This is a genomic window from Nocardia sp. NPDC005978 (assembly GCF_040614455.1).
In the GTDB taxonomy this organism is placed as follows: domain Bacteria; phylum Actinomycetota; class Actinomycetes; order Mycobacteriales; family Mycobacteriaceae; genus Nocardia.
Map to the genome: position 1 here is coordinate 1 of NZ_JBEXUS010000068.1, position 44,222 is coordinate 44,222.

The window sequence follows — 44,222 nt, forward strand, 5'->3', positions numbered from 1 at the left end:
GAGCGCGGCCAGCGCCCGGCCCGGTCCGGTGGGCGTGGCGACCAGGCCGAAACCGCCGTCGCGGCGGTCCAATTCGTGCAGCAGCGTCGTGACCATGCGCAGGCCGCCGGCGTTGCCCGGATCACCGAGCGCGATGGCCGCGCCGTGCACGTTCAGCTGTTCCACGGGATCGAAGCCGTTGTTCTCGCGCTCCCAGATCCGGGTCAGCGCCAGGATCTCCACCGCGCTGGTCTCGTCGATCTCGGCCAGGTCCAGATCGTTGGCGGTCAGGCCCGCCCGCGCGAGCACCCGGTCCATCGCCACCCCGGCCACCGGCAGCACGGCCTCCGGTTCGCCGGTGGCCGCGACCCAGCCGGCCACGTAGCCCAGCGCCTGCAGACCCAATTCGTCCAGCCGGTCCTCGGCCACCACCAGGCAGCCCGCGGCGGCCAGCGTGCGGGCGCTGCAATTGCCGACCGTGCGCACCCCGCCGGGCACGAACGGCTCCAGCGCCGCGAACGCGCGGTGCGAGACGTCGTCGCGCAGGCCCTCGTCCCGGTCGACGAGTTGCACCACACCGGAATTCACGTCGTCGGGGACCGCGTTCACCACGACCGGCGCGATCTCCGCGCCGAAGATGCCCTGGCGTCGCGCCCGCGCCGCGCGGCGGTGACTGGCCGCGGCGAAGTCGTCGGCCTCGGCGCGGCCGATGCCGTAGTGCTGGGCCAGCAGTTCGACCTGTTTGGATTCCCGGCCGCCGTGCGCGGCGTCGGCCCTGGCCCAGACCGCCAGCTGCTCACCGGTATCGGGCCCGGGCGGGCCGCCGCGCAGCACGTAGCCCGGCCCGCCGCGGGTGTCCGGGCGCTGGTTGCCGCGCAATCCGTCGGCGATGGAGAGATCGAAACCGCCGGGGCCGTTCCCGCGCGGACCGGGCGCGGGGCGTTGCGGCGCGGGCGGTTGCGCGGGAGCGGAGCCGGATCGCGGTGGCGCGCCGGGATATTCGGCGCCGAGGGCGAGCACCACGTCGGCCGACCCCGTCTGCACCATCATGGCGGCGGTGATCAGCGCGCGCAGACCGCCGCCGGTGCCCGCGCCGACCGCGAATTCGTCCAGGGTGCAGGGCAATCCGGCCAGCGGTATCGCGCCGCGCACCGCGGCGGCGTCCGGCGTCGCCGTGACGAGCTGCTCGATGCGGTGCGGATCGATGCCCGACCGCCCTACCACAGCGCTGAGCACGGTCGAAATCAAGCGCCGCGGCGCGACGCCCGATAGCGCCCCGCCCGGTAGCCCGACGGGGGTGCGCATGGGCATTACGATCGCGGCTCGCCTCATCGCCGGTTCCCTTCCAACTACCCCCTCGCAATCCGATCGCCGAGGGGTTTCCAGCTTCAGGGAAAAGGTCACCACACCCTTGTTGCTGGGGTGTGACGGAGTGGGAACGGAAGATTGCGCTGTTCGCACGGGATTTCGATGGGCGTTTCGTCTTATTCGCGAAACTCACTGGGGTACCGCGTTCTTCGCGAGATAGCCGTTCGTTCACCAACCGAACGACCGGCAGTGCGAACGCCGGATTGTGTTGCAAATCACTCGATCACGAATTCGCCGTACCCAGCTCGAGTGATAGCCGCCCTGTCGTAGGGTGCTCACCATCACATTCGATGCCGGAGGTAACGATGACGTTCCACGGGATAGAGCAGCGAGGCATCCAGCAGTGAGCGCCGCACCGATCAAGGCTCCCGAATCGAACGCAACCGGGGTATTCAGCAGGAGTCGCGCCGCGATTGCCGCGCGCACGCTGCGTACCGATCGGTGGTGGGTCCCGCCACTGCTCACCGTGCTCGGGTTGTCCGCCTTCATCATCTACGCGACCGTGCGCGCCTTCGTGCGCTCGGCCTACTGGGTCGCGGACTACCACTACCTGACGCCGTTCTACTCACCCTGCGTGAGCACCTCGTGCGTCGAGGGCTCCGCGCACTTCGGAACCCCGCTGGGCGAGCTGCCCATGTGGATTCCGCTGGGCTTTCTGGTGCTGCCGTTCCTGCTCGGCTTCCGGCTCACCTGCTACTACTACCGCAAGGCCTACTACCGGTCGGTGTGGCTCTCCCCGCCCGCCTGCGCGGTCGCCGAGCCGCACGCGAAATACACCGGGGAGACCAAGCTTCCGCTGATCATCCAGAACGCGCACCGCTACTTCTTCTACGTGGCGATCATCGTCTCGCTGATCAACACCTACGACGCGCTCGCGGCCTTCCACGGTAAGGACGGCGGCTTCGGGTTCGGCCTGGGCAACATCGTGCTGCTGGGCAACGTGATCCTGCTGTGGGCCTACACCGTGTCCTGCCACTCCTGCCGGCACATCGCGGGCGGGCGGCTCAAGCACTTCTCCAAGCATCCGGTGCGCTACTGGTACTGGACCCAGGTGTCCAAGCTCAACACCCGCCACATGCAGCTGGCCTGGACCACGCTCGGCACCCTGGTGCTCACCGACTTCTACGTCATGTTGGTCGCGAGCGAAACGATCAAAGATCTCCGATTCATCGGCTGATTCCTAATTCACATGTCTCCCAGGAGTATTCGGTCCTATGCCTGAAGTCGAACGGCACAAGTACGACGTCGTCGTGATCGGCGCCGGGGGCGCCGGACTGCGCGCGGTCATCGAAGCCCGTGAACACGGGCTCTCGGTCGCGGTGGTGTGCAAATCACTGTTCGGCAAGGCGCACACCGTCATGGCCGAGGGCGGCTGCGCGGCCGCCATGGGCAACGCCAACGAGAAGGACAGCTGGCAGACCCACTTCAAGGACACCATGCGCGGTGGCAAGTTCCTGAACAACTGGCGCATGGCCGAACTGCACGCGCAGGAGGCCCCGGACCGGGTCTGGGAGCTGGAAACCTATGGGGCGCTGTTCGACCGGACCAAGGACGGGCGGATCAGCCAGCGCAATTTCGGCGGGCACACCTACCCGCGCCTGGCGCACGTCGGCGACCGCACCGGCCTCGAGATCATCCGCACCATGCAGCAGAAGATCGTCTCGCTGCAGCAGGAGGACTTCGCGCAGACCGGCGACTACGAGTCCCGCATCAAGGTCTTCGCCGAATGCACCATCACCGAGCTGCTCAAGGACGGCGACAAGATCTCCGGGGCCTTCGGGTACTGGCGCGAGTCGGGCCGCTTCATCCTCTTCGAGACGCCCGCGGTGGTCCTGGCCACCGGCGGCATCGGCAAGTCCTACAAGACCACCTCGAACTCCTGGGAGTACACCGGCGACGGCCACGCGCTGGCCCTGCGCGCCGGGGCGACCCTGATCAACATGGAGTTCCTGCAGTTCCATCCGACCGGTATGGTCTGGCCGCCCAGCGTGCGCGGCATCCTGGTGACCGAGGGCGTGCGCGGTGACGGCGGCGTCCTGAAGAACACCGAGGGCAAGCGGTTCATGTTCGACTACATCCCCGCGGTGTTCAAGGGGCAGTACGCCGAATCGGAGGAGGAGGCCGATCAGTGGCTGAAGGACAACGACTCCGCACGCCGCACCCCCGATCTGCTGCCCCGCGACGAGGTGGCCCGCGCCATCAATGAAGAGGTGAAGGCGGGGCGCGGCACCAAGAACGGCGGCGTGTACCTCGACATCGCCTCGCGCATGCCCGCGGCCGAGATCGTCAGACGGCTGCCGTCCATGCACCACCAGTTCAAAGAGCTCGCCGACGTGGACATCACGAAGGAGCCCATGGAGGTCGGCCCGACGTGCCACTACGTCATGGGCGGCATCGAGGTGAACCCCGACACCGGCGCGGCCACGGTGCCCGGACTGTTCGCCGCCGGTGAGTGTTCCGGCGGCATGCACGGCTCCAACCGGCTCGGCGGCAACTCGCTCTCGGATCTGCTGGTCTTCGGCCGGCGCGCCGGTCTGGGCGCGGCCACCTACGTCGAGCAGCTCGCCGGACGGCCCGAGATCACCGACGACGACATCGCGGCCGCGGCCAAATCGGCTGTCGCGCCGTTCGATTCGCCGTCCGAGGGCACCGGCGAGAACCCGTACACCATGCACCTGGATCTGCAGCAGACCATGAACGATCTGGTCGGCATCATCCGCAAGGAACACGAGCTGCGGGCCGCCATCGAGAAGCTGTCCGAACTGCGGGACCGCTACGACGGGGTGACCATCGAGGGGCACCGGCAGTTCAATCCCGGCTGGCACCTGGCGCTGGATCTGCGCAACATGCTGCTGATCAGCGAATGCGTGGCCCAGGCCGCCCTGCTGCGCACCGAGAGCCGGGGCGGGCACACCCGGGACGACTTCCCCGGAATGGACGCGTCCTGGCGGAACAAACTGCTGGTCTGCCGCCTCGATCAGGACGAGATCGGCTTCTCGGTCCCGTCGGTGACGGTGACCGCCGAGGATCAGGAACCCATGCGCACCGACCTGCTGCAGCTGTTCGATGCCACGGAGCTCGAAAAGTACTACAGCCCAGCCGAACTCGCACCCGTGCGAGACGGCGCCGGAAAGGCGGAATAGCCATGGGTTACGACGCGAAATTCAAGGTCTGGCGCGGTGATCTCGACGGCGGTGAGCTGCGGGACTACACCGTCGAGGTGAACGAGGGCGAGGTGGTGCTCGATGTCATCCATCGCCTGCAGGCCACCCAGGCACCCGATCTGGCCGTGCGCTGGAATTGCAAAGCGGGCAAGTGCGGTTCCTGTTCGGCGGAGGTGAACGGCCGGCCCAAGCTGCTGTGCATGTGCCGCATGTCGACCTTCACCCAGGAAGAGACGGTGACGGTGACGCCCATGCGCACCTTCCCGGTGATTCGCGACCTGGTCACCGACGTCTCGTTCAATTACCGCAAGGCGCGCGAGATTCCGTCGTTCACGCCGCCGGTGGACCTCAAGTCCGGCGACTACCGCATGCAGCAGCGCGATGTGGAGCGGTCGCAGGAGTTCCGCAAATGCATCGAATGCTTCCTGTGCCAGAACACCTGCCACGTGGTCCGCGATCACGAGGAGAACAAGGAAGCCTTCTCCGGGCCGCGCTATCTCATGCGGATCGCGGAACTGGAAATGCATCCGCTCGACGTCGGTGACCGCCGCGACCTCGCGCAGGACGACGCCGGGCTCGGGCTGTGCAATATCACCAAGTGCTGCACCGACGTGTGCCCCGAGCACATCCAGATCACCGACAACGCGCTGATTCCGCTCAAGGAGCGGGTGGTGGACAACCGCTACGATCCGCTGGTCTGGCTGGGGAACAAGCTCTTCCGCAGGTAGGGCGGATACCGTTCCCGGATACGGCGGAGGGTGGCACTCGAATCGAGTGCCACCCTCGTGCGTTTCCGGAGCCGATAGTTGCGGCCCATCGCCCGCGTCGAACTCGAGCGCTCCGTCAGAGCATCGCGACGACCCCGAGCGCCACCGCGCCGACCAATACGCCCACGGCGAGCGCGGGCATCAATGCTCCGGTGAGTACGTATATGCCCATCGCCGATACCGCGAAGAGCATCCCTACGATCAGCCGTTCGACCCAGTCGTCAGGACCCATTTTCCGATACCGGGGACGATAACTTCTCAATCCACGGTCCACGGTTTATGGGTTACCCATGCTTAGCAGCGGCAAACATGTTTTCGTTGCACAACGGTCGCCGAGTCGTGATCTGCGATCAGACCTCGAATGCGCCGCGTTCCACCGCCGCGGTGAACGCCGCCCATTCGCCGCCGGCGAATACCAGCGCGGGCCCGCCGGGATTCTTGCTGTCGCGCACCCCCACTCGCGCCGCGGCCAGGAATGCCACCTCCACGCACTCCTTGCCCGCCCCGCTGCGACTGCTCTTGAACCAGCGCGCCCCGGCCAGCTCCATGCTCATCGTGCATCCTCTTCCCACGCTCGCTCTTCCCACGCTCGGTCCTTCATGAGTAGTCCTTGACCACCTGCCGCAGCAGGTACCTGCTGTCCTGGGCGTCGAGGGCGCAGTCCGCGAGATGATCGCGGGCCCGGCGATAACGCGCCACGTCGCCGTGTCTTTCGAGATAGAGATCGCCGGTGAAACCCTCGACGTAGACCACGGGCGGTTCCACCGGCTGCCCTTTGCTGTCGGATCCGAACTCCAGGATCACGAACGGACCGGTCGAAAGCCCCAGGGGGACACCGGCGGTGAAGGGCAGAATGCGCAAATCGACATTGGGCCGGGTACTCAGTTCCGCCAAGTGCCGCAGCTGTGCCGCCATCACCTTCGCACCTCCCACTGTGCGGCGCAAGACCGATTCGTGCAACACCATGGCGACCGTCGCCGGGTGCATGCGGCGGGTGATCATCGCCTGGCGCTGCATGCGCAGCTGAACGCGCCGATCCACTTCGGCCGCACCCTCTTCCGGGTAGCCCAGACCGTTCAGGGCCCTTGCATAGTCGGCGGTCTGGAGCAACCCGGGCACCAATTCCGATTGGTAGCAGGACAACTGCTGCGCGGATGCCTCGAGCCCGACGTAGACGTCGAAGTTCTCCGGGATGAGATCGCCGTAGGAGTGCCACCAGCTCTTGACCGCGGCCTGCTGCGCCAAACCCTTGAGCCCGTCGGCGATTTCGGCCGGGATCCCGTAGATGCGGCACAGCTCGTGGATGTCGATGGTGCGGATGCGATCCGCGTTGCCCTTCTCCAGCCGCTGCAGGGTGCTGGCGCCCCACTCCATGAGCCGGGCGGCCTCGGCGATGGTGAGGCCGGCCTGGCTGCGCCAATCCCGTAGATAGCGCCCCAGCTGACGGCGGGGCAGGGTGGATGACGCGGGACTATCGGACACGGGCGCGCTCCGTCTCGATCGCGAGCGGGATGGCCGGCGCCGGTGAGCGCCCGCTTTCCCGCGGGGATGGTGTTGCGGTACACCGGCTCCCGCCCGGGCTCGCTGCGCGGCGCTCGGCCGGGCCGCTCAGCGGCTGCGCGTGGGAGCTTCGTCCACTATGGGGAATCCTCCTCCCCCGAACGGATTCGCTGCTGGGAATTCGCGCAATTTTGCGTTCTCCTTTTCGAAACTCGCCCGCCGGGCGTCTGCTCGTGGTGTGCTGGATATGTGCCCGGAGAGGTGTTGCTAGGCCCCTTTCCTTTCCTGAGTCCTCCGGGCACTTCAGGAATCCCTTGCTGGAACGAGGAGTCATGGCCGAAGTCGTCACCCCTTCTCACCCTTTCGAAGCGGAGGTCGGGACATGCAACTGACCGCCCTCAATATGCATGTCGCCGGGTTGCTGCGGTGTCGCAGGGATCCGGGTCTCATGAGCGTCGAAGAAGCCCATTCGGCGATGCAACTGCATCTGGATTGCACCGTCGAGACCTGCCAGGTCCGCCGGCGAGCCCGGGCGACGCTGGTGGAGGAGGGACGATGCGTGCTCGACGAGCGCGCACTGCCGTGACGGGCGGTCCCGACCGGTACGAACGCATCGTGCACCGCCTGCTGTGGTGGCTGCTCGATCGGCGTACCGGCGCCGCCGCGACCAGGGTCGTCCGGGGAAGGCCCCTGGCCGTACAGACCGCTGCCGCAACGCCTTTCGATCGCCGGCGCGCCTAAACCTCCGGGCGCGGCGGTGCTGGCAGTCCCGCCGGCAGCAGCACGGTCCGGTTCATCCGCTCCACAGACGGCGGATGAACCGGACCGTATCCCCCGCTCGATTTCCGAACCGACCGGAATTGTTCCGCCGCGGTATCCGCGATTCCACGAATCGGTTCGGCTCGACATCCGGAGGGCAATCGACCTATTTGTCCGTACCGCGCGGTTTGCGGTGCGGTCGCGACATTGCGTTGTTCGAAATGCAAGGTTCACATCGAACTATTGCTTCGAATGCGGCATCGCGCGGGTAGTTCGGTAGCGTGCAACCCCATGAACCGGTCGGTTCGGCGTATTGCCACCAGTTATGCTCTGCTGCTGCCGAGTCTGCTCGGCATCGGCTGTTTTCTGTTGCTGCCCATCGTGATCGTGCTGTGGCTGAGTCTGCACAGCTGGAACCTGCTGGGCCCCATCGAATTCAGCGGCGTCGACAACTGGCGCGCGGTGCTCACCGATCGGCAGTTCGGGCATTCACTGCTGGTGACGCTCGCGCTCACGGCGCTCGTGGTGCCCGCGCAGACCGTCCTCGGGTTCACGGTCGCGGCCCTGCTCACCCGGCGCGCCCGCGGCGGCGCCGCCCTGCGGGTCGTGTACGCGCTGCCCTGGATGTGCGCGCCGGTCGCGGTCGGCGTGCTGTGGCAGTGGGTGTTCGCGCCCACCGGCGGCGCGCTGAACGCCGTCCTGGGCCGGCGCGTCGAATGGCTCAGCGAACCGGCGCTGGCGCTGCCCGCGGTGGCGCTGGTCATCGTGTGGATGAACCTGGGCTACGTGGCGCTGTTCTTCTTCGCCGGTCTGCGCGCCATCCCCGGCGAGCTCCTGGACGCCGGGGCGCTGGACGGCGCGACGGGCTGGCGGCGCACCCGCTGGCTGGTGCTGCCGCTGCTGCGCCCGACCATGTTCTTCGTGCTCGCCACCGGGGTGCTGAGCGTCTTCCAGACCTTCGACGCGGTGTACGCGCTGACCCGGGGCGGGCCGGACCACCGCACGGATGTCGTTGCCATGCGCATGTATTCGGAGGCGTTCGACGCGGCGCGGCCCGGGCGCGCGGCGGTCATGGCGATGGTGGTGTTCGCGGTCGTCCTGCTCATCACCCTCGCGCAGCAGCGGTACTTCCGGGATCGGACCGAGTATGAGTACTGAGCCGACGGGGACGGGACCGCGCGCGGCGGCCCGGAGCGCGGCGGCGTACGCGGTCCTGGTGGCCGGTGCGCTGCTCACGGTCGCGCCGCTGGTGCTCAGCGCCATGACGGCGGTGAAGACCAGCGAACAGTTCGCCGGCGAATCCGCGCTCGCCCCACCGCATCCGGTGACGTTCGAGAACTTCGCGACCGTTCTGGACCAGGGCCTGGGGCGGGCGGTGCTGGTGACCGCGCTGATGACCGTCTGCATCACCTGCGGGCAGCTGATCGTCTCGATCATGGCGGCCTACGCCTTCGCGCGGACCAGCTTTCCCGGGCGGGACGTGCTGTTCTGGGTGTACCTGGGGACCATGATGGTGCCCGCCGCGGTGACCCTGATCCCGCTGTATCTGCTGTTCGCACGGCTGGGCTGGCTCAACACCTTCTGGGCGCTGGTGCTGCCCTTCGTCTTCGGCTCGCCGTACGCCATATTCCTGCTGCGCCAGTACTTTCTCGCCATCCCGGCCGAGATCATCGACGCCGCGCGCATGGACGGCGCGAACACGCTCGACATCCTGGTGAGCATCGTCGTGCCCATGAGCCGGCCGATCCTGGCGACGCTGACGCTCATCACCGTGGTCGCGCAGTGGAACAATTTCATGTGGCCGCTGGTCGCGGTCGGCGGGCCGAAGTGGCACGTGCTGACGGTGGCGACCGCGAACATGCAGACGCGGTACAACGCGCAGTGGCCGCTGGTCATGGCCGCGACGACCCTGGCCATCGCGCCGCTGGTGCTGTTGTTCCTGGTGTTCCAGCGGCAGGTGCTGCGTTCCATCGCGTGGACGGGGTTGAAGTGAAGGACTCCACGCGGGCGGTGCTCGGGATCGCACTGGCGATCGCGCTGATCGTCGGGGCGGCGCTGTGGCTGGGGCGCGACGCGGCTAGTTCGGGACGCACCGTGCTGCGGCTGCGGGTGTGGGATCAGAGCTTCGTGGCGGCCTACCGGGCGTCCCTGGACGAGTTCGAGCGCGCCAACCCCGACATCGAGGTGCGAATCACGCTGGTGCCGTGGGCTTTCTACGCGCGCAAACTGCGGCTCGATGTCGCGGGCGGGATAGCCGACGATCTCTTCTGGACCGGCATGTACGAGGACTACGCCGATGCCGGGCGACTGCTGGATCTCGGAGGACCGGACGCGGGCTGGGACCGGTTCGCGGTCGGCCAGTTCACGCGCGACGGGAAGCTCTGGGCGGTACCGCAATTCGTGGACGGCGGGAGCGCGGTGTACTACAACCGTGCGCTGCTGGCCGCGGCCGGAGTGGATCCCCGGGAGCTGGGCGACCTGCGCTGGAGTCCGGACGGTGGGGCGGACACCTTCCGGCCGGTGCTGCGCAGGCTGGCCGGGGCGGGGACGTGGCCGTACAACGCGGCCGAGGACTTTCAGTCGATCGAGCTGCCGTACCTCGGATCCGCCGGTGGGGCGCTGCAGAATCCGGCGGGCCAGTTCGTCTTCGCCGATGACGCCGGGCGCGTCGCCTTCGAGTACCTGGTCCGGCTGGTTGCCGACGGGTTGTCGCCGTCGGCGGCCGACACCAACACCGGCGGGGACTTCGTCAAGAACGCCTTCCTCCAGGGGAAGCTGGCACTGTTCCAGTCCGGGTCGTTCAACCTCGCGACGATCGACCGGGACGCGGGATTCGAGTGGGCCTGGCGCTGATTCCCCGGGGTCCGGCCGGGCGGATCAGCGCGAACAACGCGGTCGGGGTGGCGGGCAACGCCGCGACCCGGCACCCCGAGCAGGTGCGGCGGGTGCTGGCGTGGCTGGGGAGCGCGGCGGGGAACCGGTACCTGGGGCTGGACGGGAACACCATTCCGGCGGTCGTGTCCGAACAGCGGGTGTACCGCGACTATTGGGCGGGGCGCGGGGTGGACGTCTCCCCGTTCTTCGACGTGCTGCGGGACGGGCAGACCGGCGCCGGGGGCGGGCCCGGGTTCCCGGCGGCGCTCGAGGCGATGGATCCGATACTCGCCGAGATGTTCCTCGGGCGGGTGCCGGTGCCGCTCGCGCTGGAGCGGGCACAGGCCGCGGCCACCGATGCCGTGCGGGGGTGAATTGCGCGGCGGCCCGCCGGCCCGGGCGAAGCCGGCAGCGACCCGGCGGCCCGAGGGGAGTCGCCGGCGGCCCGGAACACCGCGGCGCGCCCGCACATTCGGGCGATCGACCGCTGACGGCGGTGGTTCGCCATCGCCCCGTGGTTCCTCGTCACCCCGGCGCTCTTCGGGCATGCCGGGTGTCCGCAGAGATCGTGACTGGGCGGCGCAAGGGATCTTGCCTCGATTGCGGAGGGTCGGGCGGGATGCCGGGGGGTGCGTGCCTGTCCGCCCGGGGAGGCGCTAGATGCGGCTGTGGTCGGTGTACGGGGTGCGGGGGCCGAACTTCGGTTTGCGCGCGAAACCCGCGAGGCCGAGCAGGCGGACAGCCCGATAGCGGTGCGGGCGTAGGGGTTCCAGGTAGTCGACCATCTCGGCGTCGTCGATCGGCCTGCCCAGCAGCGTCCAGCCGACGATGGCGGCCAGGTGGAAATCGCCCACCGACAGGGCATCCGGGTCGCCGAAGGCGCGCTGGGCGATCTCGGCGGCCGTCCAGACGCCGATACCGGGGACCGTGCACAGGCGTTTCGCGGCGTCGGCGTGGTCCAGGGTCGCGGCTTGCTCGAGCTTGGCGGCGATACGGGCCGCCAGCACAATGGTTTTCGAGCGTTGCGGGCCGACGTTCGCGCGGTGGTAGTCCCAGGACGGGATGTGCCGCCAGGTGTCGGCGTCGGGCATCAGGCGCAGGCCCTCGGGGGCCGGACCCGGGGCGGGGGCACCGTGCCGCCACACCAGGTGCCGCCACGACGCGTGCGCGGTCTTGGTGTGCACCTTCTGTTCCAGCACCGCGGGGACCAGGGCCTCGAACACCAGGCCGGTGCGCAGCATGCGCAGGCCCGGGTTGCGGCGGTGCGCCTCGGCGACCTTCGGGTGCTCGGGCGTGAAATCGGTGAGGTCCTCGTCCAGGCAGAGCATGGCGGGCAGCCGTTCCAGGAACTCCTGCGCGCCGGGTCCCCAGGCTCGCGCGTCGACGGCGCAGCGGTCGGCCTGGCGCAGCCGGTAGGTGACCGGGCCGCTCGGCATGCGGGACGCGTGCCAGTGCGCGCCGTCCGAGGTCTCCCGATGGGTCGGGTCCCCGAACCCGCGCCGCAGTGGGGCGACGGTGGCGGCGAGGTCGATCGGGCGCTCGGACCGCACCGTTCGGGCGGATTCGGACGGCACCGTGCGGGTGCTCTCGGCGGGCACCGTGCGCGCGGCGTCGCGGGCAATCGGAGCGGAGGTCACCGGGACATTCTGCGCCAGTGACCGCGGCCACGGCCGGGCGGTGCCGGATGGGCACGGTCGTCCCGCAGCCGGCCACCGCCGCGCGGACAGTCGGGCCGCCGCCGCGGATGCAGACAGCTGCCGGCGCGCTGCTGAGCCGTTCGATCATCCGGCACCCGTCATGGATCCAGCAGGAACTGCGCCAGGTGCTGCGCCGGGCGACCCGCCAGGTGATCGGCCTGGGTGCGGCAGCTGAAGCCGTCGGCGATCAGGACGGTGCCCGCGTCCGCCTCCCGCAGGGCCGGCAGCAGGCCGTTCTCGGCGACCGCCACCGACACCTCGTAGTGGCCGCGCTGCATGCCGAAGTTTCCGGCCAGGCCGCAGCAGCCCGCGATCTCGCGCACCCGCGCGCCGGTGCGTTCCAGGATGCGGCGCTCGGCGGCGAAGCCCGACACCGCGTGTTCGTGGCAGTGCGGCTGGACCACGACGCTACGGTCGCTGCGATCCGGCGGCTGCCAGCCCGGTTGGGCTTCGAGGAACTCCGCGAGGGTGCGTACCGCCCCCGCCACGGCATGGGCGCGCTCGTCGTCGGCCAGCAGACGCGGCAGGTCCTCGCGCAGGGTCGCGGTGCAGGACGGCTCCAGCCCGACCACCACTCCCCCGGCGCGCACGTGCTCGTGCAACGCGTCCACCGTGGCCCGGAGCCGTTTGCGCGCGCCGTCCAACTGGCCGGTGCTGATCCAGGTCAGGCCGCAGCACAGGCGGCGCTCGGGCACTCGGACTTCGATGCCGAGGGTCTCGATCAATTCGGCAGCCGCCCAGAGTATTTCGGGGTCGAATGCGTCGCTGAAGGTGTCCGCCCACAGCAGGACGGGCGCGTTCCCGACACCGGCCGGCGCCCCTCCACGACCGCCCGGCGCAGCGCCACGCCCCGCGGGCGTCCGGTCACCACCCGACAGCGCCGCGCCAATACCTGTCGGCGCGGCATCGGTACCGGTGGCCGGTGTCGCGGGCGCGGGCATCGGATTCGGCTCTGTGGCAGCGGGCTCGGTTCCGGCAGCGGTGGGAATGGGGTCGCTCGCGAACGCGTCGTCGGCGGCGGGGGACTTCCCCCGGGCAGGTGCGATCGGGACGGATTCGGGGTGCACAGCCGGACCGGGTTCCGGGGGGAGTGCCGGCGCGGGGGCGTACCCGGCCCTGGGGTTCACCGCCGGTTGCGAACGGCCGCGCGCACGCCACTCCCGCCGGAACGGATTCGGGGACAGGGCGGGAAAGGGGCGGCGGGGGTCCAGGCCGGCGGCGCGGGCGGCGGGCCTGCGCAGGATCGCGCGGGTGGTTACCGCGTTCACCAGGCGGGGGAAACGGGTTGCGGCGGTCAGCCATTGGGGGAGGCGGCCCAGGGAGTAGTGGTCCAGGGGGCGGGGACGGCGGTGGTAGCGGCGGTGCAGGGTCTCGGATTTGTAGGTGGCCATATCGATTCCGGCGGGACAGTCGGAATGGCAGGCCTTACAGGACAGGCACAGGTCCAGGGATTCGGCGACCGCGTCCGAGCGCCAGTCGAGGTCGCCGCGGACCACCTCCTGCAGGACGCGGGCGCGGGCGCGGGTGCTGTCCTTCTCGTCGGCGGTGGCCAGGTAGGACGGGCACATGAAACCGCCGGACGCGCTGCTGTCGGCGCGGCATTTGCCCAGGCCGACGCAGCGGTGCACGGCGGTGGCCAGGTCGCCGTCGACCGGGAACGCGAAGCCGCCCGCGGCGGGGAGCGGGCGCAGGCCCGCCAGGCGCAGGTCGGCGTCCACCGGGCGGGGGCGGACCAGGACGCCGGGGTTGAGGACGTCGTCCGGGTCGAACAGGGCCTTGAAGCCCGCGAACGCGTCCAGGGCCGCGGGAGAATACATGTGGCGCAACAGTTCCGAACGGGCGCGGCCGTCGCCGTGTTCACCCGACAGCGAGCCGCCGAAGCGCACCACCTGCTGCGCGGCGTCTTCGAGGAACGCTCGAAACCGCTGTGGCGCATCGGCTATCGGCAGGTCGAGGCGGACGTGGATGCAGCCGTCGCCGAAATGGCCGTAGAGCAGGCCGTCGAGGCCGTGCGCGCGCGTGAGTTCGGCGAATTCACGCAGGTACGCGCCGAGGCGCTCGGGCGGCACCGCCGCGTCCTCCCAGCCCGGCCAGGCGGGCGCGCCGTCGGGCGTGCGCCCGGCCAGTCCCGCGCCGTCGGCGCGAATGCCCCACAGCGCCTTGGCCTCTCGCGGGTCCAGCACCACCCGCGCGTCGACCGCGTTCGCGGTCTTCCCGAGCGTCTCGGCCGCCGCGCGTGCCTGGGCGGCGGAGTCGGCGGCCAGTTCCACCAGGAGCCAGCCCGCGCCGCGCGGCAGTTCCGGCACGCGGCCGCGATGCACGCGCACCAGGTCGACCAGCCGCGCGTCCATGCCCTCCACCGCGATGGGCGCTGCGGCCATGACGGCGGCAATATCGTCGGCGGCCGCGGGCATGTCGGCGTAGCCCAGCACCACGAGCGCGGTGGCGCGGGGCGCCGGCACCAGCGCGACGGTCGCCTCGAGCAGCAGCCCGCAGGTCCCCTCGGTCCCGACGAACGCCTTGGCGACGGCCGAATTCCGTTCGGGCAGCAGATGTTCGAGCGAATAGCCCGAGGCCTGCCGCTCGAAGCGGCCGAGCTCGGTACGGATGACGGCGAGGTTGGCCCGGGTGAACTCGGCCAGTCCCGGCACCGCCGCCGGGTCGTTCGCCAGCCGCCGCACCGCCCCGCGCCCGTCGAGAACGCGCAGCTCCCGCACGGTGTCGGAGGTCCGCCCCCAGGCCACCGCCCGCGGCCCGCAGGCGTTGTTGCCGATCATCCCGCCGAGCGTGCACCGGTTCTGCGTCGACGGATCCGGCCCGAACCGCAGTCCGTGCGGCGCGACCCGCCGCTGCAACGTCTCGAGCACCACCCCCGGCTGCACCCGGGCCTGCCCCTGCTCGACGTCCACCTCGAGCACCGCGTTCATATGCCTGCTGAAATCCACCACCAGCCCGGGCCCGATCGCGTTGCCCGCCACCGATGTCCCCGCACCCCGCGCGGTGACGCCGACCCCCTCGCCCCGCGCGAATTCCAGCGCGACGGCCACGTCCTCGTCCGTCCGCGGAAACACCACCGCCGCCGGCAGGACCCGATAGTTCGACGCGTCCGACGAGTACTCGACCCGCCGCCGCACCGACCCGTCGACCTCCCCGGCCAGCCGCCCCCGCAGCTCGCGCACGAACGATTCACTCATCACGCCAGCCTAGAGCCCGTGCCCGGGCGCGGATCGCAGGTCCGAACCCGTCGCCCTTCCGGGTGATCCGGCCGAAAAGGCATGGCGGGCGCGGCGGGCCGGGTGCGACCATGCCGTTATGACCGATTGAAGAGCACGGCCAGAGAATCGCCGCTGGCGCTGGATCAAGGTGCAGTCGTTCGCATCGCGGCACGACGATCGCTGGACATGCGACGCCTGCGGCTCGGCGGTCCGCACGTACCGATATCGCTATTACCCGCCTGAATCCACATCCTTCGAACGCTGCATCGGCTTCTTCTGGTGCGGTGGCTGTCGTGTGTACACCAGTGCGCTGGTGTACGTACCGCGCGGGGAGGAACTGGTGGACCTGCTCGCCGGGCTGCCTCCCGATGAACGAGAACACGTGCTGCGCGGGGAAATCCGGCTCATCGCCTACATCGATGAACGGATGAGCCGAGCGGAGCGGGGCTGAGCCGAGTGCCGGGCGATCCCCGCGGCCTCCGTGCAATCGAAAGCGCGCACGGGGCGGTGTTCGAAAGGGCCGGCGGAAACGCGTCAACGGCACGAAGCAGGGACACGCTCGTAGCCGGGACCGGGCCGGACCCGGCTTCGGGCCGAATCACGCACCCGCGCCGGACTGTGCCGCCGCGGCGGACCGGCGGCGGGCGACGCGCAGCACATCGCAGCCGTACAGGATGGTCCACACCAGGAACGGGAACGCGGCGACGCGCTCCCACAGGCCGAACTGGCCGGGGCCGCCCACTCCCGCCACCATGAGGACGAGCCCCGCCACCGCCACCGCCCCGATCGCCACGCCGAAGCGCGCGATGACCGGCCAGTCGCGCGTCCGGCCGATCGCGATCGACAGGCACAGCAGCGACGCGATGCCGCCGCCGATCGCGACGATCGCGCCGATGACGTGCCACCGCGCGGAGGTGTCCTCGGGATTCAGCCCGACCACGATCAGGCCCGCACCCGTGGCGACCGCGAGCCCGGTTCCGAAGCGGCCGAGCCGGTTTCGGGGCAGCGTCGGCGCGAGCATGAGCGCCCCCGCCACCAGGCAGGCGCCGGCGATCACCCAGGACACATTCGCGACGAGATGCCACGGCGAGCACACCCACCGCTCCCCCGACGCCGCACAGTTCGCCGCCCCGAGGTCACTGATCGCGTTGCGCACCCAGCTGTACGGGGTGTCCCACCCGCCCTGCACGACGAACAGGAACACGAAGTACTGCACGACCAGCACCCACACGATCGCCCCGGCCCGCGCCCGCCGGTCGAGCCCGCCGGATAGTTCGAATCCCGAGTTCGCCACGGCTGCATCCTCCCCCGCCCGACCCTCCCCGCGCCGTTTCCGCCTCGACCCCGGCGATCCCCGCGACCCCGCGACCGCAGCATTCCCCTGACCACGCAACCGCGGCAAGCCCCGTACCGAGCGTCTGCAGCGTTCTCCTGACCACGCGACCACGGCGATCCCCCGGTCCGCGCAACCGCAGCGAACCCTGGCCACACGACAGCAGCGAACCCCTGACCACGCGACTGCGGGCAATCCCTACAACCCCACAAATCTCACCGACCGCCTAACCACACAACTGCGGGCAATCCCCACAACCACACCACCGCGCCGATGCCCTGACTACGGGATCCGGTGGATTCCATAGCGCTGGGGAGCCAATCCCCCGCAACCGCACAAACACAGTGATGCATCAACTAATCGCGCTGGGGAGGCAATCCCTGTTCCCCACCAAGCCGGCAAACCACCTGCCCCGCGACCCGAGCCGGGTGCGCGGGCCAGGTGGCCGCGGGTTCGATCGCCGCCAACCCGACGGGCGATCGAACGGGGAGACGACCGTTGATCGGCGGGGCGGGCCCGCCGATCAACGGTCGTGTCTATGGATTTGTCAGCGCGCGAGGGCGGTGCGCAGGTCGGTGACGGTGGCGCGGCGCTCGTAGGCGATCCAGGCGAAGATCGCGGCCAGCACCAGGGGGAAGATCGCCATCTCGGGCTTGCCGGCGATGAAGGCCTGGGTGCCCGCGGCCAGGACGGTCAGGACCGAGAGGCCCGCGGCGGCCAGGGCGGTCAGCTTCGGGACCATCAGGCCGATGCCGCCCGCGACCTCGACGACGCCGATGAAGATGAGCAGGCCCATCGGGATGGTCAGGTTCTCGGGGGCGTTCTCCATCAACGTGTTCGGGATGACCAGCTTGGGGCCGCCGGAAGCGATGATGAAGAACAGGCCGAGCACGATCTGCAGGGTCCACAGCACCCGGTTGCGGATCTTGCCGGGGCGGTAGGTGTCGGTGGTGGAGAAAGCGGCGGTGGGGTTCGCGGTGGTCATCTTCTTGTCCTTCTGGTCCGTCGCGCCGGGTTGGTAGCGCGTTCAACAGCTAGGACGAACCACCCGCCGAGAACTCATCGCTCCCGCCGAAACTTTTTTTCACAGCCCCGGGACCAGGCCCGACGCGGGCGGCGGTCCCGGAACGCCGCCGCGTTCGCTGTCGGCGAAGCGCCGCGCGAGATGGCTTGCGGTGAACCTTTGTTGAGGTTTTAGTGTCGGTGGTCCGGGGTTCGATGGACTCCGAACGGTGAGGAGTTCGGCGATGAGTATGGAATCGGTGGCGTGGGATCAGCTGTATCGGCAGATGCACGCCAACAACGAGGAACGACCGTTGCGGATGGTGACGGCGAAGCGGATCTTCGAATTCGCGGGCGGGCACCACCGGCGACTGCTGGCGTTCCTGGTGTTCAGCGTCGTGTCGGCGGTGCTGGCCGTGGCCACGCCGGTGCTGGCCGGACGCGTCGTCGACAACATCGTCAACGGGTCCGCGCCGCGCACGGTCGTGCTGCTGGCGGTGATCATCGCGGCGGTCGCGGTGCTGGACGCGGCACTGGGACTGGTGATCCGGCTGCTGTCCGCGCGCATCGGCGAAGGGCTGATCTTCGATCTGCGGACCGCCGTGTTCGACCATGTGCAGCGGATGCCCGTCGCCTTCTTCACCCGCACCCGCACCGGCGCCCTGGTCAGCCGGTTGAACAACGACGTCATCGGCGCGCAGCGGGCCTTCAGCTCGACGCTGTCCGGGGTGGTCACCAACGTGGTGATGCTGGTCCTCACCCTGGTGGTGATGCTCCGATTGTCCTGGCAGATCACGCTGCTGGCGCTGATCCTGCTGCCGGTGTTCGTGCTGCCCGCGCGGCGCATGGGCGAGAAGCTCGCCGGGATCCAGCGCGAGGCCGCGGGCCTGGACGCCCGGATGAGCACCCAGATGACCGAGCGTTTCTCCGCGCCGGGCGCGACGCTGGTCAAACTCTTCGGCCGGCCGACCCGCGAATCGGAGGAGTTCGCCGCGCGCGCGGGACGGGTCCGCGACATCGGCGTCCGCACCGCGATGCTGCAGACGGTGTTCATCACCGCGCTCACCCTGGTCTCGGCCCTGGCCCTGGCCCTGGTGTACGGACTCGGCGGCTGGTTCGCACTGAGCGGACAGCTGGAAGCCGGTTCGGTGGTGGCACTCTCGCTGCTGCTCACCCGGCTGTACTCCCCGCTCACCGCGCTGGCCAGCGCCCGCGTGGACATCATGTCCGCCATGGTGAGCTTCGAGCGGGTCTTCGAGATCCTGGATCTGGAACCGCTGATCAAGGACGCCCCCGACGCCGAGCCCGCCCCCGACGGCCCCATCGCCGTGGAACTGGACCGCGTGAACTTCGGCTACCCGGCCGCGGACAAGGTGTCCCTGGCCTCCCTCGAGGACGTGGCCACGCTGGACGCCCGCGGCGGCGAGCAGGTGCTGCACGAGGTGTCGCTGCGCGCCGAGCCCGGGCAGATGGTCGCCCTGGTCGGATCCTCCGGCGCGGGCAAATCCACCATCGCCCAACTGGTTTCGCGGCTCTACGACGTGGACTCGGGCGCCGTTCGCCTCGGCGGCCGGGACGTGCGCGAGCTCACCGGCCGGTCCATCCAGGACACCGTCGGCCTGGTCACCCAGGACGGGCACCTGTTCCACGACTCCATCCGGGCCAACCTGACGCTGGCCCGGCCCGGCGCCACCGAGGCGGAACTGTGGGACGCGCTCGAACGCGCACGGCTGGGCGAGCTCATCGCCGCGCTGCCCGACGGCCTGGACACCGTGGTCGGCGAGCGCGGCTACCGGCTCTCGGGCGGGGAACGCCAGCGTCTGACCATCGCCCGGCTCCTGCTCAAGCAGCCCCGCGTGGTGATCCTGGACGAGGCCACCGCCTCGCTGGACTCCACCTCCGAAGCCGCCGTGCAGGAGGCCCTGGCCGAGGCGCTCGCCGGCCGCACCGCGCTGGTGATCGCGCACCGGCTGTCCACCATCCGCAACGCCGATCAGATCGTGGTCCTCGAGCACGGCAGCGTCGTGGAACGCGGCACCCACACCCAGCTGCTGGCCGCGGACGGGCGCTACGCCGAGCTGTACCGCACCCAGTTCGCCGATGACGCCACCCCGGCGGCCGCCTGAGACCACGATGAGTAGCGTCGAACCCATGGGAGCACACACGCACAGTCATGGGCACGGGCACTCACACGGGACCGGCCACGACCACTCGCACGGCCGGTCCCACGGTCACGGTCATGGGCACACCCATGACGGCATCGATTGGACCCTGCAACTGGCCAACCTGCGCCGGGACGATGCCATGGGCGAGGAGAGCAGCGCGCTGATCGCGCGCAGGCTCATCGGCCTGGTCACCACCGAACTCCCGACCATCGTCGACATCGGCGCGGGCGCCGGCGGCCAGAGCGCCGCGCTGGCCCGCGAGCTGGCGGGCCGCGGCGGCGGCCGGCTGGTGATCGTGGACGCGGTGCCCGAACTCATCGAGGCCGCGCGCGCGACCGTGGACAACGCGCTCGCCGGGGACGACCGGGTCCGGGTCGAGACCGTGCACGCCGACGCCGCCGACGACGCGCTGGCCGACCTGGTGCCGCGGGCGGACGTGGTGTGGGCCTCGCGCATGGTGCACCACCTGCCCGATCAGCAGGCGGGCACCGACCGGCTCGCCCGGCTGTTGCACCCGGAAGGCTGGCTGGCGCTGTCCGAGGGCGGACTCGGCACCCGTTGTCTGCCTTGGGATCTCGGCATCGGCGCACCCGGTCTGCAGGACCGCCTGCTGGCCGCGCGCGACGCGGGCTTCGGGCGCATGCGCGCGGAGATCCCGGCCGCCGTGCGCATGCCCTACGGCTGGGGCACCGCGCTCGAACGCGCCGGATTGCACACGGTCACCTCGTTCAGTGTGCTGACCGAACATCCCGCGCCCCCGAGCAAGGAGGTCCGCGACAGCGTGGTCGCCTGGCTCGAAGCGCTGCGCACCCATATCGGCGCGGACATCGCGGCGGCGGATCGCGAAACCATCGACGCACTGCTGGATTCCACCGCGCCCACCTTCATCGCCACGCGCGAGGACATCTTCATGCTCGGCGCGTCGACCATCTATCTCGGGCAGCGCTGACCCGACGGGACCGGGCGCCGGAATCCGCGGATCGGGCCCGGACCAGTCCCGCAACGATTTCGCGTTGATCATGATCTTCATCAGGTGCCGGAGCGAGACCGGGCCGTAACCGGACCGTTAAGGTCCGGCCGGTCCGAAACCCCCTGGTGTACGGCATAATTCGACTTCCCTGGCACAGCCGATCGGATGCTTGTTTCACAGGCCGGGGGAGGAGTATCAGTGAGTCGTACGACGGAGCAGCAGCGGGTTTCCGCTTTCCGTTTTCCCGAGACGCGCTCGGCGGGCCATGCCGCGCCGGCGCGGTCGCCGCTGGCGGAACCCCCGATGGAGTTGCGGGTGACCTCCGGTTTCCAGCGCACCCCGGAACAGTGGACGGTGCCCAAACAGCTGGTGGCCCACTGCACTTCGGGCCGGGTCGTCATCGACTTCACCACGGCGCACTGCACCCGCCGGGAGATCGATCTCGAGCTGCACGCCGGGTCGGGCACCGTGGTGATCGTGGTACCCCGGGGCTGGCGGGTGGACCTCGAGGGCGTGCGCCGCGGGGCGGACGCGACCGTCACCGATCGGGTGAGCATGCCGCGGTTCCCGGGCGCACCGCTGATCCGGGTGGTGGGTCAGCTGGAGACCGGAGTCGTCAAGGCGCGCTACGCGTATCGCTCGCCGATGGAGTGGCTGCGCCGTTCCCGCTGAGCTCGCGCTCGACACCGCGGGTGGTGCCCTGCGCGACCGCGCACAGTACCGGCCCGTCCGGTCCGTCCGCGAAAACCTCACAGCGGCAGACGGCTTGGCGGCGGGTGGCGCCGATGATGCTCGCCTCCGCGCGCAGTCGCTCGCCCGCCGCGGGCCGCAGATAGGTGATGGTGAAGCCGCCGGTCAGCACGTTCGAACCGAGCACCGTGGCCGCGGCATAGGTCAGCGCGTTGTCGGCCGCGTAGGCCAGCACCCCGCCGTGCACGTAGCCGAACTGCTGGTTCAGTTCCGGGCGGACGGGGATCTCCAGGGTCGCGCGGCCGTCACCCAGTGCGGTCAGCTCGGCGCCGATGAGCCGGCTGAAGCCCTGTGCGTCGAGAATCCGCTGTCCCAGTTCGAGATTCAGTTCCGTGGTCATGCCCGTTCTTCCTGTGCGTCGGTTCGTTCGGTGCGCAGCACCTGCCACGCGGCGTCGGCCAGCTGGGGCGCCACGTCGATCGGCGCGGTGACGATCTCGCCGCCGAGCCACCCCCGCGCGTACACCTGGGCGGGCCCCAGCCACAGCGCGTACAGCAGATCGAAATCGAGTTCGCGCACCGCGCCGTAGTTCGCGTGCGTGCGCCACCACCGCGCGACGTTGCGCATGAACTCGCGATTGCTCTCGCTGTCCCGGACCCCGGGCGGCCGCGCGGAGGTGAGAACCTGTGCGCGGTACTGGTTTTCGGTGACCCAGCGCAGGTGCTCGGTCACCGCCGCGCGCACCCCGGCCTCGGCGTCCGCACTATCGCCCACGGCCGCCCAGAAGCACCGCTGATAGTCGGTGAGCGCGTGCGCCCAGACCTGCCGGTACAGCTCGGCCTTGTCGGGAAAGTGGTGGTAGAGCGCGCCGACGCTGGCGCCGGCCGCGTCCCGGATCTGGGTGAGCGTCGCATCGAGAGCGCCGTGCTCGGCGAACTGCCGCTCGGCCGCCAGCAGCAACCGATCTCGGATCTTCATATACAGAATTTAGTTCTGTTCCGCCGTGTCCCGCAACCCCGAATCCCGGCATTTCCACAGACCATGCGGTATGACGGAGGGGTGGCGCGCTGGCTGTTGCACGTCGACCTCGACCAATTCCAGGCCGCGGTCGAATTTCGCCGCCATCCCGAACTCCGCGGACTCCCGGTCATCGTGGGCGGGAACGGGGATCCGCGGGAACCGCGCAAGGTGGTCTCGTGCGCCTCGTACCCGGCGCGGGCGCGCGGGGTGCACGCCGGCATGCCGCTGCGCACCGCGCTGCGGCACTGCCCGGAAGGGGTGTTCCTGCCCCAGGATCTGCCCGCCTACGCCGCGGCCTCCGACGAGATCATGGACGTGCTGCGCACCTTCCCCGGGCGCGTGGAGGTGCTCGGCTTCGACGAGGCCTTCCTCGCCGCCGACACCGACGACCCCGAACGGCTGGCCCGCGAAATACGCTCCGCCATCGAGGAATTGGGGCTGACCAGCGCGGTCGGCATCGGGGACAACAAGACCCGCGCCAAACTCGCCACCGGATTCGCCAAGGCGGTGGGCAAATCCGGCGCCGCCGAGGAACCGATTCCGGGCGCGGGCGCGGGCATCTTCCGGCTCACCGCGGACAACTGGACCGCGCTCATGGCGCACCGCCCGACCACCGCGCTGTGGGGCGTCGGCGGGCGCATCGCGAAAAGGATGGCGGCCCTGGGCATTCACACCGTCGGCGAACTGGCCGCCGCCGACCGCGCGGCGCTGGCCGCGGAATTCGGCCCGAATACCGGACCCTATCTGTGGGTACTCGGGCACGGCGCCGGTGACACGGACGTCGCCGAGCCGCGAGAACCCGTCGGGCGCAGCCACTCCGAGACCTTCGCGGCCGATCTGACCGAACACGCGGAATTCGACGCGGCCGTCACCCGGCTCGCCACCCTGGTGGCCGAGGAGACCATCGCGCAGGGGCGCAGCGTGCAGCGGGTCGGCGTCACCGTGCGCACCAGCACCTTCTACACCCGCACCAAACAGAAGAAACTGCGCGGCCCCACCGTCGACGTGGACGAGGTCGTGCGGACCGCGCTGCTGGTCCTGCACGCCTTCGAGCTGGACCGCCCCATCCGATTGCTCGGCGTCCGCGTCGAATTCGGTCCCGAACCGGGGTGAGCGGCCGCGTTTGACATGCTGGGACCAGGAATACAGACGGAAGGCACGCATCCGATGACCAAGTACGAGAACATCAGCTTCGAGCCCGCCGGCCCGATCGCGCGCATCACCCTGAACCGGCCCGCCGCCGCGAACGGCATCGACCAGGCGCTGGCCGACGAGCTGGTCCGGGCCGCAACCTACTGCTCCGAGGATCCGGCCGTGAAGGTCGTGGTGCTCACCGGCGCGGGCAAGTTCTTCTCCGCGGGCGGCGATCTGCAGGCCATGTCGAACAGCTCGGACACCGGGCAGTTCATCGAGAAGCTGGCCGGGACCCTGCACGAGGCCGTGTCCGCGCTGGCCCGGATGGACGCGCTGCTCATCGTCGCGGTGAACGGCACCGCCGCCGGGGCGGGCATGAGCCTGGCCGTGGCCGGTGACCTGGTGGTCGCGGGCGAATCCGCGAAATTCACCATGGCGTACACCAAGGTCGGGCTGAGCCCGGACGGCGGCGCGTCCTACTACCTGCCGCGCCTGATCGGCCTGCGCCGCACCCAGGACCTCATGCTCACCAACCGCGTGCTCACCGCCGCCGAGGCTCTGGAGTGGGGACTGCTGCACCGGGTCGTGGCCGACGCCGAGCTCGCCGCGACCGTCGACCAGCTCGCCGAGCAGTTCGCCGCCGGGCCCAAGGGTTCTAACGCGCACGTCAAGAAGCTGCTGCTGGTGTCGGGGCAGCACACGCTAGAAGAGCAGCTGGCCACCGAAGCCGCGTTCATCACGAATTCCGCCGAATCGGCCGACGGCGCCGAGGGCATCGCCGCGTTCGTCGGCAAGCGGGCGCCGAAGTTCGCCTGAGCTGAGAATCGGGGAGCGGCGGCAACCCGCCGCGCCCCGCCTCCGGCCCGCCGCCCGGCCGGTCGCCGCACCCCGGCGGCCGACCGCGGGGCCGCGCCGCACGCGGTGACCGGCGTCCGGCCGTCAGGTCGTGGACCGCATTGCCGCGGTGGACGCGATCGAGGGTGTGCGCACCGGTTCCAAGGACGGGCATCAGGATGTGCCGGCCGGGGCCGTGACCAGGCGGAGGTCACCGCGGCTGTGTGGTCGCTGGTCCGCCACCGCGCCGAGAGCACTTCCCGGGTTCCCCGCTCATCCCTTCATGAAGGCCAGGATTTCCGCGTTCACCTCGGCGGCGTGCGTGATGTACAGGCCGTGCCCGGCGTCGGGGTACTCCTTCAGCACCGCGTGCGGGGCGAGCAGCACCGCCTGCCTGCTGCTGATCTCGATCGGGATCGACTGATCGGCCCAGCCGTGCAGCAGCAGGGTCGGCAGGGTCACCGCCTCGACATCGGGGCGGTGATCGGAGGTGAAGAGCTGACGCTGCACCTCTACCGAGGCGTACGGCGAGGCCGAGAGGCAGCGGCTCATCTCCAGGTCCATCACCGCCCGGCTCGTGCCGGGGCGCAGGTGGGTGGCGAAATAGCCCTGCGCGCGATCGGCGAACCACTGCGGGCGGTCGGTGCGCAGCTGGTGCAGGGAGGCCTCGAGCAGCTCGAGCGGGGCGCCCACCGGGTTGTCCGCGGTCTGGCACAGGTAGGGGATCGCGGGCGCCAGCAGGGCCAGGCGCACCGCGCGATCCTGCCCGTGCCGGGCCAGATAGCGCACCGCCTCCGCGCCGCCCGCCGAATGCGCGACGAGCATGAAGTCGCGCAGGTCCAGGTGCTCGACGAGGCGGGCCAGATCATCGGCGCGGGTGTCCACGTCGTAGCCGGTGCTCGGGCGCTCGGAACGGCCGTGCCCGCGCCGGTCCGGCAGGACGCACCGGTAGCCGCGGTCGAGGAAGTAGTGCAGCTGGTATTCCCACATCTCCGAGTTCAGCGACCAGCCCGCCACGAAGAGAATCGGGTCCCCGGTGCCGTAGTCCTCGTAGGCGAGGGTGGTGCCGTCGGTGCTCTGGTAGGTCGGCATATCGGCTGCGCTCCTTTGCTTTTCGCGTGCTGGAACAATGGTCGCGAAGGGCGTGAGCGAAAGCGATTACCCGCGGGGTAATGCCGCGTCCGTAGGGCGGGCCCTGTCGCGTCCGCGGCGTCGGGCCCTGTCGCGTCCGGTGGCCGGGTCCTATGCTCGGTGCATGGAGTTCCAGGCGATGGTGGCACGCAAGTCGGACAGCGGGATCACGCTCGAACGCGAGGTGGTCACCGAGGATTTCCTGCCAGCCGGTGACGTGACGATCAAGGTGCACTTCTCGAGCGCCAACTACAAGGACGGTCTCGCCATCACCCCCGGGGGCGGTGTGGTGCGGGACTATCCCATCGTTCCGGGCATCGACATCACCGGCGAGGTGTTCAGCTCGGACAGCCCGGACTTCGCGGCCGGTGACCTGGTGGTGGCCCACGGGTACGGCATCGGCGTCTCCCAGCACGGCGGTTTCGCCGAGTACGCGCGCGTGCCCGCCGACTGGGTGGTGAAACTGGACGGGCTCACCCCGCGCGAGGCCGCGGCCATCGGCACCGCCGGGTACACCGCGGCGCTGAGCGTGCAGGCCCTGCTCGACCACGGACTCACCCCCGCCTCCGGCCCGATCCTGGTGACCGGCGCGACCGGCGGCGTCGGCAGCGTCGCGGTGGACATCCTGTCCACGCTCGGCTTCGAGGTCATCGCCTCCACCGGCAAGCTCGGCACCACCGAACTGCTCACCACCCTCGGCGCGTCCGAGGTGATCGGCCGGCTGCCCGCCGAGGGCGAGAAGGTCCGGGCGCTGGGCAAATCGCTGTGGGCGGGCGCGGTCGACAGCGTCGGCGGCACCTCGCTCGCGCACATCCTGTCCACCACGAAATACGGTGGGGCGGTGGCGGTCAGCGGTCTCACCGGCGGCACCGACCTGCCCACCACCGTCATGCCCTTCATTCTGCGCGGAGTGTCCCTGCTCGGCATCGACTCGGTGCAGCACCCCATCGCGGCCCGCCGCGAGCTCTGGGCCCGTCTCGCGAAAGACCTGAACCCGCAGAGCCTTTCGGTGCTGGAGAACTACGCGCCCGTCACCGAGGCCGGGTCGGTCCTGCACGCCGTGCTCGAGGGCACCCACTCCGGCCGCACCGTGCTGGGCGTGGCCGGCGAGTTCTGAGCTAGCCGACGGCGGCGCGGACCAGATTGTGGTCCGACACCCCCGCCACCGGCACCACCGCGGCCTCGCGCACCGCGAGGCCGCGCGTGATGACGTGATCGATGAACTGGGACTTCGAGGTCGTCGTGCGCGGGCGGGTGGCGGGACCGTCCGGTGCGAAGCCCGCGATCTCGAAATCCGCGCCGAGGGCGGTAGCCACGGTGCTGCTGTCGGCGTTGAAATCGCCGAGCAGCACCGCGGGACCGGGTGTGGCCAGCTCCGCGAGCCGGGCGAATTGCCGGTTCCGTCGACTGTCCCCGGTGACATGGGTCGCGATCACCCGCACCCCGGCGACCTCCACGACCAGCGCGCCGTTGCCCGGATCGTTGTCGAACGGCTCGGCGGCGAGGGTGCGGCTCGGGCCGTCCACGATCAGCACGAGCGCCTCGAAGCCCTCGGACAACTGCGAGGCAACCTGCTTCGGCCTGGGCACCCGCGGATACCGCAGGGTATGAAAAGTTCGCTCCGGTAGGGACTTTCGCAGATCAGCGAGCTGATCGCCACTGACCTCCTGCAGGGCGATCACCTGCTCGGCGCGCCCGGCCACCAGGGCGGTGACCGCCGCTATCCGGTCGGTCTCGTCCGGCCACCGACCAGCAATCTCACTGGCCCAATTGTCGGCATGGACACGATGCAGCACATTCCAGCTGGCGACAGTCATCACAACCACCCACCGTACGAGAAACGAACGGACCGTGCGGATTTCGTTTCATGTGAAACATCCGCGCCCCGTTCGTTTGCCCTGCGATAGCCAAGTCGGATACGACACCGGCCGCGCGTGTGGGAGACACGCGCGGCCGGTGGGTGAGCGCCGATCAGGCGGTGGCGCTCAGGGGGCGGCCGTCCAGCGCCGGTTCGATGACCGGTTCGATGGCGTAGGCCAGGATCTCGGCCACGTCGGCGACGGGGCGGACATCCAGGGCGGCCAGGACCTCGGCGGGGACGTCGTCGAGATCCGGCTCGTTGCGGGCGGGGATGAAGACGGTCTTCAGACCCGCGCGCTGGGCGGCGAGCAGCTTCTGCTTCACCCCGCCGATGGGCAGGACGCGGCCGTTGAGGGTGACCTCACCGGTCATTCCGACATCCGCGCGGACCTGGCGGTCCAGGGCGAGCGAGACCAGGGCGGTGACCATGGTGACGCCGGCCGACGGACCGTCCTTGGGAACGGCGCCCGCGGGGAAGTGGATGTGGATGTTGCGGTCCAGGACCTTCGGCTCGATGCCGATCTCCTCCAGGTGCGAGCGCACGTAGGTGAGCGCGATCTGCGCGGACTCCTTCATGACGTCGCCCAGCTGACCGGTCAGGGTCAGCGAACGCTCACCCTCGGCGGCATTGGCCTCGATGTAGAGGACGTCGCCGCCGGCGCCGGTCACCGCCAAACCCGTTGCGACACCGGGCACCGCGGTGCGTTCCACCCCGTCGGGGGTGAAGCGCGGACGGCCCAGGTAGTCCTTCAGGTCGCCGACGCCGATCACCAATCGATCGGCCGCCGTCACCGGGGTGGCCGGCTCGTAGCCCAGCCCCGCGTCGTAACCCAGTGCTGTGGAGTCGTTTCCGGTCGCGTCGGGCGCGTCCGGAACGAATTCACCGGCGGTGATGATGCTTTCGGCCAGTGCGCTGGTGTCCGCCGACTCCGAGAGCTTGGTCGCCGCCTTGCGCAGGGCCTTGGCGATGAGCCGTTCCATCTGCCGCACACCGGCTTCGCGGGTGTAGTTCGCCGCCACCTCGCGCAGCGCCTCGTCGGTGACCTCCACCTCGTCGGCGGTGAGCGCGTTGCGCTCGAGCTGACGCGGGATCAGGAAGTCGCGGGCGATGGCGACCTTGTCGTCCTCGGTGTAGCCGTCGACCGTGATGAGCTCCATGCGGTCCAGCAGCGGGCCGGGGATGGTGTCCATGACGTTCGCGGTCGCGATGAACAGCACGTCGGACAGGTCCAGATCCAGGTCCAGGTAGTGATCGCGGAAGGTGTGGTTCTGCGCGGGGTCCAGGACCTCGAGCAGCGCCGCCGCCGGATCACCGCGGAAATCGGAGCCGACCTTGTCGATCTCGTCCAGCAGGACGACGGGATTCATCGAACCCGCCTCCTTCATGGCCCGCACGATGCGGCCGGGCAGCGCGCCGACGTAGGTGCGCCGGTGCCCGCGGATCTCGGCCTCGTCGCGCACGCCGCCCAGGGCGACGCGTACGAACTTGCGGCCCAGCGACCGTGCCACGGACTCACCCAGCGAGGTCTTGCCCACGCCGGGCGGGCCGACCAGCACCAGCACCGCGCCGGAACCGCGGCCGCCCACGACCTCCAGGCCGCGCGCGGCGCGGCGCGCACGCACCGCCAGGTACTCGACCATGCGGTCCTTGACCTCGTCCAGGCCGTGGTGATCGGCGTCCAGCACCGCGCGCGCGGCCGAGACATCGGTGCTGTCTTCGGTTTTCACGCCGAACGGCAGTTCCAGGACGGTGTCCAGCCAGGTCCGGATCCAGCCCGACTCCGGGCTCTGATCGCTCGCCCGCTCCAGCCGCCCGACCTCGCGCAGCGCGGCCTCGCGAATGTCGGCGGGCAGATCGGCGTTCTCGACCCGGGTGCGGTAGTCCTCCGCGCCGTCGGGCTCGTCCTCGCCCAGCTCCTTGCGAATCGCGTTGAGCTGCTGGCGCAGCAGGAATTCGCGCTGCGACTTCTCGACGCCCTCGCGCACGTCCTCGCTGATCTTCTCGTTGACCTCGGTCTCGGCGATGTGCTGCTTGGTCCACTCGATGAGCTTGGTCAAACGGGTTGCCACGTCGAGGGTTTCGAGCAGTTCGCGCTTCTCGTCATGGCTCAGGTACGGGGCCCAGCCGGCGGTGTCGGCGATGGCCTCGGGGTCCGAGAGCTGGTTGACCGCGTCGATGAGCTGCCACGCCTCACGACGCTGCAGCACCGCCACGACCAGCTTCTTGTAGTCGGCGGCCAGCTCCTTGGTGCGGCCGTCGGCGGGCGGGGTCTCGACCGGTTCGGCCTCGACCCACAGGGCCGCACCGGGGCCGGTCACGCCGTGGCCGATCTTCGCCCGGCGTTCGGCCTTGAGAACCGCGGCGGGCGCGCCGCCGCGCATGCGGCCGACCTGTTCGATGCCGGCGACCACGCCGTAGGCGGCGTAACCCTGCTCCAGCCGCGGCGCGACCAACACCTGGTTGACCTTGCCGGCCTGGGCGGCGTCGATGGCGGCCTGCGCGGATTCGTCGAGCTCGATCGGCACGATCATGCCGGGCAGCACGATCGGATCGGTCAGGAATAGGACCGGAAGGTTCTGGGTGTTGGTCACGACTTCTACCTCTTCCAAGATTGAGCGTCTCCTACTCAACTCAGGTTGAGCGTTACCCAATCAACCCCGACCCCCGCCCGGTAATTCCGCGACCTTGTTCGCCACCGGCGAACGCCCGGGTCACCGCGTGGCGATCCGGGCGAACGCACAGTTCAGAGGGTATTTCCGCCCCGGAACTACCGGGCGGCGCGCGCGACCAGCGCGCCGAGGAACGCCTCGTCGGCCGGGGTCAGGCCGGTGAGCGCGAAGGAGGTCGCCCACATCGTGCCCTCGTCGAGCCCGGCCTTGTCCTCGAAGCCGACGGTGGCGTAGCGGGACTTGAACTTCTCGGCGCTCTTGAAGAAACACAGCACCTTGCCGTCCTTGGCGTAGGAGGGCATGCCGTACCAGAGCTTGGGCATCAGGTGCGGGGCGTGCTCGGTGACGATGGCGTGCACCCGCTCGGCCAGGGCGCGATCGGAGTCGTTCATCTCGGCGATCTTGGCCAGGACGTCGGCGGTGCCGTCGGCCTTGCTGGACTTGCCGCCGCGCCGGGCCTCGGTCTTCAGTTCGGCGGCATGGGCTTTCATCGCGGCGCGCTCGGCGTCCGAGAAGCCGACGGTGGTCTTGGTGGCGGTGTCGGTGGTCATGTCGGGTTCCTCCGGTGGTGTTTCGGTGCCGTTGCGGCGGGAATGTTTGGGGGACTTGGTGATTCAGCGGTCCTGGAGCAGGCCCAGGATGTTGCCGTCGGCGTCGAGCACCTCGGCGACGCGGCGGCCGTTGCCGGTGTCGCGCAGGGACTGCTGCACCCTCGCGCCGGCCTGGCCCAGTTCGGCGAGCTTGGCCTCGATGTCGGGGACCTCCCAGTAGATGACCGGGGTGGTGTTGCCCTGCGGGCCGCCGTCCGGCACCAGGCCGATGTGGTGGCCGTCGAGGGTGAAGCCGACGTAGTAGGTGCCCTCGATCTCCGGCTCCACCCCGAGCAGGGCGGTGTACAACGCCTTGGCCGCGGTGAGATCGGAGACCGGGTAGAGCACCGTCTTGATGCCCTTGGCGGGGGTGGCGGTCATGGTGTCGGGCTCCTGTTCTCGCTGGTTGTGATGTCTTCAACGGTATTTCCGGGGCGGGCGCGGGACATCCGTGCCGACCACGGAACGCACCACGGAAAGTCCACGGATTGCCCGCCGCGGGCGGCGGTCCGGGACCGAGCCGGAACCCGGGGGTTGACGCGTATGGCTAAAGCTATTAGCTTTATAGCTATCGAACTTAGCTTCACTCCTGCGGAGAGAGGGACACCATGACCGAGTACCTGGACATCGACGGCGGGCGCATCGCTTACGACTCGATCGGCGACGGCCCGCTGGTGCTGCTCGCACACGGCATCGGCGATCGGCGGCAGGCCTACCGGTACCTCGCGCCCCTCATCGCGGCGGCGGGCTACCGGGTGGTCAGCGTCGACATGCGCGGCCACGGCGAATCCAGCCTGAACTGGCCTTCCGAGACCGGGAAGGACGCCATCAGCCGCACCGACGTGGCGCGGGACCTGCTGGCCGTCATCGCGAAGCTCGGCGGGCCGGCCGTCATCGTCGGGCATTCGCTCTCCGGCGGCGCCGCGACCATCGCCGCCGCCGAATCGCCGGAACTGGTCAGCGGCATCGTCGAGATCAACCCGTTCACCCGGGTGCAGAAGTTCGACCTCGGGGCGTTCGTCAAGACGGCCCGGCACCGCCGCGGCATGACCGCGCTCATGTCGACCCTCGTCTTCAAGAGCCTGCGGCAGTGGGAGAAGTACCTGGACGCGGCCTACCCGGCCAAACCCGCCGACTACGACGCCTACCTCGCCGAACTGCTCGCGAAGCTGCGCGAACCCGGCCGGATGGCCGAGTTCATGAAGACCGGCAAGTCCACCCCCGCCGACGCGCAGGCCCAGCTCGGCAACGTCACCCAGCCTGCGCTCCTGGTCATGGGCACCGCCGACCCGGACTTCCCGAACCCGGAAGCCGAGGGCCGGGCCATCATCGCCGCCATGCCCGCCGGGCTGGGCAGCCTCGGACTGGTCGAGGGCGCGGGCCACTACCCGCACGCCGAGGCGCCCGAGCGCACCGCCGAGCTGATCCTGCCGTTCCTGAAAGAGCACGCCTGATGCCGCGCGCCGGACTGAACAGAGCCGAGGTCATCGCCGCCGGTGCGGCGCTGGCCGACGAGGTGGGCTTCGCGAATCTGGCGCTGAGCCCGCTGGCCCAGCGGCTGGGCGTGCGCACGCCCTCGCTCTACAAACACGTCGAGAGCCTGGCCGACCTGCAGCGCGGGATCGCCGTCCTCGCCCTGACCGAACTCGACGCGCGCGTGCGCGACGCCATGCACGGGCATTCGGGCAGCGCGGCGCTGGCGGCCTTCGCCGACGGCTTTCGCGGCTACATCGTCGACCACCCGGGCAGATACGCGGCCACCGTCGGCGTCGAACCGACGGGGCCGGAAGATCCACTGGGACAGCCCAGTTCACGACTGCTGGAATCCATGTCGGCGGTGCTGCGCGGGTACCGCATCCCCGAGCCGGACATGATCCACGCGCTGCGCACCTTGCGCAGCACCTTCCACGGCTTCGCCACCCTGCAGGCGGGCGGCGGATTCCAGTGGGACGGCGACCCGGACGACAGCTTCGCGTGGATGATCCGCTTCCTCGACCGGGGGCTGCTGCGGCTGGGTGACACCGCGCCGTCCTGACCACCGGTCCCTCCTGAACGCCCGGCCGTACAACGCGATCCGGCACCGAAACCCCGGAAATACTCGGCGTCCGTGCGTTTCCGGAGCACGATGGGTTCGAGACCATCGGCAACGAGGCCCTGGAGCGTCATGGACGAGTTCGAATTCGACGGCACCCGCATCGCGTATCTCCGGCAGGGCGAGGACGGCCCGCCGGTGCTCATGCTGCACAACGCCGGTTCCTCCCACCTGATCTGGATGCCGCAGCTCACCGCGCTGGCCCGGAACCATCGGGTGTACGCGCTGGATCTGCCCGGGTACGGGTCCTCCGACCGGCCCGCGGCCGGATACACCCTCGAGCGGTACACCGAACTGGTGCGGGAGTTCGTGATTCGGCACGAGCTGTCCGGAATCGGCCTGGTCGGCAACTGCCTCGGCGCGGCCATCAGCCTCACCCTCGCCCGGCGCGAACCCGGGCTGGTGCGCGCGGTGGTGGCGATCAACCCGCTCACCGAGAACACCGCCATGCACGGCGATCTCGGCCTGGCCGCCCGCGCCACACGCGCCCTGCCCGATTTCGGCGCGCGGGTGCTCGGCGGCTGGCACACCCCGCAGTGGTTCGCGCGCACCACGATTCGCACGTGGTTCAGCAGCGGTCGGGCCTACCGCGAATGCCCTTACGTCACCCCGCTGGCCGCCGGGTTCCCCGCCCGCGCCCTGGTCGGCCTGGTCCGCGACCTGGATTCGTTCGCCGCCCTGGACGATTGGCCCGATCGCGACGCGCTGCCGCCGGTCTGCACGATCTGGGGCACCGAGAACCGGATCCTCTCGGCCGCCGCCGGCCGCACCGTGAACGCGGCCCTGCGCCCCGAACGCGCCGAATGGCTGGACGGCTGCGGGCACGTGGCCATGCTCGAACGGGCGCCGGAGGTGACGGCGATCGTCACCGAGTTCTTCGCCGCCCACCTCTCCCCCGCGGTTCCCGCGCCGGTCGCGGCCGAAAGCCGAACGGCTCCATCGGCATACGGGCACACGCGTGGAACCGATTGGACTACCGCCCGATGAGACCGCAGCCGAGGGCGTACGGCAGCAGCGACGTCCGCTCGCTCGAACGTGCGCCGGGAGGGACGGATGTCGTCGGCGGGTTCTTCGCCGCTGGCCTCTCCCCCGGCGGCTCCGGTGCCGGTCAAAGCCGGAAGCCGAACCGGCCCAGCCGGATACAGGCGACGAGGTGCAGGCGGCCGTCGAACAGCGTGCCGTGTCACCACTAACAGCGCGTATGACGCTCGCGGGATCACAGGGCACCGAAGGAGTGGGCGCAGACATCAGGCCGGCCGCATGCCCAGGGACGAGCGGGTTGTGAACGAGTCGTTCGTGTCGACGGCCGGGGAGATCGGTGGCGGATCAGGGGGCCGGGTCCGCCGGGGGCGGGAGCGGGGGTAGGGGCGGGGACGGGCGGCGGGTGAACCACTCCCCCAGGCGGTCGGGCCAGGGTTCGGTGGCCGCCTGATCGTGGGTGAGCTCGATGGAATCCACCGTGGGACCGCCGAGTTCGTACCAGCTCACCGCCAGCGTGTGTTCGGTGGTGGTGAGCGCCAGGCGCTTGGCCGAACCGGTGCGGCCGGACAGGCCGGGCAGCTCGAAAATCTGGCCGCCGGCGAACAGCGAACTCGTCTTCGGCTCGGCGCCCAGGGCGACTGCGGCGTTCAGGACGGCGAGCTGCCCGGGGAGCGGCACCACGCGCAGGCGCTGGATCTGGCCGAGCGCGGGGCGGTCCGCCCGCTCGGCGATCAGGCGGATATCCATCGTCACGGGGTAGATCGGCTTGCCACGCGATTCGGTCAGCGCCGTGGCCCACGGGATCCGGATGTGGAAGGGGATCAGCACCGAGCCCGAGTCCCGGACCCGGGTATCGGCCGCCACCGTCTCGTCCAGGTAGATCAGGTGGTTCGCGGAACCGAGCTCGTCGTCCCAGTCGGTGGGGTTCCGGCAGTTCACCTGAATCCGGGTGCGCGACACCGTCATCGGATCCGCACCGGCGGTCAGGCGCACCTGGCCGCCGAGCCGCCGGCCCGGCTGCACCCGCAGGGCGTCCACCTTGAATTCCGCGCCGTCCTCGGACATCGCATCGACCTCCCGTCCGGCCCCGTCGGGCCTGGCACCACCGAACCACAGCCCGGGCAATCGGCCGAACCCGGCGTGCGGTCGGCCTAGCATGGCGGTCGGAGTGCCGAACCGATCTGCCACGAGGAGTCGATGACCATGCTCGCCGCGCGTCTACACCTGGGACCGAACCGCCGGTTGGAACTCGACGAGGTGCCGATCCCCGAACCCGGACCCGACCACGTGCTGATCAAGGTCGAAGCGGCCGGGGTGTGCCTGTCGGACGTGCACCTCATCGACGGCACCCTGACCCCGCTGTTCCTGAAGGGCGACGTCGTCACCCTCGGGCACGAGGTCGCGGGCACCGTGCACGCCCTGGGACCGGGCGTCACCGGCCCGGCGATCGGCGACCGAGTCCTGTTGCAGGCCGGGGAGATGCGCGGCCAGGCCACCTTCACCCGCGGCGTCGACTACGACGGCGGCTGGGCCGAATACACCCTGGCCCGGGTCGACACGCTGGTCCCGATCCCCGACGAACTCCCCTTCGAACAGGCGTGCTTCATCCCGGACGCGGTCTCCACCCCCTGGGCCGCCATCACCGCCACCGCCGAGATCAAGGCCGGTGAGCCGGTGGGCGTCTGGGGCGTAGGCGGCCTCGGCGCCCACGGCGTCCAACTCCTGCGCCTGGTCGGCGCCGCCCCCATCATCGCGGTCGACCCCCTCCCCGCCGCCCGCGAACGCGCCCTCGAGTTCGGCGCGGACCTGGCCTTCGATCCCGCCGACCCGGAGTTGCGCGCCAAGATCTTCGCGGCGACCGGCACCGGCCTGGCCGCGGCCTTCGACTTCGCGGGCGTCGCCGCGGTCCGGGAACAGGCGGTGGTGTGCCTGGGCCCGCAGGGCCGCCTGGTCCTGGTCGGCCTGACCGACAAGCCGATCACGGTCTCCGGCGGCACGGCATTCAGCTTCTTCCAGCAGCAGTTGCGCGGGCACTACGGCTCGGGGCCCGAGCACGTGACCCAGCTGGTGAAACTGCAGGGCCTGCAACGGGTCGACTTCTCCCGCTCGGTGAGCGCGGTAGTGCCGCTGGCCGATGCCGCCAAGGCGGTGCACGCGCTGGAGGCCAAGGAGGGCAACCCGATTCGCATCGTGCTCAAGCCCTGATCGGGTGCTGCTCCCCCGCTCCCCAATCGAAGTGATTGCGGGAGCGGGGATTGCGGTGCGCCTCAGGCCAGGCGGCGCTGGAAGGCGTTGACCGGCAGACCGTTCGACGGATCCACGGTGTAGACGCCCAGATCCGCACTGGTCGGGGTCAGGTCCAGGACCATGAAGCCCAGATCGGTGAAGTTCTCGAACAGGGCCGGGGTCGTCGCGCCCTTCGCGTGTGCGCCTGAGTTGGTTTTGGCCGCCGCGCCTGAGACCAGTTGGCGGGTGCCCTTTGTCGCCGCGGTCGGTTCCAGGACCTGGAGGCAGTGGTCGTGGCCGGAGAGGACGTAGTTCGCGCGGCCGAGCACGTGAGTTTCGAAGAACGTCTTTACGTGGTTGCCGTTGATCGGCTCTATCGTCAGGCCCTCGTACGCGCCCGCGTTGCCGTGGCTGCCGTTGCTCAGGTACGGGTGGTGGGTGCAGACGATCTTCCACTTCGCGGTCGACTCGGACAGGGCGCGGTCCAGCCAGGCTGCCTGTTCGGTCATGAACTGGCCGTCCGCCGCCCAGAACGGGGCGAACAGCGGGGGGAGGTAGGCCGCGATCGGGTTCAGGTCCAGGACGAAGAACTCGACGACCGGGGTGGCGGGCGGGCCGACCGGGACCGAGTAGTAGCGGGACGGCATCCACCAGCGGCGGGAGCGGGCGTGATAGGCCACCTCGTGGTCGCCGCGCAGCAGCCAGCCGCCGTCGCCGGGCAGGATCGAGGAGTTGTCGTGGTTGCCCTGCACCATGATCCAGGGGAAGTCGAGGCCGTGGTTCGGGGCCTCGAACTTCGCGTCGAACTGTGCGTCGTCACTGGCCCAGGGGCCGGACTCGTACACGTTGTCGCCCAGGCCGAGGGCGAGGGAGAACGGGGTGTCCGCGTGCAGCGCGCGGATCGCGTCGGCCACGGCCCACTGCGGGCGAGCGCCGGTGCCGGCGTCGCCGGTGATCAGCACGCGCAGTTCGGCGCTGTCCGGGTAGGGGAACTTGGCCACGGACGGAGCGGGCGCGGGCTCGGCCCACGCCGGCCCGGCCGCGGCGGCCAGGGTCGCGACACTCGCGGCGGTGGCGGCGCCGGACAGAAAACCACGGCGGTCGACGGTCATCGGGATCTCCCTCATCCTTTCCTTCTGGTCGAGTGACCAGTATTGCCGGTCCGCGCGCCCGCCGCGCGGTATGCCGATATTCCGCACACCATATCCACCGGAAGCCACGTATTTGCCGGACCCCGGAACGCGCGCCGACCCGGCCCGTTGCGACACGTTCGCCGAGGCCATGGACCTTTTGACAGCATCCGCCGCCGGTGAGAGTGTTGATCGACCGTTATCTCGAGTTTCAAGCTCGGCCACAGGGGGACGCAGCATGACGACACTGGCCTCGGGCGTCTTCATCAATTGGGAAGAGCTGACCGGCCAGTCCAAGCTCGTCGTGGATTTGATCAGCTTCCCGCTGTTCAGTGCCATCGCGGGCTGGCTCACCAACTGGACCGGCGTGCTGATGCTGTTCTGGCCGGTCTATTTTCGCGGATTCCGCATTCCCGGCCTGGAACTGCTCTACCCCTATTTCCCGCGCCGGGTCCAGGTACTGCCCACCTTCTCCGGCGACGGCAAACGCCTGGGCTTCCAGGGCTTCATCCCCGCGCGCGCCGAGAAAATGGCGAGCATCTGCGTCGACGTCGCCATCATGCGCATCGGCAGTCCCAAGGACTTCATTCGCGAACTCGACCTGGACGGCATCGCCGACTACATCGCCGAGGTCGGGCGCAAACAGGTGCCGTCCCTGGTCAACGAGGTGATGCTGCGCGAGAACCCGGATATCTGGAATGCCGTGCCGCGCGCGGTCCGCAATGTGCTGTACCAGCGGGTCGAGCGCGAATTGCCCACGCTGGCCCGCACCGCTTTCGAACAGCTCGGCGACAATGTCGATCAGCTCATCGACATCAAGGCCTTCGTCATTCGGTATCTGCGCCAGAATCCGCACATTCTGAAGGACCTCACGACCACGGTCGCCGCGCCCGAACTCAAATTCATGGTGCGCATCGGCCTGCTGGGCGCGCCGTTCGGCCTGCTGCTGGCGCTGTACATGCATGTGCACCAGAGCATTCCGGTCATCGGCTGGATCCCGGGCTGGGCCGTCATTCTCACCGCGGCCGCCGCCATCGGCGTGGCGGTCAATGTCATCGCCATCAAGATGATGTTCGAACCCGGCGATCCGCAGCCGCGCTACAAATACCTGTGGAAGCAGGCGCTGCTGGCCAAGCGGCAGCCCGAGGCCGCGGCCGATCTCGCGCACATCCTGGCCTACCAGGTGCTGACCCTGCCCAACCTGGCCGAAGAGCTGCTGGACGGCCCGAACGGCGACAAGACCCGGCAGCTGCTCGAGCGGCTCATCTCCGCCGAGATCCACCGCCAGCTCGGGCCGACCCACACCTTCGTGCGGGCCGCCTTCGGGGCGCGGCAGTTCGACAATCTCAAGGTCGGCGCGGCCGGCGCGGCGGCGGGCCTGGCCCCCAGCCTCACCGAGGATCCGGAATTCGCCGCGGCCCAGGCCAAGAAGATCGACGAGTTCGCCGCGCGCAAGCTGCAACTGCTCACCCCCGGCGAATTCATGGAGATGTTCTACGCCTCCGTCGAACAAGACGCGTGGCTGCTGTATCTGCACGGCGCGGTGCTCGGACTCGCCGTCGGCGGGGTGCACCTGGCCCTGTTCGGCTGGTAGCCAGAAGGTCGCTCACCTGGGCGAACAGCGCGGCGGAAATACAAGCACGCACGCTTGCATTTTTCTGGCCGCACTGCGATGCTGACCGTCGACGGCGTTCACCGGCACGGTGGACGACCGGTTCCGCGCGGCGACAAGGACTTGCGATGGCCGATCTCGAGGCGCTACTGGCCGACTTCACCGCCGAATGCGGCGACCTGGACGCACTGGTCGCCGACCTGGACAAGGTCGACTGGTCGCAGGACACCCCCGCCGCGGGCTGGACCATCGCCCATCAGATCGGGCATCTGCACTGGACCGATCAGGTCTCGGTCATCGCGGCCACCGACGCCGAGCGCTTCGGCGCTCTCGTACAGGAAGCCCTGCCCCGGGCGCTGACCTTCGTCGACGAAGCCGCCGAGATCGCGGCCGGACAGCCACCGGCCGAACTGCTCGCCGCCTGGCGCCGCGACCGCGCCGCCCTGGTCGAAGCGCTGCGCGTCGTGCCGGCCGGGGTCAAACTCCCCTGGTTCGGCCCGCCCATGAGCGCCGCCTCCATGATCACCGCCCGGCTCATGGAAACCTGGGCGCACGGGCAGGACGTGGCCGACGCGCTCGGGGTCGTGCGAACCCCCACCGCTCGCCTGCGCAACATCGCGCACCTGGGCGTGCGCACCCGGAACTTCGCCTACATCACCAACAATCGGGCCGTGCCCACCGCGGAGTTCCGGATCGAACTCACCGCCCCCGACGGCGGCGTCTGGACCTGGGGACCCGAGGACGCGGCGCAGCGGCTGCGCGGACCGGCCCTGGACTTCTGCCTGGCCGTCACCCAGCGCAGGCACCTGGACGACCTCGCGCTGGAGATCGAGGGCGCGGACGTGGCCGAATGGCTGGAGCTGGCACAGGCTTTCGCGGGTCCGCCCGGAACAGGACGAACGGCAGGCCAGTTCCACTGACCTGCCGTCGATCCCGGCCTCCGGCCCGTCGGACCATCATCTGAGGCGATGTCGGCGCGACATCGGCCCCGAGTCCCATTCCAGGAGGCAAGGAGCGAGCGAGCGCCACCGTTGGTGCGCCGTGCCTGGTGCGACCGGACGACATTGGCCGGAAGTCCTCGATGGCAGTCGAGTTGGCGCTCGCCGCTACCCGATATTTACCCACCCTTTCGCGGGCGGAAACCTCTCCGATCGCAAGGAATCGCTGGCTGTCGCGATATGCGTTCTATGCTGTGATCCTGCTCTCATCGATAGCTGCTGCCACCGCGCGCCGCCGTAACCTGGACGCGCGTACGACTTTCAATGGTGCGGGTCGTGGGCGTCGAAAGACGCAGGGGGACCAGGGGAGAGGAAGGACGCACCAGTCATGTCGCACGAACTCGCGACGCAGGCCGTCCGGTCGACCCGGCGCGCGGCACAGGCGGTTCGCTACACCGCCGTCGTCACCGCCGCCATGGCCAGCATCGGTCTCACCGTCACCGCCGGCGCCTACATCGCCAATCAGATGGCGGGCGTACAGCATTCGGACAGCATCCTCGCCGGGCCGCCCGCCCCGCGGGACCTCACCGCGGCGAGCGCGGACCGTCACCCGGGCGGCATTCTGCCGCTCGCCGAAAGAACCGACATCGCAGCGCTTTTCGAGAATCAGCGCACCGTGATCAGCAACCGCGACGGCGTGCCCTCGACACAGAGCGCCGCCGCCGAGGAGGCACCCCGACCGCAGAGCACCGCGCTGGCCGGGCAGCTACGGCTCGGCAATACCTACGTCGGCGCGCAAGTGCTACCCGTGCAACGCAATTCGCTGACCTTCACCGTGGACACCAACCTCTTCGCGACCCTGGCCGACCTCGTGCTGCGCGGGCCGATCGGGGAACAGCTCGGCGTGGTCGGCGGCAATCCGAGCGCGGTCACCCAGCTGCGCACCGATCTCGACACCCGGCGCGGCGAACTCACCCTGACCCTGTCCGATCCGGCCATCGGGGCCCACGGCCTGCAACTGGCCCGCCACCCCGCACCCGCCGCCACGGCAACCGACGAGCTCACCGCCGCCGTTCCGGTCCCGCCCGGGACCTCGGGCCAGGACGCGGCGCTCGGCCACCACGACGCCCGGGAAGGGTCGCCGGACGCGCCGGACGGCACCGCTGTGTGAGACTTCCCCCGTGTACGACTACTGCGTGATCGGCGGCGGCATCGTCGGGGTGGCCACCGCGTACCGCCTGCTGGAACGGCATCCGGGCGCCCGCGTGCTCCTGCTCGAGAAGGCGGACCGCCTCGCCGTCCATCAGACCGGGCACAACAGCGGCGTCATCCACTCGGGCATCTACTACGAGCCCGGCAGCCTCAAGGCGCGACTGTGCCGCGCGGGCGCGGAGTGGACCAAGACCTTCGCCGCCGAGCACGGGATTCCGTTCGAGGTGTGCGGAAAACTGCTGGTGGCCACCGATGCCGGCGAGCAGGCCCGCATGCTGGCGCTCTACGAGCGCTCGGTCGCCAACGACGTCGAGGTGGAACTGCTGGACGCAGCCGAACTCCGGCGGCGCGAACCGCGGGTGCGCGGCGTCGGCGCGCTGTTCGTCCCGGGCACCGGGATCATCGACTACACCCGGGTCACCGAGGCCCTGGCCGACCGGGTGCGGGCGGGCGGCGGCGAGATCGTCCTGGGCGCCGAGATCACCGCGATCGCCGAAACAGCGGACGCGGTAACGGTTTCCGGGCCCGCGGGCACCTGGCGGACGGCCCGCCTGGTGGTCTGCGGCGGGTTGCAGGCCGATCGCCTGGCGCGGCTCGCCGGGCTCGAACTCGACCTGCGCATCGTGCCGTTCCGCGGCGAGTACTACCGGTTGCCCGCGCATCGCCGGAATCTGGTGCGCGCCCTCATCTATCCGATTCCGGATCCCGAATTGCCGTTCCTGGGCGTGCATTTGAGCCCGACCATCGACGGCGAGCTGACCGTCGGCCCGAACGCGGTGCTGGGCCTGGCGCGCGAGGGGTACCGCAAGGGCAGCGTGAATCTGCGCGACGCCCGGGACGTGCTGGGGTTCCCCGGTTTTCACCGGGTGGCAGCGGCCAACGTGCGCACCGGGCTGCGCGAGATGCGGAACTCGCTGTTCAAGCGCGGATACCTGGCCGAGTGCCGCCGCTACTGCCCCGAGCTGACCGCGGCGGATCTGCTGCCGCGCCCGGCGGGGATCCGGGCGCAGGCCGTGCTGCGCGACGGCACGCTGGTGCACGACTTCCTGATCGAGCGCACCCCGCGCTCGGTGCACGTGCTCAATGCCCCGTCTCCGGCGGCCACCTCGGCGCTGCCGATCGCCGAGCACATCGCCGCACAATTGGACGATTGACCGAAATAGGGGGAATTGCCGGGAGGCCGCTGGATATCCACTTCCGCCCTCGCGATATCCGGGTATCCATGTAATAAATAGGATTGCTGTAGTACTTTTGTTGGCAGCCGTGGGACAGGGAGCAGCCTATGGGCCACATCAAATACGCGAGTGACGTCGGTGCGCCGGTGGAGGTCGCGTTCACGTACACGGACAACCATCAGTTCGTGCCGGACTGGGCGTTCATCGTGGCGGCCTTCGAACCGATCGGCGAGTCCGATCATGGTTCGGGAGCCGTCTTCGCGACCACCCTCCGGGTCGGCCCGTGGCATCCCACGGTCGAGTGCGAGATCACCGAGTACCGCCGCAACGCGGTCATCGAGTACACCCTGCGCAGACGCCGGAAGGGGAAGCCGGCGCCCGCGCAGGGTGCTCGCGCGAGTTGCACCGACCCGCTCGCGGTGATCAAGCTGCGCTTCGATCCGCTCGGCTACGGCCGCGCGGTGCTGACCTCGGAAACCGAGTACTGGACACCGCGGGGACTCACCGGGCGACTGCTCTCCCGTATGCTGGCAGCCGCCGTACAATCAGCGGTTCGGCGTACCGAGTCGCAATTGCGTAGGGAGATAGAGGAATTCCACGGAACGGATCTTGTCGGCCGGATTGCGTAGGGTAACCAGCATGATCATCGTGAGCACCGACGGATCGTGCCTGCGGAACCCGGGCGGCGCCATCGGCTGGGCCTGGGTCAATCACGCGGGCGGATCGGCCAGCGGCGGTGCGGTCTCGGGCACCAATCAGATCGCCGAGCTCCGTGCGCTGCTGGAAGCGGTGCGCTCGCACTCCGGCTCCGAGCCGCTGCTCATCGAGAGCGATTCGCTCTACGCCATCAAATGCGCCTCCGAGTGGATCAACAGCTGGCGGCGCAACGGCTGGCGCACCTCGAGCGGCGGCGATGTCAAGAACATCGAACTGATCCGCGAGATCGACCGGGCCATCGCGGCCCGGCCCGGCCCGGTCCGATTCCGCTGGGTACGCGGCCACGTGGGCAACTACTTCAACGAGCAGGCCGACACGCTCTGCGGGCAGGCCGCGCGCAAGGTCGCCGCGTCCGGCGCGGGCACCGACGCGCCCGGCAGCAATGCCGCGGGCGTGCCCGCCACCGCCCCCGGCGAGCCGCTGATCGAGCCGCTGCCGGCCGAGCCCGTCACCGAGCCGCTGCCGGTGATCGCACCGCAGCCCGCGCCCGCCGAACCGGCGGCCGTCGCCACCACGATCACGGCCCACCCCCCGGCGGCGACCACGGCCCACACCCCCGCCAAGACACCGCGCCGCCGCGTGTCCGCGGCCAAGAGCACGCCCGCGGACGCGCTGACCCTGTTCTGAGCCGAGGCCCCGCGGGCCGGCGCGCGATGATCCGCTGCCGGTTCGGATGCCGCCCACGCGGATACGACGAAACCGCCGCCCGTGATTCGTGCACGGGCGGCGGTTTCCGTTCGTCGGGCCGGCTAGTTGCCGGGGGCCGGAGCCGTGCTCGGCGCGGGCGCGGTGCTCGGCGCGCCGCCACCGGTCGGGCCGGCGAGGCTCTTCATGGCGGGGGAGTCGAAGTTGGCGACCTTCCAGACGCCGTCCTGATTCTCCAGCTCGGCCACGCCCGGCACGGTCAGCATGTCGGACTGGGCCACCACGCCGTTGGAACGGACCTGGGTCAGGATCAGCACGACCTTGGCCTTGCTGTCGTCGCCGGACTCCCACGCGCAGTGGATCTCGTCCAGCGTGGACTTGGCCTGCACGCTGGACATGGCCTCCTTCAGCGCGCCGGACGCGCCGTCGAAGAAGGACAGCCACTGCCCGGTGGACAGATCCTTCACCCGGGTGAAGTAGTCGTCCAGGCTCTTGGCGTCGTAGTTGGAGACGGCCTTGCCGAAATCGCAGGCCGCGGCGGTCGCGGCGTCGCGGGCCTCGATCTCCTGCTTGCTGTCGTCGGCCTGCTTCCACAGCACGACCCCGGCCGCGACGGCGGCGACCAGCACCACGCCCGCGGCGAACGCGCCGATGATCGGCACCAGCGTCTTGCCGGACCGGCCGCCTCCCGCCGCGGCGGGAGCCGGCGCCGTGGGGGCGGGCTTGGGAGCGGGCGGGTTGTTGGGAGGCTGGGGTATCGCGGGGTCCGTCT

Annotated in this window: 38 protein-coding genes and 3 pseudogenes; 24 read left to right on the plus strand and 17 right to left on the minus strand. The window is 70.0% G+C overall.

The annotated features are described in order from the left end of the window. The coding region (locus tag ABZ319_RS26505; RefSeq protein WP_354989199.1) for a hypothetical protein at positions 1–1,311 on the minus strand (1,311 nt) is incomplete at its 3' end. A gap of 379 nt (positions 1,312–1,690) precedes the next feature. Between ABZ319_RS26505 and ABZ319_RS26510 the strand changes: the two genes are divergently transcribed. From ABZ319_RS26510 to ABZ319_RS26520, 3 genes are read left to right on the plus strand one after another with little or no spacing between them, the layout of a single operon-like run. Further along, a complete protein-coding gene (locus ABZ319_RS26510) occupies positions 1,691–2,524 on the plus strand; it encodes a hypothetical protein (RefSeq protein ID WP_354989200.1) in 834 nt (277 codons plus the stop codon). 37 nt (positions 2,525–2,561) lie between these two features. After that, complete coding sequence (locus tag ABZ319_RS26515) at positions 2,562–4,490, plus strand: fumarate reductase/succinate dehydrogenase flavoprotein subunit (RefSeq protein ID WP_354989201.1); 1,929 nt, start codon at positions 2,562–2,564, stop codon at positions 4,488–4,490. A gap of 2 nt (positions 4,491–4,492) precedes the next feature. Beyond that, on the plus strand, positions 4,493–5,239 hold the full coding sequence (locus tag ABZ319_RS26520; RefSeq protein WP_354989202.1) for a succinate dehydrogenase/fumarate reductase iron-sulfur subunit: 747 nt from the start codon (positions 4,493–4,495) through the stop codon (positions 5,237–5,239). Positions 5,240–5,628: 389 nt separating this feature from the next. Here the strand turns inward: ABZ319_RS26520 and ABZ319_RS26525 are convergent, their stop codons facing one another. Together ABZ319_RS26525 and ABZ319_RS26530 are read right to left on the minus strand one after the other, a co-directional pair. Then, positions 5,629–5,832, minus strand: coding sequence for a DUF397 domain-containing protein (locus ABZ319_RS26525; RefSeq protein ID WP_354989203.1), 204 nt, complete (start codon positions 5,830–5,832; stop codon positions 5,629–5,631). 43 nt (positions 5,833–5,875) lie between these two features. Continuing rightward, positions 5,876–6,760 (minus strand): helix-turn-helix transcriptional regulator, encoded by an 885-nt coding sequence (locus ABZ319_RS26530; RefSeq protein ID WP_354989204.1) that lies wholly within the window; start codon positions 6,758–6,760, stop codon positions 5,876–5,878. 466 nt (positions 6,761–7,226) lie between these two features. Here ABZ319_RS26530 and ABZ319_RS26535 point away from each other — a divergent pair, with 466 nt between their 5' ends. The 4 genes and pseudogenes from ABZ319_RS26535 (at position 7,227) to ABZ319_RS26550 (ending at position 10,785) form a co-directional block, all read left to right on the plus strand. Further along, complete coding sequence (locus tag ABZ319_RS26535) at positions 7,227–7,364, plus strand: hypothetical protein (protein ID WP_354989205.1); 138 nt, start codon at positions 7,227–7,229, stop codon at positions 7,362–7,364. 464 nt (positions 7,365–7,828) lie between these two features. Continuing rightward, a complete protein-coding gene (locus ABZ319_RS26540; RefSeq protein WP_354989206.1) occupies positions 7,829–8,695 on the plus strand; it encodes a sugar ABC transporter permease in 867 nt (288 codons plus the stop codon). Further along, on the plus strand, positions 8,685–9,530 hold the full coding sequence (locus tag ABZ319_RS26545; RefSeq protein ID WP_354989207.1) for a carbohydrate ABC transporter permease: 846 nt from the start codon (positions 8,685–8,687) through the stop codon (positions 9,528–9,530). The genes ABZ319_RS26540 and ABZ319_RS26545 overlap by 11 nt, the downstream gene beginning before the upstream one ends. Next, positions 9,527–10,785, plus strand: a pseudogene (locus tag ABZ319_RS26550) (extracellular solute-binding protein). The gene ABZ319_RS26545 and the pseudogene ABZ319_RS26550 overlap by 4 nt, the downstream one beginning before the upstream one ends. A 282-nt stretch (positions 10,786–11,067) precedes the next feature. Here the strand turns inward: ABZ319_RS26550 and ABZ319_RS26555 are convergent. Next, positions 11,068–11,985: a DNA-3-methyladenine glycosylase 2 family protein gene (locus tag ABZ319_RS26555; protein WP_354989235.1), complete on the minus strand. Its 918-nt coding sequence runs from the start codon at positions 11,983–11,985 to the stop codon at positions 11,068–11,070. Between the two features lie 221 nt (positions 11,986–12,206). Next, positions 12,207–15,302, minus strand: a complete 3,096-nt coding sequence (locus tag ABZ319_RS26560; protein ID WP_354989208.1) for an FAD-binding and (Fe-S)-binding domain-containing protein — start codon at positions 15,300–15,302, stop codon at positions 12,207–12,209. A 316-nt stretch (positions 15,303–15,618) separates the two neighbouring features. Here ABZ319_RS26560 and ABZ319_RS26565 point away from each other — a divergent pair, with 316 nt between their 5' ends. Further along, positions 15,619–15,774: a hypothetical protein gene (locus ABZ319_RS26565; RefSeq protein ID WP_354989209.1), complete on the plus strand. Its 156-nt coding sequence runs from the start codon at positions 15,619–15,621 to the stop codon at positions 15,772–15,774. 147 nt (positions 15,775–15,921) lie between these two features. Here the strand turns inward: ABZ319_RS26565 and ABZ319_RS26570 are convergent, their stop codons facing one another. Together ABZ319_RS26570 and ABZ319_RS26575 are read right to left on the minus strand one after the other, a co-directional pair. Beyond that, the gene (locus ABZ319_RS26570) at positions 15,922–16,617 is read right to left on the minus strand and encodes a DUF998 domain-containing protein (protein WP_354989210.1); all 696 of its coding nucleotides are present in this window, start codon (positions 16,615–16,617) and stop codon (positions 15,922–15,924) included. Between the two features lie 586 nt (positions 16,618–17,203). Then, positions 17,204–17,641, minus strand: a complete 438-nt coding sequence (locus tag ABZ319_RS26575; protein ID WP_354989211.1) for a DoxX family protein — start codon at positions 17,639–17,641, stop codon at positions 17,204–17,206. Between the two features lie 262 nt (positions 17,642–17,903). Here ABZ319_RS26575 and ABZ319_RS26580 point away from each other — a divergent pair, with 262 nt between their 5' ends. From ABZ319_RS26580 to ABZ319_RS26590, 3 genes are all read left to right on the plus strand, one after another. Next, the gene (locus ABZ319_RS26580) at positions 17,904–19,784 is read left to right on the plus strand and encodes an ABC transporter ATP-binding protein (protein WP_354989212.1); all 1,881 of its coding nucleotides are present in this window, start codon (positions 17,904–17,906) and stop codon (positions 19,782–19,784) included. A 25-nt stretch (positions 19,785–19,809) separates the two neighbouring features. Continuing rightward, the gene (locus ABZ319_RS26585) at positions 19,810–20,772 is read left to right on the plus strand and encodes a class I SAM-dependent methyltransferase (RefSeq protein WP_354989213.1); all 963 of its coding nucleotides are present in this window, start codon (positions 19,810–19,812) and stop codon (positions 20,770–20,772) included. 219 nt (positions 20,773–20,991) lie between these two features. Continuing rightward, positions 20,992–21,465, plus strand: a complete 474-nt coding sequence (locus ABZ319_RS26590) for a hypothetical protein (RefSeq protein ID WP_354989214.1) — start codon at positions 20,992–20,994, stop codon at positions 21,463–21,465. Here ABZ319_RS26590 and ABZ319_RS26595 read toward each other — a convergent pair. Continuing rightward, positions 21,410–21,883 carry a PaaI family thioesterase gene (locus tag ABZ319_RS26595; RefSeq protein ID WP_354989215.1) on the minus strand — a complete coding sequence of 158 codons (474 nt, stop codon included), beginning with the start codon at positions 21,881–21,883 and terminating at the stop codon, positions 21,410–21,412. The genes ABZ319_RS26590 and ABZ319_RS26595 overlap by 56 nt on opposite strands. After that, complete coding sequence (locus tag ABZ319_RS26600) at positions 21,880–22,461, minus strand: TetR family transcriptional regulator (RefSeq protein WP_354989216.1); 582 nt, start codon at positions 22,459–22,461, stop codon at positions 21,880–21,882. The genes ABZ319_RS26595 and ABZ319_RS26600 overlap by 4 nt, the downstream gene beginning before the upstream one ends. A gap of 81 nt (positions 22,462–22,542) precedes the next feature. On the opposite strand from ABZ319_RS26600, the gene ABZ319_RS26605 reads away from it, so the two are divergent. Beyond that, positions 22,543–23,616 carry a DNA polymerase IV gene (locus ABZ319_RS26605; protein WP_354989236.1) on the plus strand — a complete coding sequence of 358 codons (1,074 nt, stop codon included), beginning with the start codon at positions 22,543–22,545 and terminating at the stop codon, positions 23,614–23,616. 54 nt (positions 23,617–23,670) lie between these two features. Then, complete coding sequence (locus ABZ319_RS26610) at positions 23,671–24,453, plus strand: enoyl-CoA hydratase-related protein (protein ID WP_354989217.1); 783 nt, start codon at positions 23,671–23,673, stop codon at positions 24,451–24,453. A gap of 291 nt (positions 24,454–24,744) precedes the next feature. Here ABZ319_RS26610 and ABZ319_RS26615 read toward each other — a convergent pair whose 3' ends face one another. Then, on the minus strand, positions 24,745–25,563 hold the full coding sequence (locus ABZ319_RS26615) for an alpha/beta hydrolase (RefSeq protein ID WP_354989218.1): 819 nt from the start codon (positions 25,561–25,563) through the stop codon (positions 24,745–24,747). A gap of 163 nt (positions 25,564–25,726) precedes the next feature. Between ABZ319_RS26615 and ABZ319_RS26620 the strand changes: the two genes are divergently transcribed. Continuing rightward, complete coding sequence (locus tag ABZ319_RS26620; protein ID WP_354989219.1) at positions 25,727–26,719, plus strand: acryloyl-CoA reductase; 993 nt, start codon at positions 25,727–25,729, stop codon at positions 26,717–26,719. Position 26,720: 1 nt separating this feature from the next. Here the strand turns inward: ABZ319_RS26620 and ABZ319_RS26625 are convergent, their stop codons facing one another. The 4 genes from ABZ319_RS26625 to ABZ319_RS26640 form a co-directional block, all read right to left on the minus strand. Next, entirely contained in the window at positions 26,721–27,419 is a 699-nt protein-coding gene (locus tag ABZ319_RS26625; RefSeq protein WP_354989220.1) for an endonuclease/exonuclease/phosphatase family protein, read from the minus strand. A gap of 154 nt (positions 27,420–27,573) precedes the next feature. Next, positions 27,574–30,054, minus strand: a complete 2,481-nt coding sequence (gene lon, locus ABZ319_RS26630; RefSeq protein WP_354989221.1) for an endopeptidase La — start codon at positions 30,052–30,054, stop codon at positions 27,574–27,576. 176 nt (positions 30,055–30,230) lie between these two features. After that, positions 30,231–30,683: a DUF1801 domain-containing protein gene (locus tag ABZ319_RS26635; protein WP_354989222.1), complete on the minus strand. Its 453-nt coding sequence runs from the start codon at positions 30,681–30,683 to the stop codon at positions 30,231–30,233. Positions 30,684–30,746: 63 nt separating this feature from the next. After that, the gene (locus ABZ319_RS26640) at positions 30,747–31,103 is read right to left on the minus strand and encodes a VOC family protein (RefSeq protein WP_354989223.1); all 357 of its coding nucleotides are present in this window, start codon (positions 31,101–31,103) and stop codon (positions 30,747–30,749) included. A gap of 227 nt (positions 31,104–31,330) precedes the next feature. On the opposite strand from ABZ319_RS26640, the gene ABZ319_RS26645 reads away from it, so the two are divergent. From ABZ319_RS26645 to ABZ319_RS26655, 3 genes are all read left to right on the plus strand, one after another. Beyond that, on the plus strand, positions 31,331–32,176 hold the full coding sequence (locus tag ABZ319_RS26645; RefSeq protein WP_354989224.1) for an alpha/beta hydrolase: 846 nt from the start codon (positions 31,331–31,333) through the stop codon (positions 32,174–32,176). Continuing rightward, positions 32,176–32,757, plus strand: a complete 582-nt coding sequence (locus ABZ319_RS26650) for a WHG domain-containing protein (RefSeq protein ID WP_354989225.1) — start codon at positions 32,176–32,178, stop codon at positions 32,755–32,757. The genes ABZ319_RS26645 and ABZ319_RS26650 overlap by 1 nt, the downstream gene beginning before the upstream one ends. 129 nt (positions 32,758–32,886) lie before the next feature. After that, positions 32,887–33,801 (plus strand): alpha/beta hydrolase, encoded by a 915-nt coding sequence (locus tag ABZ319_RS26655; RefSeq protein WP_354989226.1) that lies wholly within the window; start codon positions 32,887–32,889, stop codon positions 33,799–33,801. Between the two features lie 339 nt (positions 33,802–34,140). Here the strand turns inward: ABZ319_RS26655 and ABZ319_RS26660 are convergent, their stop codons facing one another. Further along, a complete protein-coding gene (locus ABZ319_RS26660; protein WP_354989227.1) occupies positions 34,141–34,860 on the minus strand; it encodes a sporulation protein in 720 nt (239 codons plus the stop codon). Positions 34,861–34,992: 132 nt separating this feature from the next. On the opposite strand from ABZ319_RS26660, the gene ABZ319_RS26665 reads away from it, so the two are divergent. After that, positions 34,993–36,000, plus strand: coding sequence for a zinc-binding dehydrogenase (locus ABZ319_RS26665; protein ID WP_354989228.1), 1,008 nt, complete (start codon positions 34,993–34,995; stop codon positions 35,998–36,000). Between the two features lie 62 nt (positions 36,001–36,062). Here ABZ319_RS26665 and ABZ319_RS26670 read toward each other — a convergent pair whose 3' ends face one another. Continuing rightward, on the minus strand, positions 36,063–37,133 hold the full coding sequence (locus tag ABZ319_RS26670) for a metallophosphoesterase (protein ID WP_354989229.1): 1,071 nt from the start codon (positions 37,131–37,133) through the stop codon (positions 36,063–36,065). A gap of 256 nt (positions 37,134–37,389) precedes the next feature. On the opposite strand from ABZ319_RS26670, the gene ABZ319_RS26675 reads away from it, so the two are divergent. The 6 genes and pseudogenes from ABZ319_RS26675 to ABZ319_RS26700 all read left to right on the plus strand — a co-directional run. After that, a complete protein-coding gene (locus ABZ319_RS26675; RefSeq protein WP_354989230.1) occupies positions 37,390–38,745 on the plus strand; it encodes a hypothetical protein in 1,356 nt (451 codons plus the stop codon). 146 nt (positions 38,746–38,891) lie between these two features. After that, positions 38,892–39,683 carry a TIGR03084 family metal-binding protein gene (locus tag ABZ319_RS26680; RefSeq protein ID WP_354989231.1) on the plus strand — a complete coding sequence of 264 codons (792 nt, stop codon included), beginning with the start codon at positions 38,892–38,894 and terminating at the stop codon, positions 39,681–39,683. Positions 39,684–40,089: 406 nt separating this feature from the next. Beyond that, positions 40,090–40,872, plus strand: coding sequence for a hypothetical protein (locus ABZ319_RS26685; RefSeq protein WP_354989232.1), 783 nt, complete (start codon positions 40,090–40,092; stop codon positions 40,870–40,872). A 10-nt stretch (positions 40,873–40,882) separates the two neighbouring features. Further along, positions 40,883–42,067: an L-2-hydroxyglutarate oxidase gene (lhgO, locus tag ABZ319_RS26690; protein WP_354989233.1), complete on the plus strand. Its 1,185-nt coding sequence runs from the start codon at positions 40,883–40,885 to the stop codon at positions 42,065–42,067. 128 nt (positions 42,068–42,195) lie between these two features. Continuing rightward, complete coding sequence (locus tag ABZ319_RS26695; protein ID WP_354989234.1) at positions 42,196–42,717, plus strand: SRPBCC family protein; 522 nt, start codon at positions 42,196–42,198, stop codon at positions 42,715–42,717. Between the two features lie 10 nt (positions 42,718–42,727). Further along, positions 42,728–43,159, plus strand: a pseudogene (locus ABZ319_RS26700) (ribonuclease H); the annotation flags it as partial. A gap of 395 nt (positions 43,160–43,554) precedes the next feature. On the opposite strand, the pseudogene ABZ319_RS26705 reads toward ABZ319_RS26700, so the two are convergent. Then, a pseudogene (locus ABZ319_RS26705) lies at positions 43,555–44,222 on the minus strand (hypothetical protein); the annotation flags it as partial.

Coding starts and splice junctions, on each gene's coding strand:
- ABZ319_RS26515 (WP_354989201.1), top strand. CDS start 2,562: ATGCCTGAAGTCGAACGGCACAAGTACGACGTCGTCGTGATCGGCGCC.
- ABZ319_RS26520 (WP_354989202.1), top strand. CDS start 4,493: ATGGGTTACGACGCGAAATTCAAGGTCTGGCGCGGTGATCTCGACGGC.
- ABZ319_RS26525 (WP_354989203.1), bottom strand. CDS start 5,832: ATGAGCATGGAGCTGGCCGGGGCGCGCTGGTTCAAGAGCAGTCGCAGC.
- ABZ319_RS26535 (WP_354989205.1), top strand. CDS start 7,227: ATGAGCGTCGAAGAAGCCCATTCGGCGATGCAACTGCATCTGGATTGC.
- ABZ319_RS26540 (WP_354989206.1), top strand. CDS start 7,829: ATGAACCGGTCGGTTCGGCGTATTGCCACCAGTTATGCTCTGCTGCTG.
- ABZ319_RS26545 (WP_354989207.1), top strand. CDS start 8,685: ATGAGTACTGAGCCGACGGGGACGGGACCGCGCGCGGCGGCCCGGAGC.
- ABZ319_RS26560 (WP_354989208.1), bottom strand. CDS start 15,302: ATGAGTGAATCGTTCGTGCGCGAGCTGCGGGGGCGGCTGGCCGGGGAG.
- ABZ319_RS26575 (WP_354989211.1), bottom strand. CDS start 17,641: ATGACCACCGCGAACCCCACCGCCGCTTTCTCCACCACCGACACCTAC.
- ABZ319_RS26580 (WP_354989212.1), top strand. CDS start 17,904: ATGAGTATGGAATCGGTGGCGTGGGATCAGCTGTATCGGCAGATGCAC.
- ABZ319_RS26585 (WP_354989213.1), top strand. CDS start 19,810: ATGGGAGCACACACGCACAGTCATGGGCACGGGCACTCACACGGGACC.
- ABZ319_RS26595 (WP_354989215.1), bottom strand. CDS start 21,883: ATGACCACGGAACTGAATCTCGAACTGGGACAGCGGATTCTCGACGCA.
- ABZ319_RS26600 (WP_354989216.1), bottom strand. CDS start 22,461: ATGAAGATCCGAGATCGGTTGCTGCTGGCGGCCGAGCGGCAGTTCGCC.
- ABZ319_RS26610 (WP_354989217.1), top strand. CDS start 23,671: ATGACCAAGTACGAGAACATCAGCTTCGAGCCCGCCGGCCCGATCGCG.
- ABZ319_RS26615 (WP_354989218.1), bottom strand. CDS start 25,563: ATGCCGACCTACCAGAGCACCGACGGCACCACCCTCGCCTACGAGGAC.
- ABZ319_RS26620 (WP_354989219.1), top strand. CDS start 25,727: ATGGAGTTCCAGGCGATGGTGGCACGCAAGTCGGACAGCGGGATCACG.
- ABZ319_RS26625 (WP_354989220.1), bottom strand. CDS start 27,419: ATGACTGTCGCCAGCTGGAATGTGCTGCATCGTGTCCATGCCGACAAT.
- ABZ319_RS26635 (WP_354989222.1), bottom strand. CDS start 30,683: ATGACCACCGACACCGCCACCAAGACCACCGTCGGCTTCTCGGACGCC.
- ABZ319_RS26640 (WP_354989223.1), bottom strand. CDS start 31,103: ATGACCGCCACCCCCGCCAAGGGCATCAAGACGGTGCTCTACCCGGTC.
- ABZ319_RS26645 (WP_354989224.1), top strand. CDS start 31,331: ATGACCGAGTACCTGGACATCGACGGCGGGCGCATCGCTTACGACTCG.
- ABZ319_RS26650 (WP_354989225.1), top strand. CDS start 32,176: ATGCCGCGCGCCGGACTGAACAGAGCCGAGGTCATCGCCGCCGGTGCG.
- ABZ319_RS26655 (WP_354989226.1), top strand. CDS start 32,887: ATGGACGAGTTCGAATTCGACGGCACCCGCATCGCGTATCTCCGGCAG.
- ABZ319_RS26660 (WP_354989227.1), bottom strand. CDS start 34,860: ATGTCCGAGGACGGCGCGGAATTCAAGGTGGACGCCCTGCGGGTGCAG.
- ABZ319_RS26665 (WP_354989228.1), top strand. CDS start 34,993: ATGACCATGCTCGCCGCGCGTCTACACCTGGGACCGAACCGCCGGTTG.
- ABZ319_RS26670 (WP_354989229.1), bottom strand. CDS start 37,133: ATGACCGTCGACCGCCGTGGTTTTCTGTCCGGCGCCGCCACCGCCGCG.
- ABZ319_RS26675 (WP_354989230.1), top strand. CDS start 37,390: ATGACGACACTGGCCTCGGGCGTCTTCATCAATTGGGAAGAGCTGACC.
- ABZ319_RS26680 (WP_354989231.1), top strand. CDS start 38,892: ATGGCCGATCTCGAGGCGCTACTGGCCGACTTCACCGCCGAATGCGGC.
- ABZ319_RS26685 (WP_354989232.1), top strand. CDS start 40,090: ATGTCGCACGAACTCGCGACGCAGGCCGTCCGGTCGACCCGGCGCGCG.
- ABZ319_RS26695 (WP_354989234.1), top strand. CDS start 42,196: ATGGGCCACATCAAATACGCGAGTGACGTCGGTGCGCCGGTGGAGGTC.